The 56,907-nt window shown below is 71.2% G+C and carries 53 protein-coding genes (1 of these 53 cut by a window edge); 19 read left to right on the top strand and 34 right to left on the bottom strand.

Going from position 1 to position 56,907, the window contains the following annotated elements:
* The first annotated feature begins 126 nt into the window (after positions 1–126).
* Both AB0M54_RS19660 and AB0M54_RS19655 read left to right on the top strand, forming a co-directional pair.
* Complete coding sequence (locus tag AB0M54_RS19660; protein WP_364319408.1) at positions 127–1,059, top strand: hypothetical protein; 933 nt, start codon at positions 127–129, stop codon at positions 1,057–1,059.
* Complete coding sequence (locus tag AB0M54_RS19655) at positions 1,059–2,762, top strand: insulinase family protein (RefSeq protein WP_364472888.1); 1,704 nt, start codon at positions 1,059–1,061, stop codon at positions 2,760–2,762. Before AB0M54_RS19660 ends, AB0M54_RS19655 begins: the two co-directional genes overlap by 1 nt.
* A 22-nt stretch (positions 2,763–2,784) precedes the next feature.
* Here the strand turns inward: AB0M54_RS19655 and AB0M54_RS19650 are convergent, their stop codons facing one another.
* Positions 2,785–3,477: a SprT-like domain-containing protein gene (locus AB0M54_RS19650; protein WP_364472886.1), complete on the bottom strand. Its 693-nt coding sequence runs from the start codon at positions 3,475–3,477 to the stop codon at positions 2,785–2,787.
* 131 nt (positions 3,478–3,608) lie between these two features.
* Here AB0M54_RS19650 and AB0M54_RS19645 point away from each other — a divergent pair, with 131 nt between their 5' ends.
* On the top strand, positions 3,609–3,731 hold the full coding sequence (locus AB0M54_RS19645) for a ribosomal protein bL36 (RefSeq protein WP_285680117.1): 123 nt from the start codon (positions 3,609–3,611) through the stop codon (positions 3,729–3,731).
* Here AB0M54_RS19645 and AB0M54_RS19640 read toward each other — a convergent pair.
* Genes AB0M54_RS19640 through AB0M54_RS19630 form a run of 3 tightly spaced genes read right to left on the bottom strand, consistent with a single transcriptional unit; the run spans position 3,691 to position 5,982 of the window.
* On the bottom strand, positions 3,691–4,131 hold the full coding sequence (locus tag AB0M54_RS19640; protein WP_364472884.1) for an SRPBCC family protein: 441 nt from the start codon (positions 4,129–4,131) through the stop codon (positions 3,691–3,693). The genes AB0M54_RS19645 and AB0M54_RS19640 overlap by 41 nt on opposite strands.
* Positions 4,132–4,136: 5 nt before the next feature.
* Positions 4,137–5,006, bottom strand: coding sequence for a helix-turn-helix domain-containing protein (locus AB0M54_RS19635; protein ID WP_364319399.1), 870 nt, complete (start codon positions 5,004–5,006; stop codon positions 4,137–4,139).
* Between the two features lie 34 nt (positions 5,007–5,040).
* Complete coding sequence (locus tag AB0M54_RS19630; RefSeq protein ID WP_364472882.1) at positions 5,041–5,982, bottom strand: LLM class F420-dependent oxidoreductase; 942 nt, start codon at positions 5,980–5,982, stop codon at positions 5,041–5,043.
* Positions 5,983–6,057: 75 nt separating this feature from the next.
* On the opposite strand from AB0M54_RS19630, the gene AB0M54_RS19625 reads away from it, so the two are divergent.
* Both AB0M54_RS19625 and AB0M54_RS19620 read left to right on the top strand, forming a co-directional pair.
* Entirely contained in the window at positions 6,058–6,642 is a 585-nt protein-coding gene (locus tag AB0M54_RS19625) for a TetR family transcriptional regulator (RefSeq protein ID WP_364319395.1), read from the top strand.
* A 150-nt stretch (positions 6,643–6,792) separates the two neighbouring features.
* Positions 6,793–7,170: a hypothetical protein gene (locus tag AB0M54_RS19620; protein WP_364472880.1), complete on the top strand. Its 378-nt coding sequence runs from the start codon at positions 6,793–6,795 to the stop codon at positions 7,168–7,170.
* Here AB0M54_RS19620 and AB0M54_RS19615 read toward each other — a convergent pair whose 3' ends face one another.
* The 9 genes from AB0M54_RS19615 to AB0M54_RS19575 form a co-directional block, all read right to left on the bottom strand.
* A complete protein-coding gene (locus AB0M54_RS19615; RefSeq protein ID WP_364319391.1) occupies positions 7,171–7,458 on the bottom strand; it encodes a hypothetical protein in 288 nt (95 codons plus the stop codon). It abuts the gene before it with no gap.
* A 170-nt stretch (positions 7,459–7,628) separates the two neighbouring features.
* A complete protein-coding gene (locus tag AB0M54_RS19610) occupies positions 7,629–7,901 on the bottom strand; it encodes a hypothetical protein (RefSeq protein ID WP_364472878.1) in 273 nt (90 codons plus the stop codon).
* Positions 7,902–8,038: 137 nt separating this feature from the next.
* Positions 8,039–10,153, bottom strand: a complete 2,115-nt coding sequence (locus AB0M54_RS19605) for a penicillin acylase family protein (protein ID WP_364472876.1) — start codon at positions 10,151–10,153, stop codon at positions 8,039–8,041.
* Between the two features lie 71 nt (positions 10,154–10,224).
* Positions 10,225–11,883 (bottom strand): sulfatase, encoded by a 1,659-nt coding sequence (locus AB0M54_RS19600; RefSeq protein ID WP_364472874.1) that lies wholly within the window; start codon positions 11,881–11,883, stop codon positions 10,225–10,227.
* A 34-nt stretch (positions 11,884–11,917) separates the two neighbouring features.
* Entirely contained in the window at positions 11,918–13,162 is a 1,245-nt protein-coding gene (gene thrS / locus AB0M54_RS19595; RefSeq protein ID WP_364472872.1) for a threonine--tRNA ligase, read from the bottom strand.
* A gap of 168 nt (positions 13,163–13,330) precedes the next feature.
* Entirely contained in the window at positions 13,331–14,701 is a 1,371-nt protein-coding gene (locus tag AB0M54_RS19590) for a sugar ABC transporter substrate-binding protein (protein ID WP_364472870.1), read from the bottom strand.
* A 13-nt stretch (positions 14,702–14,714) separates the two neighbouring features.
* Positions 14,715–15,623: a carbohydrate ABC transporter permease gene (locus tag AB0M54_RS19585; protein WP_364319380.1), complete on the bottom strand. Its 909-nt coding sequence runs from the start codon at positions 15,621–15,623 to the stop codon at positions 14,715–14,717.
* Positions 15,624–15,636: 13 nt separating this feature from the next.
* On the bottom strand, positions 15,637–16,569 hold the full coding sequence (locus AB0M54_RS19580) for a sugar ABC transporter permease (protein WP_364319378.1): 933 nt from the start codon (positions 16,567–16,569) through the stop codon (positions 15,637–15,639).
* Position 16,570: 1 nt separating this feature from the next.
* Positions 16,571–18,754 (bottom strand): alpha-galactosidase, encoded by a 2,184-nt coding sequence (locus AB0M54_RS19575; protein ID WP_364472869.1) that lies wholly within the window; start codon positions 18,752–18,754, stop codon positions 16,571–16,573.
* A gap of 225 nt (positions 18,755–18,979) precedes the next feature.
* On the opposite strand from AB0M54_RS19575, the gene AB0M54_RS19570 reads away from it, so the two are divergent.
* Positions 18,980–19,120, top strand: a complete 141-nt coding sequence (locus AB0M54_RS19570) for a hypothetical protein (RefSeq protein WP_364319373.1) — start codon at positions 18,980–18,982, stop codon at positions 19,118–19,120.
* Here AB0M54_RS19570 and AB0M54_RS19565 read toward each other — a convergent pair.
* The 6 genes from AB0M54_RS19565 to AB0M54_RS19540 form a co-directional block, all read right to left on the bottom strand.
* On the bottom strand, positions 19,104–22,073 hold the full coding sequence (locus tag AB0M54_RS19565) for a glycoside hydrolase family 38 C-terminal domain-containing protein (protein ID WP_364472867.1): 2,970 nt from the start codon (positions 22,071–22,073) through the stop codon (positions 19,104–19,106). The two genes, AB0M54_RS19570 and AB0M54_RS19565, sit on opposite strands and share 17 nt — an antisense overlap.
* A gap of 13 nt (positions 22,074–22,086) precedes the next feature.
* On the bottom strand, positions 22,087–23,118 hold the full coding sequence (locus tag AB0M54_RS19560; protein WP_364319369.1) for an ABC transporter ATP-binding protein: 1,032 nt from the start codon (positions 23,116–23,118) through the stop codon (positions 22,087–22,089).
* Positions 23,119–23,176: 58 nt separating this feature from the next.
* Positions 23,177–23,965, bottom strand: a complete 789-nt coding sequence (locus tag AB0M54_RS19555; RefSeq protein WP_364319367.1) for an ABC transporter permease subunit — start codon at positions 23,963–23,965, stop codon at positions 23,177–23,179.
* Positions 23,953–24,804, bottom strand: coding sequence for an ABC transporter permease (locus AB0M54_RS19550; RefSeq protein WP_364472866.1), 852 nt, complete (start codon positions 24,802–24,804; stop codon positions 23,953–23,955). The genes AB0M54_RS19555 and AB0M54_RS19550 overlap by 13 nt, the downstream gene beginning before the upstream one ends.
* Before the next feature lies 1 nt (position 24,805).
* Entirely contained in the window at positions 24,806–25,933 is a 1,128-nt protein-coding gene (locus tag AB0M54_RS19545; RefSeq protein ID WP_364472864.1) for an ABC transporter substrate-binding protein, read from the bottom strand.
* Positions 25,934–26,011: 78 nt separating this feature from the next.
* Positions 26,012–27,157: an LCP family protein gene (locus AB0M54_RS19540; RefSeq protein ID WP_364472862.1), complete on the bottom strand. Its 1,146-nt coding sequence runs from the start codon at positions 27,155–27,157 to the stop codon at positions 26,012–26,014.
* 176 nt (positions 27,158–27,333) lie between these two features.
* Here AB0M54_RS19540 and AB0M54_RS19535 point away from each other — a divergent pair, with 176 nt between their 5' ends.
* Both AB0M54_RS19535 and AB0M54_RS19530 read left to right on the top strand, forming a co-directional pair.
* Positions 27,334–28,323: a glycosyltransferase gene (locus AB0M54_RS19535; RefSeq protein WP_364472860.1), complete on the top strand. Its 990-nt coding sequence runs from the start codon at positions 27,334–27,336 to the stop codon at positions 28,321–28,323.
* 4 nt (positions 28,324–28,327) lie between these two features.
* Entirely contained in the window at positions 28,328–29,440 is a 1,113-nt protein-coding gene (locus tag AB0M54_RS19530) for a glycosyltransferase (protein ID WP_364472858.1), read from the top strand.
* 987 nt (positions 29,441–30,427) lie between these two features.
* On the opposite strand, the gene AB0M54_RS19525 is transcribed toward AB0M54_RS19530, so the two are convergent.
* On the bottom strand, positions 30,428–31,744 hold the full coding sequence (locus AB0M54_RS19525; protein WP_364472856.1) for an MFS transporter: 1,317 nt from the start codon (positions 31,742–31,744) through the stop codon (positions 30,428–30,430).
* Between AB0M54_RS19525 and AB0M54_RS19520 the strand changes: the two genes are divergently transcribed.
* The gene (locus tag AB0M54_RS19520) at positions 31,737–31,955 is read left to right on the top strand and encodes a hypothetical protein (RefSeq protein WP_364472854.1); all 219 of its coding nucleotides are present in this window, start codon (positions 31,737–31,739) and stop codon (positions 31,953–31,955) included. The genes AB0M54_RS19525 and AB0M54_RS19520 overlap by 8 nt on opposite strands.
* Here AB0M54_RS19520 and AB0M54_RS19515 read toward each other — a convergent pair.
* Positions 31,952–34,741 (bottom strand): glycosyltransferase, encoded by a 2,790-nt coding sequence (locus tag AB0M54_RS19515; RefSeq protein ID WP_364472852.1) that lies wholly within the window; start codon positions 34,739–34,741, stop codon positions 31,952–31,954. The genes AB0M54_RS19520 and AB0M54_RS19515 overlap by 4 nt on opposite strands.
* 114 nt (positions 34,742–34,855) lie before the next feature.
* On the opposite strand from AB0M54_RS19515, the gene AB0M54_RS19510 reads away from it, so the two are divergent.
* On the top strand, positions 34,856–35,803 hold the full coding sequence (locus tag AB0M54_RS19510; protein WP_364319352.1) for a sulfite exporter TauE/SafE family protein: 948 nt from the start codon (positions 34,856–34,858) through the stop codon (positions 35,801–35,803).
* 67 nt (positions 35,804–35,870) lie between these two features.
* On the opposite strand, the gene AB0M54_RS19505 is transcribed toward AB0M54_RS19510, so the two are convergent.
* From AB0M54_RS19505 to AB0M54_RS19490, 4 genes are all read right to left on the bottom strand, one after another.
* Positions 35,871–37,568, bottom strand: a complete 1,698-nt coding sequence (locus AB0M54_RS19505) for a sulfatase (RefSeq protein WP_364319350.1) — start codon at positions 37,566–37,568, stop codon at positions 35,871–35,873.
* 96 nt (positions 37,569–37,664) lie between these two features.
* Complete coding sequence (locus AB0M54_RS19500; RefSeq protein WP_364319348.1) at positions 37,665–38,918, bottom strand: MFS transporter; 1,254 nt, start codon at positions 38,916–38,918, stop codon at positions 37,665–37,667.
* A gap of 8 nt (positions 38,919–38,926) precedes the next feature.
* A complete protein-coding gene (locus tag AB0M54_RS19495; protein WP_364472850.1) occupies positions 38,927–39,826 on the bottom strand; it encodes a siderophore-interacting protein in 900 nt (299 codons plus the stop codon).
* A 63-nt stretch (positions 39,827–39,889) separates the two neighbouring features.
* Positions 39,890–41,650, bottom strand: a complete 1,761-nt coding sequence (locus tag AB0M54_RS19490; RefSeq protein ID WP_364472848.1) for an ABC transporter ATP-binding protein — start codon at positions 41,648–41,650, stop codon at positions 39,890–39,892.
* A 72-nt stretch (positions 41,651–41,722) separates the two neighbouring features.
* Between AB0M54_RS19490 and AB0M54_RS19485 the strand changes: the two genes are divergently transcribed.
* The 5 genes from AB0M54_RS19485 to AB0M54_RS19465 all read left to right on the top strand — a co-directional run bounded on the left by AB0M54_RS19485 (position 41,723) and on the right by AB0M54_RS19465 (position 46,152).
* Positions 41,723–42,157, top strand: a complete 435-nt coding sequence (locus tag AB0M54_RS19485; protein ID WP_364319342.1) for a MarR family transcriptional regulator — start codon at positions 41,723–41,725, stop codon at positions 42,155–42,157.
* Between the two features lie 9 nt (positions 42,158–42,166).
* Positions 42,167–42,964, top strand: coding sequence for a phosphatase PAP2 family protein (locus AB0M54_RS19480; RefSeq protein WP_364472846.1), 798 nt, complete (start codon positions 42,167–42,169; stop codon positions 42,962–42,964).
* Positions 42,906–43,514, top strand: a complete 609-nt coding sequence (locus AB0M54_RS19475) for a phosphatase PAP2 family protein (protein WP_364472844.1) — start codon at positions 42,906–42,908, stop codon at positions 43,512–43,514. The genes AB0M54_RS19480 and AB0M54_RS19475 overlap by 59 nt, the downstream gene beginning before the upstream one ends.
* A 667-nt stretch (positions 43,515–44,181) precedes the next feature.
* Complete coding sequence (locus AB0M54_RS19470; protein WP_364472842.1) at positions 44,182–45,039, top strand: hypothetical protein; 858 nt, start codon at positions 44,182–44,184, stop codon at positions 45,037–45,039.
* A gap of 63 nt (positions 45,040–45,102) precedes the next feature.
* Positions 45,103–46,152 carry a M20/M25/M40 family metallo-hydrolase gene (locus AB0M54_RS19465; protein WP_364319335.1) on the top strand — a complete coding sequence of 350 codons (1,050 nt, stop codon included), beginning with the start codon at positions 45,103–45,105 and terminating at the stop codon, positions 46,150–46,152.
* Here the strand turns inward: AB0M54_RS19465 and AB0M54_RS19460 are convergent.
* On the bottom strand, positions 46,145–46,432 hold the full coding sequence (locus AB0M54_RS19460; protein ID WP_364319333.1) for a DUF4873 domain-containing protein: 288 nt from the start codon (positions 46,430–46,432) through the stop codon (positions 46,145–46,147). The two genes, AB0M54_RS19465 and AB0M54_RS19460, sit on opposite strands and share 8 nt — an antisense overlap.
* Positions 46,429–47,079 carry a TetR/AcrR family transcriptional regulator gene (locus tag AB0M54_RS19455; protein WP_364472840.1) on the bottom strand — a complete coding sequence of 217 codons (651 nt, stop codon included), beginning with the start codon at positions 47,077–47,079 and terminating at the stop codon, positions 46,429–46,431. The genes AB0M54_RS19460 and AB0M54_RS19455 overlap by 4 nt, the downstream gene beginning before the upstream one ends.
* 48 nt (positions 47,080–47,127) lie before the next feature.
* Between AB0M54_RS19455 and AB0M54_RS19450 the strand changes: the two genes are divergently transcribed.
* The gene (locus AB0M54_RS19450; protein ID WP_364319330.1) at positions 47,128–48,018 is read left to right on the top strand and encodes a diiron oxygenase; all 891 of its coding nucleotides are present in this window, start codon (positions 47,128–47,130) and stop codon (positions 48,016–48,018) included.
* Here the strand turns inward: AB0M54_RS19450 and AB0M54_RS19445 are convergent.
* From AB0M54_RS19445 to AB0M54_RS19435, 3 genes are read right to left on the bottom strand one after another with little or no spacing between them, the layout of a single operon-like run.
* Positions 47,989–48,828 (bottom strand): alpha/beta fold hydrolase, encoded by an 840-nt coding sequence (locus AB0M54_RS19445; protein ID WP_364319329.1) that lies wholly within the window; start codon positions 48,826–48,828, stop codon positions 47,989–47,991. The two genes, AB0M54_RS19450 and AB0M54_RS19445, sit on opposite strands and share 30 nt — an antisense overlap.
* Positions 48,825–49,643, bottom strand: coding sequence for an SDR family NAD(P)-dependent oxidoreductase (locus AB0M54_RS19440; protein WP_364319327.1), 819 nt, complete (start codon positions 49,641–49,643; stop codon positions 48,825–48,827). Before AB0M54_RS19440 ends, AB0M54_RS19445 begins: the two co-directional genes overlap by 4 nt.
* Positions 49,640–51,094 (bottom strand): NAD(P)/FAD-dependent oxidoreductase, encoded by a 1,455-nt coding sequence (locus tag AB0M54_RS19435; protein ID WP_364472838.1) that lies wholly within the window; start codon positions 51,092–51,094, stop codon positions 49,640–49,642. Before AB0M54_RS19435 ends, AB0M54_RS19440 begins: the two co-directional genes overlap by 4 nt.
* A 69-nt stretch (positions 51,095–51,163) precedes the next feature.
* On the opposite strand from AB0M54_RS19435, the gene AB0M54_RS19430 reads away from it, so the two are divergent.
* The gene (locus AB0M54_RS19430; protein ID WP_364472836.1) at positions 51,164–52,165 is read left to right on the top strand and encodes an AraC family transcriptional regulator ligand-binding domain-containing protein; all 1,002 of its coding nucleotides are present in this window, start codon (positions 51,164–51,166) and stop codon (positions 52,163–52,165) included.
* Between the two features lie 18 nt (positions 52,166–52,183).
* On the opposite strand, the gene AB0M54_RS19425 is transcribed toward AB0M54_RS19430, so the two are convergent.
* From AB0M54_RS19425 to AB0M54_RS19415, 3 genes are all read right to left on the bottom strand, one after another.
* Entirely contained in the window at positions 52,184–52,747 is a 564-nt protein-coding gene (locus AB0M54_RS19425; RefSeq protein WP_364472834.1) for a hypothetical protein, read from the bottom strand.
* Between the two features lie 14 nt (positions 52,748–52,761).
* Positions 52,762–53,910: a zinc-dependent alcohol dehydrogenase gene (locus tag AB0M54_RS19420; RefSeq protein WP_364319319.1), complete on the bottom strand. Its 1,149-nt coding sequence runs from the start codon at positions 53,908–53,910 to the stop codon at positions 52,762–52,764.
* 72 nt (positions 53,911–53,982) lie between these two features.
* Positions 53,983–54,927: an SDR family NAD(P)-dependent oxidoreductase gene (locus AB0M54_RS19415; RefSeq protein WP_364472832.1), complete on the bottom strand. Its 945-nt coding sequence runs from the start codon at positions 54,925–54,927 to the stop codon at positions 53,983–53,985.
* A 184-nt stretch (positions 54,928–55,111) separates the two neighbouring features.
* On the opposite strand from AB0M54_RS19415, the gene AB0M54_RS19410 reads away from it, so the two are divergent.
* Together AB0M54_RS19410 and AB0M54_RS19405 are read left to right on the top strand one after the other, a co-directional pair.
* Entirely contained in the window at positions 55,112–55,537 is a 426-nt protein-coding gene (locus AB0M54_RS19410; protein ID WP_364319315.1) for a nucleoside deaminase, read from the top strand.
* Positions 55,534–56,364 carry an LLM class flavin-dependent oxidoreductase gene (locus AB0M54_RS19405; protein ID WP_364319313.1) on the top strand — a complete coding sequence of 277 codons (831 nt, stop codon included), beginning with the start codon at positions 55,534–55,536 and terminating at the stop codon, positions 56,362–56,364. The genes AB0M54_RS19410 and AB0M54_RS19405 overlap by 4 nt, the downstream gene beginning before the upstream one ends.
* Here the strand turns inward: AB0M54_RS19405 and AB0M54_RS19400 are convergent.
* Positions 56,350–56,907: the 3' portion of a nitroreductase family protein gene (locus AB0M54_RS19400; RefSeq protein ID WP_364319311.1), read on the bottom strand. It continues 81 nt past the right edge of the window; 558 of the gene's 639 nt are visible here — the last part of the coding sequence; its start codon lies off the right edge, out of view; its stop codon occupies positions 56,350–56,352. The two genes, AB0M54_RS19405 and AB0M54_RS19400, sit on opposite strands and share 15 nt — an antisense overlap.

Here is a 56,907-nt window from a genome sequence, read left to right as displayed (position 1 = left end):
CCCGCGGATGCGTTTCAATAGATGGATGTGAATCTAAGAGGTCAGCGTGTCCGAGGGAAGGACGGCGGGTGCACAGTCGGTGCCCCCATCCGCACGGGATGATCCATCGATCTCTACGATGCGTCGGTGCCCCTCACGCTCGAAACCGACGTCGCCAAGCTGTGGCCCGCGTTCGCGACGTTCCGCGACGCGCTGCTCCGGCTCGACTGGTCGGCCGCCCGCGTTGTGCTCGACTCCGTCACGCCGGCGGAGCGTACCGAGCTGATCACGCTCGGCTCCGAGCAGCGGCTCAGCGAGGACTTCCTGCGCGGGCTGGTCCGGACCAACCCCGACGACCCGGCGGCGTTCGCCCTGCTCGGCAAGTTCCTGACCGTCACCGGCTGGAACATCCGCACCGCGGCCCGGGCCCAGCACGTGAGCAAGGACCAGTGGCGGGCCTTCTACCACTGGCTCAACCTGGCCGAGCAGGTGCTGCTCGAAGGCGCGGCCCGGCACCCGGGCGACCCGGCGATCTGGACCGCCCGGCTGCCCTCGGCCCGCGGCATCTCGCTCGGCGTCGACGAGGAGACCCGCCGCTACAACCGGCTCGCCGCGATCGACCAGCACCACCTGCCCGGGCAGGCCCACCACCTCCAGCAGCTGCTGCCGAAGTGGAGCGGCAGCTTCGAGCTGGCCCACGCCTTCGCGCGGGAACGCACGGCGGCCGCGCCGCCCGGATACCCCCAGGGCGTGCTGGTGGCCGAGGCGCACATCGAACATGTCCTCGAGCTCAGCGGCCACGAGCAGCGCGCGTACCTCCAGCAGGCCGGGCCCGACCTGCGCGCGGCCGCCGACCGGTCGGTCCTGAACCCGGGCTTCGTCACCGGCACCTACGCCGCCGACCTGGCCCTGGGCACGTTCGCCGTGGTTCTGCAGCGGTTCGGCGACCGCGAGTACGCCGGGCGCGTCTTCCGGCTGATGGGCAACCGCGCCGCGATGCCGCCGTGGGACGGCTACTCCGACATGCCGTCCGGGGCGCTGTACGCGGCCCGCGCCTGGGCCCTGGGAGGGCAGAACTGATGCGGCGGATCGAGATCGACGGCATCCCCGCGATGGTCGGCCCGACCACCGGGCCGATGCACGCCGGGCTGGCCTTCCGGGTCGGGCAGGCCGACGAGACGCTCGCCCGGCGCGGCATCACGCATCTGGTCGAACATCTGGCGCTGCACACCTTCGGGGTGGCCGACCACCACTACAACGGCACCACGACGCCCGAGTTCACCTACTTCCACACCCAGGGCACGGCCGACGAGATCGCCGCGTTCCTGGCCGGGGTCTGCCGGTCCCTGCGCGACCTGCCGATGCACCGCCTCGACGTCGAGAAGGAGCTGCTGCGTACGGAGCGCAACGGCCGTCAGGGCGGACTGGGCGACTCGATGGCGCTGTGGCGGCACGGCGCCCGCGACTACGGCCTGACCGGCTACCCCGAGTGGGGCCTGCCCGCGATCGGCCCCGAGGAGCTGCGCGCCTGGGTGGCGACCTACTTCACCCGCGGCAACGCCGCCCTCTGGATCGCCGCCGACGACGTGCCGGCCGGCCTGACGCTCGACCTGCCCGACGGCCCGAGCCGCCCGGCGCCCCGCCCGTCGTCGGCGCTGCCCCGCACCCCGGCCTGGTTCCCCGGCTCGTCCGGCACGGTCGTCTGGGACGCGGTGGTGCCCCGGCAGCCCGCCTCCGGCGTGTTCACCGCCGTGCTGGAACGGTCGCTGATGCGGTCGCTGCGCCAGGAGCAGGGCCTGTCCTACTCGGTCAACACCGACTACGACCCGCGTACGGACGGCACCGCGCTGATCACCGCCGCGGCCGACTCGCTGCCGGAGAAGCGGGGCGCCGTCCTCGGCGGCTTCCTCGACGTGCTGGCCGCGCTGCGCTTCGGTCAGGTCGACGAGAAGGACGTCGCCACCGTGATCGGGCACCGGGTGGACGAGCTGAGCCAGGCCGAGGAGCGCGGCGGCCGGCTGCCCGGCCAGGCGTTGAACCTGGTCTCCGGCCGCCCGGTGGAGGCCCTCGAGCAGATCCTGGCCGAGATCCGGGCGGTCACCCCCGAGCGGCTGACCGAGATCGCCGGCCAGGCCTGGTCGACCGGCCTGCTGATGACGCCCGGCGGCCGGTCCGCCGACTGGGCCGGCCTGGCCGCCGCGCCGACCGGCTCGCACGCCGCGGTCCAGGGCCACGCCCACCCCAGCCTGGAATCCAAGGGCGCCCGCCTGGTCGTCGGGAACGACGGCGTCAGCATCATCGAGGACACCGACGTCGCGACCGTCCGCTTCGACCAGGTGTCGGCGATGCTGGCCTGGCCCGACGGCGGCCGCTTCCTGATCGGCGCGGACGGCATCACGCTGCGGGTGGAGCCGACCCTCTACGGCGGCTCGGCGGCGGCGATCCCGCACCTCGACGCCCGCGTCCCGGCGGCCGCCCGGGTGAACCAGCCGCCCCGCAGCCCCGACAACCTCCCGCGCCCCGAGCCGCAGGCCCAGGCGAAGGCCAGGACCGGCCGATCGACCGGCCCGATCATCATGCTCGCCGTGTTCATCCCGTTGATGCTGGTGTCGTGCCTGCTCGGGTCGGTCTCGCTGATCACGATGAACGATCCCGATCCCGACGTACGCAGCGGGTCGGTCTTTCTTCTGATCTTCGGCCTGGCCCTGACCGTGGGTTTCGGCTTCGGCATCGTCGCCGCGATCCGCCGCCTGCGCGCGGCCCGTCAGGCCCGCCGGTCCTGACCCGGTTCACCCTGCCGACGGTTCACCCTGCCGACGGATCACGCTGGGCGGCGGTGAACGCCACGCTCAGCAGGCCGGCCCGGGTCTGGACCTGGTAACGGGTCCGGCCCCGCTTGACCACGGTGCCGGCCACGCCGGCGTACTTGCCCGGGCCGATCACCCGGACCCGCTCGCCGACCTGGAGCGGCACGCGCGGGAGCTGCGTGGCGACCTGACCGGCCCGGATGCGCGCCAGCTCGGCCTGGTAGCGCGGGTCCATCTCGGCCGGCCGGCCACGATGGGACCAGGTGTAGACGGCGGACACGTCGAAGCCGGGGGAGCAGGCGCGGCACGACTTGACCCGGATCGGCCGCCGGTGTGCCGTCGTGCGATGACCGGCCGGGCAGACCCCGGCCCACGGTCCGTCGACGCCGGGCGCGTCGGCCGGCACGCATCGCTCGCCCGAGCAGCCGATCCGCCGGGCCACGGCCCGCCACACCCGGTCGTGACCATGCCTCGGACCGGCCAGGGCATGGGCGATCTCGTGCAGCACCGTATCGGTGACCTGCTCGACGTCGTACAGCGAGATCAGCGGCCGGGACAGCCCGATCTCCTTCGTGGCGAACCGGCAGACCCCGGCCCGCGTCTTGGCGTTGTCGAACACCAGACGCCACCCGGCCAGCCCGTGCTCGGCCATCAGATCGGAGGCCAGCTGCCTCGCTCTCGACAGATCCAACCCACCGCTCCCCGCCGACTCGCACCCGCCGGACCATCCTGCCACGGCGGTCCCGGGCCGGAATGCCGCGCCGCGCGCCGACGTTCCGCTGACGGTGCCGGCTTCCCGGCCGGCTGGGAACGAGGTTCGTGATGAAGGTTCGCAACTCACTCCGGTCGCTCAAGAACAAGCCCGGTTCGGTCCTCACCCGTCGGCGTGGCCGGCTCGTGGTGATCAACCGGAAGAACCCGCGCTGGAACGGCCGTCAGGGCTGACCGCCTCGATCACCCGTTTGAGGGCGGCGACCTGCCCACCATCGGTGCGGCGGATCGCGGTGCGGAGCAGGCCGGCGAACGGGCGCCAGACACCCTCGACGCGGCAGTCGGCGGTCAGGGTGACCGTCGTCCGGCCGCCGTCGGGCACGCAGGTGTAGGTGTACGCGGCGGACACGCCGCCCTGGGCCGAGTGCACGACGACCGTACGGCCGGGTTCGACCGTCTCGACCCGGCCCGTGCGGTCCCGGCCGCGGGTGTGGAAGATCAGTTCGTCGTCGTTCACCCGGATGCTCCGCACGCCGGGCATCCAGGCGGTGGCGGCGGGCCAGTCGGTCAGCCGGGCCCACACCTCGGCGGCCGGGCGATCGATGGTGGCGGAGAGGATGAAGGCTGTGGTCACGGCGGTCAGCGTGGCCGGTCGGCTCGATCCGCGTCTTGGACGGATTTCACATCGATCTCCGGCGGCTTTGTCAGTTCCGGCACAAACCCCGGGGCGGCCTGGTCGGGGGTGTACGCGGCCCGCTGAGCCGTGACGTACGCGGACGGTGTCACCCCGGTGTGCCGCCGGAAGTCCCGGATGAAGTGGCTCTGGTCGAACCAGCCGTACGCGGCGGCCAGGCCGGGCCAGTCCACCGGCGCGTAGACGTCGATCGCCGCCAGCAGCGCCCGCAACCGGAGGATCCGGGACACCACCCGCGGGCCGAGCCCGACCGTCGTGGTGAACTCGCGGTCGAGGTGCCCGTGCGAGACACCCAGCTCGGCCGCGAGCCCGGCGATCGGCCGCAGCGGGTCGGCTTCGAGCGCGTGCACGGCCGCCTCGCAGCGCAGCAGCGCCGGGCCGGGCGCCCCGGGCGTCAGCGCCTTCTCGACCACATCGAGGGTGCCGTCGGCGAGAAGCGCGCTCCGCAGAGCCACCGCGCCCGGCCAGGCTTGAAGAAGATCAACGACCTTTCCGCGTACGGAAGCGGGCCGCAGGCCGAACAGGGCCTGGCCGCCGACCGCCGTGGTGACCACCCCGAAGCAGTGTGTCTCCCCGAGGGGCTCGTTGATCACCGGGCGGTCGTGCGGGCCGAGGAGGAAGCCCTCGCCGGCCACGAGCGCCGGACCATCGCCGGCCACCAGGCGGATCGGGTCACCGAGCACGACGACGGCGACCGTGGAGCCGGTCGGCGCGATCAGCTCGCGGCGGTAGCCGATCTGGCCGCGGGCATACCAGATCGACTCCACGAACCGCGCGAGCGCGGGCGGCTGACGAGCCTCGAAGACGAACTCCACGCCCTATCTCAGCACGTCACGCGCCCCGAACCGCTCAGGCGGCGACCAGCGGGCGCAGGGCCTCGCCGACCATGCTGACCACGCCGGGGCGGTGGCCGTTGCGCATCAGGTTGATGGTGATGCCGTCGATGCCGGCGCCCAGGACCCGCTCCTGGAGCTGCTCGGCCACCTGGTCGGCGGTGCCGAGGAAGGCCCGGTTGCGGCGGTCCTCGGGGATGGTCCCGGCGAGTTCCGTCACCTCCTGCTCGGTCTCGCCGACCATGCCCATGGCCAGGAAGCTGGTCTTCAGGGTGGCCGGGTCGCGGCCGATCTCCTCGCACCGCTCGCGCAGCACCGACACCTTGCGCGCCAGGTCGGCCACGTCGCAGATGATGTTCATGTGGTCGGCGAACCGCGCGGCCAGCCGGAACGTCTTCTGCTCGCCGCTGCCGCCCAGCATGATCGGGATGCTCTCGCGGAACCGGGGATTGTTCATGGCGCCCCGCGCGGTGTACCACTTGCCGTCGTGCGTGGCCTCCTCACCGCGCAGCATCGGCGAGATGATCGTCAGCGCTTCCTCGAGCCGCTCGAAGCGCTGCCCGAAGGTGCCGAACTCGAAGCCGTAGTCGTGGTGCTCGCGCTCGTACCAGCCGGCCCCGATGCCCAGGACGGCCCGGCCGTGCGAGACCACGTCGAGGGTGGTCACGGTCTTGGCCAGCAGGGCTGGGTTGCGGTACGTGTTGCCGGTGACCAGTGTGGACAGCTGCACGGTCGAGGTGCCGGTGGCCAGGGCGCCGAGCGTCGTGTACGACTCGAGCATCGCATTCTCGGCCGGGCCGATGCCGGGCAGCTGATAGAAGTGGTCCATCACCAGCACGGTGTCGAAGCCGGCGCCCTCCGCCTCCCGGGCCTGCGCCAGGACGGTGTCGAAGAGCTGGCCGGGCGCGACGCCCGGGTAGGTGAAGTTGGGGATCTGGTAACCGAGCCGGATGCTCATGATGACTCCGTACGCCGATGTAAGAGGGCTCTCACATGTTAATGTAAGAGCCCTCTTACAGGAGGGCAAGAAGGCATGGGTTACCACCACGGTGACCTCCGGGCGGCGTTGATCGAGGCCAGCTTCGACGCGTTGGGGGAGCACGGCCTGCAGCGGTTCTCGGTCGCCGCGGTCGCGCGCCGGCTCGGGGTCAGCTCGGCGGCGCCGTACCGGCACTTTCCCGACCGCGATCACCTGCTCAGCGCGGTCTCCGGCGTGGCCGCACGCGACCTGCGCGAGGCCGTCGTCACCGCCGCCGACGCGGCGGGCGCCGACCCGGTCGATCGGCTGGCCGCGCTGGCCGGCGCCTACGTCCGGTACATGACGCGGACCGGCGCCGGCTTCCACGTGATCTTCGCGGCCGGCCTGTCCGAGCTGCCCGACGAGGATCGCCGCGAGCACACCCGGGCCCTGATGACCACCCTGATCGACCTGGCCGTGGCGGTCGAGCCCAGCTCGTACCACGAGGTTCTGCACCTCCTCCAGGAGATCATCGCGGTCGCGCACGGCTACACGACGCTGCTCACCGACGGCTTCTTCGCGATGCACAACGGCTCGGCCGAACACATCGCCGCCCGCGCCGTCCGGGCCGCCGCCGACCTGGCCACCGCCCGCCGCTGACCGTTGTCCGATCCGGGCCTCGCCGTTCGTAGCCATGGTGAACGGCCGCCCGCCAGGGTGCGGTCACGACCACGGGAGGTGCCGACCGATGCCACACCAACTGGGCCAGGTCCGGGCCACCTCGCCCTCGGCGAAGTTGTAGAAGACCGCGTGCACGACTTCGGGCGGCGCGAGCCCGAGCGGCGCGAGCACCGCGGGGACGGCCACAACGCCGTCCTGGTCGCCCACCACATCGGCGGCACCGAGGCGCACGTCCTGATGGCCCTGAAAATGGGCCTGCGGGCGGAGAAGTTCGGCCGGGTCCACCGCCTGCCCCCGGCGCGGCTGGCCGCCGCCGTCGACGGCCTGCGCGCCCGAGGCCTGGTGAACGCGGCCGGCGACTTCACCGACGCCGGCCGAGACCTCCGGGAACGGATCGAAACCGTCACCGACGAGCTGGCCGCGCCGGCCTACGAGGTGCTCAGCGCGGACGAGCTCGACGAACTGATCACCGGCCTCGACCCGATCACGGCGGCGCTGACGTCATGATCAGAAGGGTGGTGCGTCCTGGCCCATCAACGCCAGCACGACGCCGCCCTTGCCGCTCTTGAGGTTCTGGACCACAACCTTGCCGGTGCTGCCGTCGGGCAACTCCAACGTGAACGTCTTACCGACCGCGTTCTTGGGGCCGTTGCCGGCGTCGTTGGCGAGACGGAAGTCCCCGGCCCACGGCGGAACTCCGCCCTTACGGGCGGGCTCGGCGAAGAGCGCGGCGGTTCCTGGGATCCGGGTGCCGTCGGCGGCGAGAAGCACTGAGGCGCTGCGAAAGGTAGCCATATGCGCTAAGGATATCCCGTCCCGCCCAGATCCGGGCCACGACAAGCGAGCCATAACGCGAATGATTACCGGCCGCGGCTCTGATTTTGTCCCCGCCCACGGAGCCCGGCCCACCGGCAGCCCGCCACGCGGACGCTCGCCTTCCTGGTGCGAAGGCAGCCGCAGCCTGGTCAGCGGCGGCGCTGGTCGCTGTTGCGGCCGGGGGCGGAGAGGAAGATGGTGGCCGCGGGACGGCCGGTCACGGGCTCGTCGGCGATCGGCTCGGCGGGCTCGGCGGAATCGGCGGAATCGGGGTTGTGCACCCGTTCGTGTGCCGTGTCAGCCTTCTCGCGCAGCTGCTTCAAGGTGACCCCGCTCTGCTCGCCGCTCAGGTCGACCTCGATGCGGCAGAACTGTTCGCAGGGGTATTCGACCACGAGCACCGCCTGGCCCCCGAGTGTCATTCTGTGTCCTCGTCACCGCGAACAAGGCCCGCCTTGCTGCATCCGGGAAAGCTTCGCATGCCCCGAATTGTACGCAGGGGTGAAGTTGTCCACGCCGCCGGACCAGGCCATTCGGGCCCGGCGAGGGCGCCGGCGCGTCAGGGGCGCCGAACGACGTAGCGGCGTTCGATGTGGCCGGCGAGGTCCTCGGGGTAGAAGTAGACCGGACGGAGGTCGCCGGCGGCGTAGCGGGTGGCCTGGTCGTTGAAGTGCGGGGACTCGGGGTGGCCGCTGGCGCCGCCGGCCGTGATCGCCCAGGCTCGCAGGCGGGGGCCGAACTCGACGACGGCCACGAAGCTGTTGCCGCTGGTGCCGTAGTAGCGCTTCGTCCCGGGGTAGCGGCGGGCCCCGAACGAGGCGAGCGAACCCCACTGCGCCGAGGTGAACGGGACGGGGAGGCTGGGCCTGGTGTCGTCGAAGGTCTGGGTGATCGCGCCGTCGTTGCGCTGGAAGCGGTTGATCTCGCCCCAGGGCACCGGCCAGCGGCCGAAGTCCTGGGTCAGCCGGGTCACCGCCTCGTCGAGCGCGGCCAGGCGCTGGGCGTCGGTGGCGCGTTCGGCCAGGTAGTCCCACATGGACAGGCCCGCGTCCCGGGCGGCCTGGGCCAGCGGCGCCCACAGCGCCTCGGCCCAGAAGACGGCCAGCGACGTGGCGGTCGAGTGTGTGCCCCAGCGATAGTCCCAGCGCCGCAGCAGGGCGATCGGGTCGGCCAGACGCGGGTCGGGTGCCCGGTCCCACGCCGCGATCAGCAGCGGCACGAGGCGGTCGAAGGCGGTCAGGTACGGGTCGAAGGCGGCCGACATCAGCGTCCGCGGCGTGAACCGGCGCCGGGCGGTCAGCACCCGGATGGCCTGCGGCCCGCGCGGGTTCTCGCCGGCCTGGTCGAAGTGGCGCGGGAAGTCGTCGCGCCGGGGGCTGTCGGCGCCGGCCGCGGTCCACGGCCAGTTGTTCGAGTTGTACGCCCACCCGGTGCGCGGGTTCACCGCCTGCGGCAGGCTCGCCAGGCTGTGCAGCCCGTGCCAGTCGGTCGCCGGGTCGCTGCCGTCGACCGGGCGGCGGTAGTCGTACCGGTCGTCGCGGATCGGCATGAACTGCGGCATCAGGAACGCGATCTCGCCCCGGGTGTCCGCGAACAGCGTGTTGTTCGAGCTGTTGGCCTTGAGGCGCGCCACCCGCAGGTAGTCCGCGTAGTCGCGGGTCTTGGTGCGCAGGAAGCTCTGCTGCAGCGCCTCGAGCGGCTTGTTCATCAGGGCGAACGCGATCCACTTGCCGTCCGCCTCCCGCACGATCGGGCCGTGGTGGGTGGCGTACGTGGTGAAGGTGCGGGTCATCCGGGAGCCGTCGGCGGCGCGGTAGGCCAGGGTGATCTCGTTGGTCGTCACGGCCCGCAGCGCGTCGCCGTAGCGGTACCGCAGCCGGCCGCCGGCGCCGGTCACGATCGTCTCGGCGAACTCGTCGACGTTGTCGACGCCGCTGGAGGTGTGCATCCAGCCGGTGTGCTGGTTGAAGCCCTGGTAGATGAAGAACTGGCCCCAGGTCGCGGCGCCGTAGACGTTGAGCCCCTCGTCGCTGGTCACGTGTTGCTCGGAGCGGAAGAAGAAGCTGGTGTGCGGGTTGATCAGCAGCAGCGCGTGGCCGTCCCGGGTGTGGCCGGGCGCGATCGCGAAGCCGTTCGAGCCGCCGGGCTCGCGGAACGTGAGCGCGAGCTCGTCGTCGGTCATCGGCAGCGTACGCCCGCTGTAGAAGGCTTCGAGCTGGCTCAGCACCACCCGTTCGATGTCGCCGCCGATGCTGCCCTCGGAGAAGCTCAGCGGCATCCACGGCTCGAACCGGGTGATCACCTTCGGCCGCACGGAGGGGTGCGTCGCGAGGTAGTGGTTGAGCCCGTCGGCCCACGCCGTCATCAGTTTGCGGAGCCAGGCGGGGCACTTCAGGAAGTCGCGGCGAAGTGCTGCGGGATCCACGAACAGGCGCTGCCGCAGGTCTTGCCAGATCGCGGTCTCGCCCTCGGCCTCGGCCAGCCGGCCCAGGCTGACCAGGTAGTTCCGCTCGATCCGGGGGAAGTCGTCCTCGGCCTGGGCGTACATCATCCCGAAGACCGCGTCGGCGTCGGTCCGCCCCGCCACGTGCGGGATACCCCAGTCGTCCCGCGTGATGGTGACCCGGGCCGACGACGCCGCGGAAGAGGGGAGGGGAAGGAAAGAGGCGGCCACGCCGCCGAGGACGTGCCGCCTGCTGACCATACATCAACGACTATCAGTACGTGGGGGTGCGGGCAAGAGCGTCAGTGTGACTTGGCGCCCGCCGGGGCGGCGAACGTGGTGAGGAACTTGTCGCGGAAGCTGTCCATCTTCCAGACCGGCGCGTCCTCGTCCGGGCGCAGGCCGTCCTGCCAGCCCCAGGACGCGATCCGGTCGAGGACCGCGGGGTCCTTGCTGACGATCGAGATCGGCACGTCGTGGCTGGCGTCGACGCCGCTGACCCGGGGCGCGGCCTGGTGGTCACCGAACATGATCATCACCAGGTCGTCGCTGCCGTACGTGGTGGCCCACGAGGTCAGGGCGTTGACCGAATAGCCGACCGAGGTGGCGTACGCGGTGCGCACCTTGCCGGTCGAGGTCCAGGTGTCCTCCTTGGGCCCGTTGGCGATCTGCGGGCCGTACACCGAGCCGTCGCCGACCTGGTTCCAGTCGATCATCTCGGGCAGCGGCGCCCACGGCGTGTGGCTGGAGGTCATCGTGACCTCGGCGAACAGCGGGCCGCGGTCGGGTCGCGAGTAGACGTTGCGCTGGAACGACGCGAGCGTGAACTGGTCCGGCATCGAGGACCAGCCGAACTGCGGGCCCTTGTAGCCGAGGTTCCGGGCGTCGTAGACCTCTTCGTACCCGTAGAAGTCCTTCTCGGGCCAGGTGTGCTTGTTGCCGGGCTCGATGCCGACGGTGTGCCAGCCGGCCTTCTGGAACGCCTTGGTGATGGTGAGCCGGTTGCCCGCGCCCGAGGTCAGCTGGCGGTAGCGCTGCTGCTGGTTGACCCACATGCCGGACTGGAAGGTGGCGTGGGCGAGCCAGCTGCCGCCGCCGTAGGTGGACGAGGTCAGGAAGGCGCTGCGGGCGTGGAAGCCGTCCGCCTCCAGCTCGGCGTTCGACTTCTGCAGCGCCGGGTCGACGATGGCGGCCATCTTCGGGTTCTCCAGCGCCGACCGGCCGTAGCTCTCCACCACGCCGATCAGCACGTCCTTGCCGCGCAGGGCCCGCAGCAGCTGGCCGGCCGGGACCTTGGCCAGCGGGTCGTTCGCCGCCTCGATCGCGAACGCCCGCTGGTCGTTGATCGACCGGGGGATGCCGGTCAGCGTGTTCCGCGCCAGCATCGCGGTGGTGTCGGAGGCGACCGGCGCGTACGGGAACAGCGTCACACCGACCAGCGCCAGCGCCACCCACGCGGCGATCCCGGCCGGCACCGCCCGCAGCGCGCCCTTCCGGTGCCGGGCCACCAGCCCGGACAGCCGGAGCACCGACCAGGCCATCAGGCCGATCAGGCCGATGCCGCCGAGGATCGCGCCGGCGACGGCCGCCACCGCCGCCGGCTTGCCCGAGGTCTCGGTGACGTAGTTGTAGCCGTCGCCGAGGAGCGGCCAGTCCAGCACCAGGTCGAAGCGCCGGGCCAGCACGCTGAGGAAACCGATGTTGATGATCTTGAGGATCGTGAGTACGCCGATCCCGGCGCCCATGATCAGCGCGGCCGGCTTCCGGAACCGGGCCGGCGCGACCAGCACCACCGCCGCCGCGACGATCGCCTCGATCGGCAGGCGCAGGAACGCGCCGGGCACCCAGGTCCCGGGCCGCAGCCGGCCGATGCCGTCGGGCACCACGAGGGCGACGAACACCAGCAGAGCGGCCAGCACCGTCAGGGACACGGCGAGGATCGAGCGTAGGCGGTTGGTCACGCCCTCTTGTTACGGACGATCCGCATACAACGGTTCAGCCGTGGAGATCATGTGATCGGGATTCCACCAACTCGGCTATCCGTCCGAGCGCCGAAGACACCTCCTGAGCTGGGATTTCCCGGCCGTCGCGGAGGCGCAGCGAGACCTGGCCGGCGGCGGCCTCCCGCTCGCCGATGATCCCGACGTACGGGATCTTCCGCAGCGCCGCCTGCCTGATGCGGGCACCGAGCGACCCCTCGAACGACAGCTCGGCGCGCAGATCCGACGCCGCCTCGACCAGGGCGCGCGCGGCGCCGTCCTGCGCGGGCGACACCGGCAGGACGGCCAGTTGGACCGGCGCGTACCAGGCCGGGAAGGCGCCCTCGTGCACCTCGATCAGGTGCGCGAAGAGCCGCTCCATGCTGCCGGCCAGGCTGCGGTGGATCATCACGGGCCGCTGCCGGGAGCCGTCCGCCGCCGCGTAGTCCAACGCGAAACGGGCCGGTTTGTCGTAGTCGACCTGCACGGTCGACAGGGTCTGCTCACGGCCGGCGTCGTCGCGTACCTGAATGTCGATCTTCGGGCCGTAGAAGGCTGCCTCGCCGGGCGCGTCCTCGTACTCGACTCCGGCGCGATCAAGCGCATCGCGCAGCACCTGCTCGGCTTGCGCCCACATCGCGTCGTCGTCGATGAATTTCGCGCTGCCGTCCCGCAGCGAGAGCCGGAAGCTGGACGCCCGGACGCCCAGGTCGGCGTGCGCCCGCCGGATCAGCCGCAGCTCCCGGCCGACCTCGTCGACGACCTGCGACGGCGCGCAGAAGGTGTGCCCGTCGTTGAGCGCGATCACCCGGACCCGGCTCAGCCCGCCGAGCACGCCGGAGCGCTCGGCCCGGAACATCTGCCCGATCTCGGCGATCCGCAGCGGCAGCTCACGATGGGAGCGGCCGCGGGACCGGTAGACCAGCGCGTGGTGCGGGCACAGGCTCGGCCGCAGCATGAGCTGATCGTCGTCGTCGAACGCGACGGCCGGGAACATGTCGTCGGCGAAGTGGTCGAGGTGCCGGGACAGCTGGAACAGGGCCGGGCGGCCCAGCGGTGGTGACACGACGTGCTGGTAGCCGTTGCGCCGTTCCAGCTCGCGCAGGTATTCCTCGACGGCGTGCCGGGCCGCGGCGCCGGCCGGCAGCCAGAACGGCAGGCCCGCGCCGGCCAGCGGGTCGGAATCGAACAGCTCGAGCTCGCGGCCCAGCTTGCGGTGGTCGGCCATCACGGTCTCCTTCTCGGTGTACGCCGTGAGCACACGCCCCGAGAAAGGCGCCAGGCCCGGGGCGAGGTGCCCCGGGCCTGGAAAAGTTGCGTTGTTACGCGGCGCCGGGGAGATCCGGCGTCGTCGTCATCACGAAGCGCAACATGCCTCGAAAATACGGCCGTGCCGACCGCGAGGCGACCGATTTATCCGACCACCTTTTCATCCGACCACCTTGAAGAGGTCGTTGAGCTGGTCGTTGACCTTGGTCAGCGAGCTGGGCGGATCGCTGCCGATGTACACCGAGTCCATCCGGGGATTGACCAGCGCGATGATGTCGGCCGCGTTGCTGGTCACCGGGAACAGGAACGTGGTCTTGTTCTTGACCTGATCGGTGAACGGCGTGACGTCCAGGTTCCGCTCCTTCTGGTTGTACTGGATGGCCAGCTCGGTCGCCTCCGGCCGGGCCGGGAACACCACGCCCGACTCGCCGATGATCTTCTGGCACTCGGCGCCGGAGAGGAACTTGACCCACTTGGCCGCGTTCTCCGGCTGCTTCGACAGCGTGGTGATGGAGTCGGCGAGACCGTTGAACATCGACGCCCGCTTGCCGGTCGGCCCGATCGGGGTGGGCGCGACGCCGATCTCCAGCGGCTTGCCGGCCTCGTCGGTCAGCTTGCTGAAGGTGGAGATCATCCACGAGCCGCTGATGCCCATCGCGGCGATGCCGGACTGGATCTGCTTGTCGGTGTTGATCGGGTTGGCCCCGCCGATCTCCGCGTACGTCGGCAGGTAGCCCTTCCGGGCCAGGCCGAAGTACCACTTCAGGGTGTCCTGGAAGGCGGGCTGGTCGAGGTTGAAGTGGGTGCCCCACGGGTTCTTGTCGGTGACCTGCCACCCGGCGCTGCCGGTGAACGCCGACCACTGGGTCTGCCCCCAGCCCTGGCCGCCGGAGCCCTCGGCCGACATCCCGTGCGTCTTCACCCGGTGGGAGTCGAAGCCGGGCTCGTCGCCGCGCTTGCCGTTGACGTCCATGGTCAGGTGGGCGACCAGCTTCTCGAACGAGCCGCCGTCCTGCGGGTTCCAGCTCAGGTTCTGCAGCTCGGCCGGGTCGACCCCGGCGTCGGACAGCGCCTTCTTGGAGTAGAACAGGGCGACCGTGTCCCAGTCCTTCGGCGAGCCGTACCGGTGGCCGTCCTGTCCCTTCCACAGCTCGGCCAGGCCGGGCTGGTAGTCGGTGTCCTGGATGTCCTGGGTCGGGCCGAGCTCGTCCAGCGGCCGGAGCACCTTCAGGTCGGCGAACTGGGCGAACCGCGCGAGGTGGTCGGTGAAGACGTCCGGTGCGGCGTCGGCGATGAATCCGGCGGTCAGCTTCTGCCAGTACGTGTCCCAGCCGTACTGCGAGATCCGTACGCTCAGACCGGGGTTCTGCCGTGCGAACGCGTCCGCGCACTTCTGATAGCCGGGCTGCTGACCGGAGTCCCACAGCCAGTACTCGATGACGCCGTCGGCGCCGCCCGCGGCACTGCCGCCGCACGCGGTCAGCAGGCCCATGGTGAGCGCGGCCGCACCCACTCTCAGTTTCCGCAACATGGCCGGGCCCTCCTCACTTGATCCCGCTGAAGCCGATGGAGTTGACGATGCGTTTGGCGAACAGCATGAACAGCAGCAGCATCGGCAGCGCGGCGACCAGGGTGGCCGCCATCAGCCCGGCCCAGTCCGGCCCGGTCTGCGGTGTCTGCGACTTGAACACGCCCAGCGCCACGGTCAGCACCCGCGACCGGTCGGTGTAGCTGACCATCAGCGCCCAGAAGTACTCGTTCCACGCGGCGATGTAGGTCAGGATGGCCAGGGTGGCGATCGGGGCCGACGACATCGGCAGGACCAGCCGGAAGAAGACCCGGGTCTTCGACGCGCCGTCGATCAGCGCCGCCTCCTCCACCTCGGACGAGATGCCGAGGAAGAACTGGCGCAGGAAGAACACCGCGAACGGGGTCATCAGCATGGTCGGCAGGGCGATGCCGAGCAGGGTGTCGACCAGGCCGAGCTGCTTGATCAGGACGAAGTTGGGCAGCAGCGTGAAGATGGCCGGGATCATCAGCCCGCCCAGGAAGAAGCCGAACACCTTGTCCCGGTGCCGCCACTTCAGCCGGGCGAACGCGTACGCCGCCATCGCCGAGAAGAACACCTGGCCCACGGTGACCAGGGTGGCCACGACCACCGAGTTGAGCAGGTAGCGCCAGAAGAAGATCTCCTGGCCGGCGCCGCCCTGGTCGATCGCCTCCTGGCCGGTCTGCGTGCCGAAGACCCGTTCGAAGCCGCCCAGGCCGGGCTGCACCGGCAGGATGCTGTCGCCGCCCGCGTAGAGCGCGTTGTTGCTGGACAGCGCGGTGCGCAGGATCCAGTAGAAGGGGAACAGGCTGGCCAGGATGACCAGGATCATGAAGGTCCAGGCGGCCGCCCGGCCGATGCTGAACCGCGGGGGAGCGGTGGCGTCTGCGGTTACTGCGGTCATCGTCGCCCGCCTCTCAGTTCAGATCCGACGTGGCGGCCCGGGTGAGCCGGTACTGCAGGAACGTGATGATCATCAACACGATGAGCAGCGCGACCGACATGGCCGAGGCGTAGCCGAACTGGAACCGGCCGAACGCGACGTCGTAGATGTAGTACTGGAGCACCCGGGACGAGTCGACCGGCCCGCCGCGGGTGGCGATGGCGACCGTGTCGAACACCTGGAACGACCCGACCACGGTGATGATCAGGACCAGCCCCAGGATCGGCCGCAGCAACGGGACGGTGATGCTGCGGAACATCCGGGGCTCGCTGGCGCCGTCGATCCGCCCGGCCTCGTACATGGTCTCCGGGATGGTCTGCAGACCCGCGAAGATCAGCAGGGCGGTGTAGCCGACGTGCCGCCACACGTTGACCGCCGCGATGGTCGGGATCACCCAGGCCTCGGACGAGAAGAACGCGATCCGCTCGACGCCGATCACCTCGAGCAGCTTGTTGCCGATGCCGAGCTGATAGTCCAGGACCCAGAGGAAGATCATCGCGGCGACCACATTGGACACCAGGTACGGCGTCAGCACGATCCCGCGCAGCCAGGTGCGCTTGGTCAGCCGCTGCATCATCACGGCGATGACCAGCGCCAGAATCGTCTGGAAGAGGATGTTGAGGAAGACGTACCAGATGGTGACCTCGAGCGAGTTCCAGAACACCGGGTCCTGGACCATCCGCACGTAGTTGTCCAGCCCGTTGAACTCCGGCGGGGTGAGCAGGTTGAACTTGGTGAAGCTGAGATAGATGCCGCGGAGGGTCGGCCACACCATGAAGACCAGGAAGCCGATCAGCGCGGGCAGGATGAAGAGGAGGGCGAGCCGCGTGTCATCGCGGCGCTTCGGTGTTCGTGGGGCGGTGGTCGTTCCGGTGGCAGCCGGACTCCTTGTCGTCGTTGTGGCCATCTCACTCCTTAGGCGTGGCCCCCAGTGCGTCCACGCTGCACAGCACGGCTTGGTCAGGTCGTATCCGCGGGAAGGCGAGCCCCGCGTGCTCCAGGGCGGCGCCGCTGAGCGTCACGCCCTCGTTCGCGGCGCCCCACCACGCCGGCCCGGTCCCGAACCCGGCGCCCGTGCCGTGCGACGGCGCCGACTGCGCCGCGCCGACGAACCGGGGGCGGATGCGGTAGCGGCGGGCCGGGTCGAGCCCGCGCAACCGCAGCCGGCCGGGCGGGTCGGGCGCCACGCTGTCCAGCGTCACCAGGGCGAACAGCGCGTGGTCGTGGTCCGGCGACACCACACCGTGCACCAGCACGTTCGGGTCGGCGGTGTCCATCCGCACCAGGTCGCCGCCGAGCAGCAGGCCGCGGTGCTCCTTGAAGAACGCGATCCACCCGGCCAGCTCCCGCGACTCGGCCTCGGTCGCCTTGGCCAGGTCCCACTCGATGCCGAGGTGGCCGAAGATCGCGGTGGCCGCGCGGAAGCCGAGGTCGTGGCGGCGGCCGGTGGTGTGCGAGGCGCCCGAGGCGATGTGCGCGCCCAGGTACTCCGGCGGGACCAGCTGGGTGGTCCAGCGCAGCATCGACTGCCGGTCGTGCGGGTCGATGTTGTCCGAGACCCAGACGCGATCGGTACGTTCGAGCACGCCCAGGTCGACCCGGGCGCCGCCGGACGAGCACGACTCGATCTCCAGCCCCGGGTGCGCGGCCCGGATCTCGTCCAGCAGGCGGTAGAACGCCAGCGTCTGCTCGTGGACGCCGGGCCGGCCGCCGAGGGGCTGGGTGCCCGCCTCGATCAGGTCGCGGTTGTGGTCCCACTTGACGTACCCGATGTCGTACTCGTCGAGGATGGCGAGGATCTGACCCTTGACGTGCTCGTACGCCTCCGGCAGGCCGAGGTTGAGCACCTGCTGGTGCCGGGACTCGACCGGCCACTCGTCGCGAGCCGCCATGATCCACTCCGGGTGCGCCCGGGCCAGATCGGAGTCGGGGTTGACCATCTCCGGCTCGAACCACAGCCCGAACTGCATGCCCAGCTTGCGCACCCGGTCGATCAGCGGGTGCAGGCCGCGCGGCCACACGTCGGCCGAGACCACCCAGTCGCCCAGCCCGGCGTGGTCGTTGCGACGGCTCCCGAACCAGCCGTCGTCCAGCACGTAGCGCTCGACGCCCGCGGCGGCGGCCCGCTCGGCCAGGTCGAGCAGCCGGTCCAGGTCGTGCTCGAAGTAGACGGCCTCCCAGACGTTCAGCGTGACCGGCCGGTCGGGCGACACCCGGGGCTCGCGGGCGCGCAGGTGCCGGTGGAAGCGCCGGGCCACCTCGTCCAGCCCGGTCCCGAAGGCGCCGTAGAGCCACGGGCTCCGGTAGCTCTCGCCGGCGCCCAGCCGCACCTCGCCGGGCAGCAGCAACTCGCCGCCGCCGAGCACCTGCTCGCCGGTGAAGACCCGCTCGGCGTAGTGCGTGTGGTTGCCGCTCCACGCGGTGTGCACGGCCCAGATCGCGCCGTCGGCGAAGCCGAACCCGGGCGTTCCGGCGTGCAGCAGGTAGGCGCTGTCCGCCCCGGTCCGGCCCTTCCGGTTCTCGCGCAGGTGGGTGCCGGTGGTCAGGGGTCGCCGCTGCGGCCGCCGTTCGAAGTTGTGCCGCCCGCCGAAGTCCAGCAACTCCGCCGCCTCGGCCGGCGCCGGGAAGGCCAGCACCAGGTCGTCCAGCTGGTAGGTGTCGTCGGCGTGGTTGGTGAGCGTGGCGTTGGCTCGGAGCAGCCCGCTCGGCAGCAGCTCGAGGACGACGGTCAGGCCGAGCCGGTCGCCGTCGGTGGCGGTCACCTCGAGCACGCCCGGCCCGCTCGCCACGAAGCCGTCCACCGGCTCGCCGTTCACCCGTACGACGGTCGTGCGGAAGAACGGAGACCAGCCCCGGCCCTGGTACGAGCCACGGATGCCCGGCCGCCCGGTCCAGCCCAGGTGGTGCTCGGGCAGCACCGACGGCCGTGGCACCGGTTCGACGTTGTTGCTGCCCAGCACCGGTTCGGCCGCGTCGGCCAGCGCCTCGGCCTCGGCGGCGTCCAGCCCGGGCAGCTCGGCGCCCCAGTGGACGATCGCGGGCAATCGCCCGTCGCGCAGGTCGACGAGCACGGTGACACCGGCAGCGGACAACGCGACAAGCATCGGCGACCTCCGAGCGGCTAAATCTTTAGCGCGAGTCTGTGCCGTGTTTCATCAATGTGTCAAAGATGATCCGCGGCTGCATCTCGGCCGCCACCGAACGCGGCCACGTGGTCCTGATGGCCGACAGCGAGGGCGTCGACGAGCTGGAGGAGTCGGCCATCCGGGCGCTGCTGGCCCGCGGCGTCGACCGGTTCGTCTACGCCGTACTTCGACATGGGCTGCCGAGCAATCGAACTGCTGCTCGCCGAGACCAGCGCAACCGGGGCGGCCGAGCCGCGGGTGCACAAGCTCGTGATGAGGTTGCGCGCCCGCGACTCGGTTGCGGCGCCGTCGGTGATCAGCTCGCCCGCTTGATCCGAAGCGTGACGATCTCGAACGGCCGGAGAGAGAAAGAACGTTCGTTCTCGCTCGAGCCGGCCAGCGGACGTTCGTGCAGGTCGGTCCGCACGAGGCCGGCCACCTCGAACGAAGTGTTCACAGTCGTGCGGCCCGGCGTACCCAGCGACTCGTAGAGCCGGACCACGACGTCGCCGGAGCGGTCGTCGGCCAGCTTGACCGCCTCGATCAGCACGCCGGGGTCGCCCTCCAGCCGGACCAGCGCCGGCACCCCGCGCCCGCCGGTGCGGGTCGACGGCGGCAGGTTGAGCTGGTAGCCCGCGGCGATCGCGTCGGCCGGGGACGCCGCCGGGACGAACCGGAACCCGAACGTGTGCTTGCCCTGGTCGGTGTCCGGGTCGGGGAACTTCGGCCCGCGCACCAGCGTGGCCCGGATCTGGGTGGCCATGCCCCCGCCCGGGCGGGCCACCCGGCGCACCTCGTGGCCGTACGTCGCGTCGTTGGCCAGCGCCACCCCGACCGGCTCACCCACGTGCACCCAGCGGTGCGCCGCCACCTCGAAGCGGGCGGCGTCCCAGGACGTGTTGTCGTGGGTGGAGCGGGTGACGTGCCCGAACTGGGTCTCGAAGCGGGCCCGGTCGGCGTGCACGTCGGCGTCGAAACCGAGCTTGAGCAACCGGTGCTGCTCGTGCCAGTCGACATCGACGCGGATCTCCACGCCGGCCTGGCCGGGCCGTACGGTGAACGTCTGCCTGGCGGCCGACCGGCCGAACGCCCGCTCGACCACCGCGAACGCCGAGCCGTCGGCGGCCACCCCGGTCTCGAACGACACCACTTCGGTGACGTCCTCGACCGTCTCCCGGTAGTGCCGGTCGATGTCCCAGGCGTCCCAGTGGGCGGGATAGTCGGGGTGCAGCTGGAGCCGGGCGCCGCGCCCGTCCGGAGCGATGGCCTCGGTGCCGGTGGCCACGTCGACCAGCGAGGCGATGGTTCCGTCCTCGGCGAAGGTGACCTCGGTCCGGTCCGTCCGGAGGGTCCGGCCGTCGACCTCGGCCCGGCGGCTCGGCACCGGCGACTGGATGGTGGCGGCGCCGGCCGTGGCGTCGAACACGACAGCGTTGTCACCGGCGCCGGCCAGGGCCTTCTGGGTGGTCTCGATCAGCGTGCCCAGTTCGGCGGCCAGCGCGGCGTACGTCTCGCGGGCCTCCCGGTGCACCCAGGAGATCGACGAGCCGGGCAGGATGTCGTGGAACTGGTGCAGCAGCACGGTCTGCCACAGTTCGCGGAGCCGGTCGTACGGGTAGTCGGCCACCCCGGCCACCGCCGCGGTCGTCGCCCACAGTTCGGCCTCGCGCATCAGGTGCTCGCTGCGCCGGTTGCCGCGCTTCATCCCGGCCTGGGAGGTGAGCGTGCCCCGGTGCAGCTCGAGGTAGAGCTCGCCGTACCACTGGGGTGGGTGCGGCAGCTCGGCCCGCGCGGCGTCGAAGAACGCCTCGGGCGCTTCCAGCCGTACCCGGGGGACGCCTTCCAGATCGGCGGCCCGCCGCGCCCGCGCGAGCATCTCGCGGGTCGGACCACCGCCGCCGTCGCCGAACCCGAAGGGGAGCAGCGACCGGGTGGCCGCGCCCTTCTCCTTGAAGTTGCGGGCCCCGTAGTTGAGCTCCTTGACGGTGACCTCGCCGTTGTACGTGTCGGCCGGCGGGAAGTGGGTGAACACCGAGGTCCCGTCGATGCCGACCCACTCCAGGGTGTGGTGCGGGAAGCGGTTGACCCGGTTCCAGGAGATCTTCTGGGTCAGGAAGTAGTCGATGCCGGCCTGCCGGACGATCTGCGGCAGCGCGCCGGAGTAGCCGAACGAGTCGGGCAGCCAGGCCACCCGGGTCTCGTGGCCGAGCTGCTCGCGGAAGAACCGGGCGCCCTCGGTGAACTGCCGGACCATCGCCTCGCCGCCGGGCAGCACGGTGTCGGACTCCACCCACTGACCGCCGACCGGCACGAACCGGCCCTCGGCGACCCGCTGCTTGGCCCGCTCGAACAGCGCCGGGTGGTCGTCGCGGAGCCAGGCCCAGTGCTGGGCGGCCGACATCACGTAGACCAGGTCCTCGTTCTCATCCATCAGCTGGAGCACGTTGGCCACCGTGCGGGCGACCTTGCGCCGCGTCTCGCGCAGCGGCCACAGCCAGGCCGAGTCGATGTGCGCGTGGCCGACCGCGCTGACCGTGTGCGCGCTGGCGTTGGCCGGCGCTTCGAGCACCTTGACCAGCGGCTCACGAAGAAGATCAACATCGCTTGTCCCGTACGCGTCGAGCAGGTCGAGCGTCCGGTCGAGGGCGCGGGTGGCCAGCGCCCGCAGCGTGATGTCGATGCCCTCCTCGTTGAGCAGCCCGGCCACCATCTCGATGTCGTGCACCAGGCCGGCCAGGGCCAGGTCGCGGACCACGATCCTGGCCGCGTCCAGCGTGTAGAGCGGGTCGTCGCTCGCCGTCGAGCGCTCGCCCAGGGGTGAGGGGGCGAACTGGGAAATGCCGTTGCCGAAGAACTTCGGGTTGGCCGCCGCCTCCAGGTAGAGCTCGACCGGGCCCTCGCCGGGCAGCGGGATCCAGGTGTTACGCGGCTCGACCGCCTTGATCACGGTGCCGTCGGCCGCGTACACCAGCCCTTCGGACTGGAACCCGGGCATCTGCTCGCCGGCCCAGCCCAGGTCGACCTCCAGCTCGACGCGACCACCGCGGGCGTCGTCCGGGATCGTGCCGGTGAGCCGGAACCAGGTCGTGTCCCACGGCCGGCCCCACCGGCCGCCGATCGGGAAAGGGTGGTAGTCGGCTTCCTTGGCGACCTTGAACGGGATCGGCTCGCCACGCACCTCCCACGCCTGCACCTCGACGTCTGCCACCGGGGTGGCGACGGCCGGGAGCAGGCGGTCACGGAGGGCGCGGTCGAGCCGATGCTGGGTGATGTCCTCGGAGTGCATGCTCCGATACTGGTCAGGAAATGCCCTCCAGCGCTACCGCTACCGGCCGCAACTCGACCCGGACCGGGGTGCCGGGGGCCAGGTCGGCGACGGTTCCGGACGCCACCTGAGCGGTCACCAGGTCGTCACCGACCTGGACGATCACCCGGCTGAACGGCCCGAGGAAGCTCGCCGTGAGCACCTTCCCGGCGCCCGCCGGGTCGGGCACCACGTCGACCGACTCGGGCCGGACCAGGGCGGTGACGTTCGTCGCCCCGGTGGCCGGCGACACCAGGGGGAGCGTGGTGCCGAGCACCTCGACGCCCTCGCCGGTGAGGACGCCGGGCAGCCGGTTGCTCAGCCCGACGAAGTCGGCCACGAACGCGCTCGCGGGGGAGAGGTAGACGTCGGCCGGCGCGCCCAGCTGCTCCAGCCGGCCGGCCCGCATCACCCCGACCCGGTCGGCGACGGCGAGCGCCTCCTCCTGGTCGTGGGTGACGAACAGCGTGGTCGTGCCGACCTCGGTCTGGATCCGCTTGATCTCCTCGCGGAGCTGCACCCGGACCTTGGCGTCGAGCGCGGACAGCGGCTCGTCGAGCAGCAGCACCTTGGGTCGGATGGCCAGCGCCCGGGCCAGCGCGACCCGCTGCTGCTGGCCGCCGGAGAGCTGATGTGGGTAGCGGTCGGCGTGCTGCTCGATGCCGACCAGCTCGAGCATCTCCGTCGCCCGTCCGGTCGTCCTCTCGCGGCCGCGGAGCTTGAGGCCGAACTCGACGTTCTGCCGGGCGGTCAGGTGTGGGAACAGGCTGTAGGCCTGGAACACCATGCCCATGTCGCGCCGGTTGGCGGGCAGCCGGGTGATGTCCTTGCCGTCCACCACGACCTTGCCGCTGTCGGCGTCGTCGAGCCCGGCCAGGATCCGCAGGGCGGTGGTCTTGCCGCAGCCGGACGGGCCGAGCAGCGCGATCAGCTCGCCCGGGTGCAGTTCCAGATCAAGACCATCGAGCGCGTGTACGGTGCCGAAGGTGCGCCGCAGGCCTTGCAGATGTACGGCGACGCCGCTCATGCAGTGTCTCCCAACCGGAAAATGACAAGACCGCGATCATGATGCTCGCTTCGCTCGATCATGACGCCTTCTTCCTTCGATCGCCGACCAGGGACAGCAGCAGGAGCAGCACGAACGCCAGCAGCAGGGCGGCCAGCGAGACGGCCACCGACATGGTGGCGCTGCTCTTGCCCAGGAGGTTGATCGCCACCTGAAGGTTGGTGCGGTTGAGCAGGGAGGCGATGGTGAACTCGCCGAGCACCAGGGCGACCGTGAGGAACGCCGCGGACAGCACCGCCGAGCGGATGTTCGGCAGGACGACTCGCGTGATCACCGTGAACCAGCTCGCGCCCAGGCTACGGGCCGCCTCGGCCAGCGTCCTGACATCGATGGCCGACAGGCCCGCGTCGATCGATCGGTAGGCGTACGGCAGGACCAGGATCGTGTACGCGAAGGTCAGCGTCAGCGACGAGCCGCCGATCAGGTAGTTGACCCACGCGTAGACCGGCGCCAGCCCGACCACGAGCACGATCGCCGGGATGGTCAGCGGCAACAGGCAGAGGAACTCGACCAGCCGGCGCAGGCCGGGCAGCCGCAGGCGTACCCAGATCGCGGTCGGCACCAGCAGCACCAGCATGAGCACCGCGGTCAGCGCCGCCTGCCCGAGCGACATCACGATGCCGTCGGCCAGGTCGGGATACGTCTCGCTGAGCTGCGGCCAGTCGACCAGGGTCGACCAGGTCTTCTGGTCGCCACGGGTGGTGAACTCGACCATCGCCACCAGGGGGAGGACGAAGAACACGCCCAGCAGACCCAGGACGACCCATCGGAAGACGCTCTGGCGCCTTCGGAACGTCAGCCGAGCCATCGCGCCGTCCTCCTCTGGAGCAGGGCGTAGAGCGTCATGACCACCGCGACGACCACGATCATCCCGAGCGCCATCGCCTTGCCGACGTTGGCCTGGCCGAGCACGACCTCGCTGGTCAGCGCGCCGCGGATCTGCAGCGGGATGATCGGGCTGCCCTGGCTGACCAGGGCGGCCGCGGTGGCGTACGCGGAGAAGGCGTTGGCGAACAGCAGGAGCGTGCTGCCCAGGAACGACGGCGCCAGCAGCGGGCCGGCCACCTTCGTCCAGTAGACCCAGGTCGTGCCGCCCAGGCTCTCGGCGGCCTCCCGCCACTGCGGCCGGATCCCGTCCAGCGCCGGCAGGAAGACGATCACCATCAGCGGGATCTGGAAGTACGTGTAGACGAGCACCAGGCCCGGCAGCTCGAACAGCCAGACGCCGCCGGCGTAGAGGTCCACGCCGGCGGCGTCACGCAGGAACACCGTGACGAAGCCGGAGAGGCCGATGGTGGCGATGAACGCGAACGCCAGCGTGACGCCGCCGAACTGGGCCAGCACCCCGCACGCGGCGGTCACCGCGCGCCGGAGCAGACCGCCCGGCTTGGCCGTGACCAGCGCGTACGCGAGCAGCGCCCCGAGCACCGCGCCGATCAGCGCGGTGCTCGCGGACAGCAGGATGCTGCGCCCGAAGGCGTCCAGGATGTAGCCCTGGCCGAGCGCCCGGACGTTGGCCAGGGTCACGCCACCCTCGTCGCCGGCGAACGCCCCGACCACCACGACCAGGGTCGGGGTGATCAGGAAGATCGCGACGTAGGCGAAGAACGGGACCGTGCCGAGCGCTCTTTTCGCGATACCCAGCACGTCAGCTGATGGCCTTGGCCCAGTTGGCGGTCAGGTATTCCTTGGCCTTGGTGGTCTGCGCGTCGGTCTGGAACACCGGCGTGCCCTCGGTCTTGGGCAGCGCGGCGTACGTGGCCTTGTCGATCGTGCCGGCCTTGTCCATCGCCTCGGCCCGCACCGGGCGGGCGCCACCCTTCAGCCACAGGTTCTGGCCCTCGTCGGAGTAGAGGAACTCCTGCCACAGCCGCGCCGCGGCCGGGTGCGGGGCGTCCTTGCTGATCGCCTGCACGTAGTACGAGCCCACCACGGCGCCGGCCGGCACCACGGTCTTCCAGGCCGGGGTCTTCTTGGCCTGGGCCACGTTCAGGTAGTCCCAGTCGATGACCACCGGTGTCTGGCCCGACTCGATGGTCGCCGGGGTCGGGTCGACCGGGAGGAAGTTGCCGGCCGCCTTCAGCTTCTTGAAGAACTCGACGCCGGGCGCGATGTCGTCGGCCGAGCCGCCGTTGCCGAGCGAGGCCATGACCACGCCGGAGAACGCCGCGCCGGCCTGTGTCGGGTCGCCGTTCAGGGCCACCTTGCCCTTGTACTCGGGCTTGAGCAGGTCGGTCACGCTCGCCGGGGCGGGCACCTTGGAGCTGTCGAACCCGATGGCCATGTAGCCGCCGTAGTCGTTGGTCCAGGCGCCGCTCGCGTCCTTCAGGTTGTCCGGGATCTCGGCCCAGGCCGACACCTTGTACGGCGCGAACTTGGCGGTGTTGGCGCCGGCCACGGCGCCGCCCAGGTCGAACACGTCGGGCGCCTTGTCCTGACCCTTGAGCTGGTCGGCGGCGTTGATCTCGTCCTGGCTGGACGCGTCCGGCTGGGCCGAGTTGACCTTGATGCCGTACTTGGTGCCGAAGGCCTTGATGATCTCGCCGTAGTTGGCCCAGTCCGGGGGCAGCGCGATGACGTTGAGCTGGCCCTCCTTCTTGGCCTCGGCGATCAGGGCGTCCAGGCCACCCAGGTCGGCCGCCGACGCCGCGGTCCCGGCGGCGGTGCCGGACGCGCCGCCGCCCGAGTCCTTGTCCTCGGGTGGTGCGCAAGCCGCGGTAGCCGCGAGAGCCGTGGCCGCCACGACGGCGACGGCTGAACGTGCAAGGGTCCGCACTGAAATCCTCCTCGGGGGTCAGCGTTGATCTTGGCCGAGGGCAGTAGGCGGTTAGGCAAACTTCAGCTGACCAGTGACTCAGGTTTGGGCCACGACCTCGGGGTGCGACCGGATGAATGCCGCCAGGTCATCGTTGCGTACCGCTTTGAGCATCTGAAGGCTCAATTCGGTCAAGATCTCAACGCTGCCGATGCCGGGGATCTCGTCGCTGTGGAATTCGCCGTCGTTCGTCTTGAGCGTGACCAGCTCGTCGGGCTTCACCTCGCGCATCGCGAAGACCCAGTCCTCCAGCGGGATGCCGCCGTCGTCCACGGTCATCGTCCGGCCGATCGCCTGGAGCAGCCCGGGCAGCTTCTGCGGCGAGCTGAGCCCGTCGTCCACCGCCTGCTTCATCAGCGCGCGCAGGAACTGCTGCTGGTGGCGCTGCCGGCCGTAGTCGTAGTCGCCGTTCTCGAGCAGGTCGCGCTGCCGTACGAAGTCGAGCGCCTCGGTCGGGTTGAAGCAGTGATTGCCCTTCTTGTACGTGTTCGGCGTGGTCCCCGAGATCTTGTGGCGGATCGTGCCGTCGGTGTTCAGTTTGTACGGCACCGCCGGCTCGCCGGTCTTGTTGTTCCGCCCCTTGTGCACCGATTTGGTGGTCTCGTCGACGTACATGCAGACCTTGCCGAGCACCTTGACGACGTCCGCGAAGCCCTCGAAGTCGATGATCGCGCCGGCGTCCGGGGTGATCCCGGTCAGCTTCTTCACGGTCAGCGCCAGCAGCTCGAAGCCGCCGGACAGCGCTTTCGGCCCGGTCAGGCCGCGGCTGCCGAACGCGAACGCCGCGTTGATCTTCGCCTTGCCGCCGGGGTAGGGAACCGCGCCGTTGTCGTACTTGGGGATCGACACGTAGCTGTCCCGCGGCAGCGACACCATGTAGCCGGCGTCATGCGAGGCCGGGATGTGCAGCAGGATGATCGAGTCGGAGCGGGTCAGCGCCGACGGGTCCTGGTTCTTCCGGGTGTCCACGCCGACCAGCAGGATGTTCTTGGCCCCGGTGACCGACACGTGTTCCCGCTCGGGCGCCTTGCGCACCGACCCGAGCAGGTTCTGCTTGGTCACCGTCCTGGTCGCCGAGCTGACCGTCGCCTTCATCGCGGCGACGGCGCCACCGCTGCCCACCACCAGCAGGGCGCCGATCCAGACAAGAACAAGAGCCCAGCGAGGGGTACGGCGTTTGGACAACGAAGGGCTCCTCGGGGCGGCGGACGTCGCGGGCGGAAAGATCTCGGTTCCTAGACGCTTGCTGTCACCCGATCGGTTGTCAGTTATCCAGAAGTTCACACTCCCGTAGTGAAAACGGACCGGACAGTCGGCTAGTTGTCACCACCGCGACGCCCGAAGTCCCTATAGTGGCGCGGATGTCTGCGAATCCGGACGTAAGCGTTGTCGTGCCCACCAGGTTCCGCCCCGATCTCGTCGTCCGGGCGGTGCGCAGCGCGCTCGCGCAGACCCATGGCGACCTTGAAGTGGTCGTGGTGATCGATGGTCCGGACGAGCCGACCGAGAAAGCCCTGGCCGCCCTCGGCGACGTGCGGGTCCGGGTGATCACGCTCCCCGAGAAGGGTGGCGCGCCCAACGCCCGCAACCAGGGCGCCCGGGCCGCCACCGGTAAGTGGGTGGCCTACCTCGACGACGACGACGAGTGGCTGCCGTCCAAGCTGGAGATTCAGCTCGCCGCCGCGGCCGCGTCGACGGCGGCGCTGCCGGTCGTGGCCAGCCGGCTGATCAACCGCACGCCGCGCGCCGACTCGATCATGCCGCGGCGGCTGCCCGGCCCCGACGAGCCGATCAGCGAATACCTGACCGTACGCCGCGGCCTGTTCTACGGCGACGGGTTCATCCAGACCTCGACCATCATGGCGCCGGCCGAGCTGTTCCGGCTGGTGCCGTTCACCGTCGGCCTGCGCCGCCAGCAGGAACTCGACTGGACGCTGCGGGCGCTGCAGCAGGAGGGCGCCGAGCTGGTCTACGCGTCCGAGCCGCTGGTCCTCTGGCACCAGGATGAGGACCGCGAACGGATCACCCTGACCGCACCCTGGCGCGAACAGCTCAAGTGGCTGCGCGCCAACCAGACGTTGTTCACGCCGCGCGCGTACGCCGCGTTCACAATGAGCGTGATGTCCTCGATGGCCGCGACCACCCGAAGCTTCGCCGTCTTCCGCGAGATCCTGGCCGAGGCGCGCGGCTACGGGCGACCTGGAATCATCGACTACGTGACGTTCCTGCAGATCTGGGCGCTGCCGCCCGGCATCCGGTCGCGCCTCCGCGACAGGGTGCTCGGCCGTACCGCCACCCCCACGTCCGTGCCCGCCCAGGCCAAGCGCTCCGCGCGGGTAGATGTCGGCTGATCCCGTGGGCCGGCCCGTGGTGGTCTGGCGGAGCGCCCTGCTGCCCGGTTCCGAGACCTTCGTACGCAACCACGGCGCCTACCTGACCCGGTGGTCGCCGGCCTACCTCGGCGCCACCCGCATCACGTCGGCGTTGTCGCTGCCCTCCGACGTGATCGCGTTCCCCGACGGCAAAGGCTTCCTGCGCCTGCGGCTGACCGGTTCGTCGCCTCGTCTCACGGCCGCCCTGCGTACGCTCAACCCCGCCGTGGTCCACGCCCACTTCGGCGGCGACGGCTGGCTGGTCGCCCGCGCGGCCGCCGCGGTCGGCGCCCCCCTGGTGCTGACCGTCCACGGCCACGACGTCACCCGCCAGCCCAACACCCCCGGCCCGCTGGGCATCCGCTATCGCCGCAACCTCCGCGACGTCTTCCGCCGCGCCCGCGTGATCCTGGCCGTCTCCGACCGCATCCGCACCCGAGCCGTGTCCCTGGGCGCCGACCCCGACCGCGTCCGCGTCCACCACACCGGCATCCCCCTGCCCGCGTCCCTGACCCCGACCACCCCACGCTGGGACGTGGCCTTCGTCGGCCGCCTGGTCGAGAAGAAGGGCGTAGCGGACCTCCTGACCGCCCTGCGCCGCACACCCGCCAAGGCCGTGATCATCGGCGACGGCCCCCTCCTGGCCGACCTCCGAGCCGCCGCCTCCGGCCTCGACGTCACCTTCACCGGCTCCCTGCCACCCGACGAGGTAGCCGCACATCTGGCCGCCTCCCGCATGCTCGCCGTCCCGTCCCGAACCGCCGCCGACGGCGACGAGGAGGGCCTGCCCACCACCATCCTGGAGGGCGCCGCCTACGGCCTCCCGGTCGTGGCGACCCGCCACAGCGGCATCCCCGAGGCCGTCCTCGACGGCGAGACCGGCCTGCTCGGCGACGAGGGCGACGTGGCGGCCCTGGCCGCCAACATCGAGCACCTCCTGGCCGACGACGCCTTGCGAGCCAAACTGGGCGCCGCCGGCCGCGCCCACGTGGTGGAGAACTTCGACCTGGTCAAGCAGTCCGCCAAACTCGAAGACCTCTACGACTCACTGGCGCAGAAGGCCATCCGCCCAGGCGCACCCCGGTCCGTTGCATGATCCAGCCCCGGTGCTGGTGACGCCGGGCAGACACAGCAGGTCGTGGACCAGCGCGGCCACCTCCGCGACAACCTGATCGGCGCCGGTCACGCATGAGCAAAAGGGCTTCGCCGAATGCTCACGACACTCGGCCTCGTGCCGGCCGGTGTGCCGACCGGGTCGTGATCGCCTCAACCTCGCGATCATGCCGGCTTGAGGCTCCCGGCTCGAGGCGGAGCTGCATGCCATGCTCGCGTCATGTCACTCGACCGGCGTGAGCTGGAGAAGCTGTCACCGGCTGCCAGGTCCAGGTTTACCGCCCGCTCCGCTGGAGGCACGCCTCAATCAAACACCAGGACCACCGCGGAAAGACCGACGACGAACTCCCGTACACCAAGGTATTGATCGAACTAACCGATCGGTATGAGCTGGCCGCGGAGCATGACGAGTGGGGCGAGAAGCCCGACATGTTCCTGCGAAGCGCCGTTACAGCGCAAGGGCCGCGCTGAGCTCGTTCGGTCCCGCGTCGCAGAGTCCCGGAGCCGCTGCGGTCGCCGTCTCCGCCGTCTCCGCCGCAGCGGTCATCGGAACCCGTGCCGACTGTCCCTCCACAGCGGACATCCTCGCGGCGCTTTGCTCTGAGCACATACATGCACCACCGCGGCCCTTTTGCTCTGAGCGCGTATAGGCAACACCCGGCTCCACGCGAAGGCGCTGATCACGCTGCCCGTCATCCGCGACACGCCGGGGTGACACGCCAGCTCTGAGCGCGTATACGCAACACCCTTGTTCCTGCTCTGAGCCCACGTAGGCATCGCCTGCCAGAGCGAAGGCCGAGGTGATGCGCCTATGTGCTCAGAACAAATGGGTGTTGCCTATACGCGCTCAGAGCAAAAGAGCCCCGGGGAGAAGATGGCGACGGGCGACGGGCGACGGGTGACGGGTGACGGGTGACGGGTGACGGGTGACGGGCGACAGGCGACAGGCGACAGGCGACAGGCGTCTGCGTCAGGGCTGGCGGACCGGGACGTCGAGGCCGGCCGCGCCGTACACCTCGTCGGCCTCGACCTCGGGGACGGTGAGCTTGGGTGGCTGCGCTCGGGGGAGGGCTCGGGCGACCACCACGGCGGCGATCGCGGCCAAGGCTGCGCCGACCATGAAGACCGTCACGAGCTGGGACTCGCGGGGGAGCGGGACCGGGCCGGCGATCGGGTTGCGGGTCATCATGGTGACCACGAAGGCGGTGCCGAGGGACATGCCGACCGAGCGGGCGATCGAGTTGACGCTGTTGGCGATGCCGGTTTCGGCCGGCTCGACCTGGGCGACGATCAGGGCGGGCAGGGCCGCGTAGCCGAAGGTGACGCCGGTGTTGACCATCAGGGCGCCGACGATGACCTGCCAGGTTGACGCGTGCAGCGCGGCGAGCATGGTGAAGCCGGCGCCGGCCAGCACGGCCGCGATGACCAGGGTGGATTTCGCCCCGAAGCGGGCGACCAGACGGCCGCCGAGGGGCGCCGAGATGATGCCGCCGGCCGTGCCGGGGAGCAGGTAGACCAGGCTGGCGGCGAGCACCGAGGCGCCGAAGCCGTAGCCGGCGACCGCGGGCGGCGTCTGGACCAGGGCGGAGACGGCCAGGAAGACGGCGAACATCGAGAAGCCGAGGAACAGGCCGGCCGCGTTGGCCACCACGATCGCGCGGTGGGTGAGCATCCGCGTGCTGACCAGGGGGTGCGTGACCCGGCGTTCGAACCGGACGACGCCGACGAGGACGATGACCGCGCCGGTCAGGCAGCCGAGCACCGGGACCGAGCCCCAGCCGTTGCCCTCCTCCAGGGGGAGGAGCAGCAGCACCAGGCCGAGCCCGAGCAGGGCGGCGCCGGCCCAGTCGAGGCCGCCGGTGGCCACCCCGGCGCGGCGGGGGAGCAGCCAGACCCCGGCCAGGCCGACCGCGGTGAGGGCGGCGGCCAGCCAGAACAGCTGGTGGTAGTCGCCGCCGTCGCGCATCAGCAGGCCGGTGACGGCCAGGCCGAAACCGGCGCCGACCGAGAGCATGCCGCTGACCAGGGCCATCGCGCCGGTCAGGCGCTGCGGCGGTAGTTCCTCGCGGAGCAGGCCGATGGCCAGGGGGAAGAGGCCGAAGCTGGCCGCCTGGGCGACCCGGCCGGCCAGGAGCAGGGGGAGGCTGGAGGTGGTGGCGGCGAGCACCGAGCCGAGCAGCACCACGATCAGCACGCCGAGTATGACGGGACGCCGGCCGTGCAGGTCGCCGAGCCGGCCGAGCATGGGGGTGAACACCGCGGCGGCGAGCAGGTTGGCGGTGACCACCCAGTTCAGCGCACGCATCGCGCGTGACGCGCGGGCCGGCCGGACCGTGGGCGGCCCGCCCGACCTGCTCGCCAAGCTCGCCGTCCATCTGCGCAGCATCACCTTCGCCGAGGTGTACGCGAACCCGGGTGCCTTCGATGAGGAAGAGCTGCTCGACACGCTCACCGACGGGATCCTGCGCCTCGTCTACGGCAAGACGCCGGGAAGCTAGCGCTTGGTGACGCGGGCGGCGATCTGCCGTGCGTTGAGCGGGATGACCGAGATCAGCAGGCGGCCGGACCCCTCGGTGACCAGGGCGACGACCGACGGGCGGCCGGCCAGCAGCACCCGCGGGCGCGGCCGGTCGAGCTTGGTGGCACGCAGCGCCGCCCCGCCCGCCGCGCCGGTCGCGTTGAACCGGCCCGGCGCCTTCATCGGGTCGTACGCGCCGACCTGGGCCGACAGAATCCGGCGCTGGCCGGTCGTGTCGCTGGCGGCGATCAATGCGGGCAGGTCGAAGCGGATCTCCACGCGCTGGCCGGCCCGGCTGACCCGCGCCTCGATCTCCTCGGCGCCGGCCGACAGGTCGGCCGCGCCGTTGCCGGTGGCGGTCAGCACGAGCTGGTCGCGGTGCCAGACCGCGGCGGTGACGTCGAGCTTCGCGTCCCAGTCGGGCATGCTCGTGACGTCGAAGTCCTCGTCCGGGAGGCGACCGAAGCCGGGGTACGCGGCATAGCGCCGGCCGCCGCGCTCGACCGTCTTGGGCAGGCCGTGCTTCGCGTCCTGCCGGATCACGGCCAGCAGGTCGTCGAGGTCGCCGTCGCGCGCCACGGTCAGCCGGACGCGGGTCTCGGGCGCCAGTTGCGCGGCGATCTCGTCGGTCAGGTGGTCGGCGGCGATCGAGCCGATCGAGTCGTGCACCATCTGCTGCGTCGCCCGGTCCAGCCCGAGCAGATCATCCTCGAGCAGCCGGGCGAGCTCGTGGTCGAAACGCCGGACCATCAGCGCGTCGCGTTTCTTGCCCGCGGGGAGCAGCTCGGCGACGTACCCGACAATCTTTTCGGCGGTCTGCACCCGCAGCGGTTGCCGGCTCTGATAGGTGACGTTGGTGCCGGAGAACCGGCGTACCGCGTAGTAGAAGTCGTACCCGGTCAGCACCGACACCCGCCGCGCGTGGAAGCACGCGGCCAGCGTGAACGGGAAGTCCGAGCCGATCCGCATGTCCTCGCGGTAGCGGATGCCGACGGAGTCGAGCAGCGACCGGCGGAACAGCTTGGTGTTGGCCAGCGAGCGCGGCAGCGGTGAGTCGAAGAGGTCGAGGTCGGCCTCGTCGCGGACGAAGATGTCCTGGAAGATGTGCCGGCTGTTGACGCCGACCACCTTGCCCAGCAGCACGTCCGAGCCCCACTCGTCGGCCGCCGTGACCATCCGCTCGAGCGCCTCGGGGCCGAGCCGGTCGTCGGCGCCGGCGAAGAACACGTACCGGCCGGTCGACGCCTCCAGGCCGCGGTTGAACGGCTGGGCCGGGCCGCCCGAGTTGGGCTGGTGCACCACGGTCATCCGGCCGGCCCACCGCCGGGCGAACCGGTCGAGTTCGGCCCCGCTGCCGTCGGTCGAGCCGTCGTCGACCGCGACGATCTCCATGCCGGCCGGTCCGATGCTCTGCGCGGCCAGCGATTCCAGGCATTCGGTGAGATAGGGCATGACATCGTGTACGGCCAGCACGACGGTGACGTCCGGCGGGCCGAGCAGCCGGTGGTAGAGCGCGTCCAGCTTCTCGGCCTGCGCGGCCCAGGTCCAGCCGGGCAGCGGGCTGTCCGGCCCGTCGTAGACGGCCCGGTAGCGCGCGGGATCGGCGAGCACCTCGCGGGCGGCGCGAGCCAGGTCGGCCGAGTCGCGGGCCCGGAACACCTCGCCGACGCCGGTCTCCCGGACCGTCCTGGCCATCGTGCGGACGTCGCTGACGATGATCGGCAGCCGCGAGTGCGCGTACTCGAAGAACTTGGTGATCAGGGCGATCTCGTGGTTGGGCCAGTGGTGGATCGGGATCAGCCCGGCGTCGGCCCCGGCCAGGAAGCGGGTGACCTGGTCGTACGGCACGTAGGGGACGGCGTGCACCCGCTCGTGCCGCGGCGCTTTCGAGGGGTCTTCGACAACCAGGGCGAGGTGTACGCCGGGAAGCTGGTCGATCGCCTCGACGGCGTCGGCGATGCCCCGCTGCGGTGACGCCGACCCGCTGTAGACGAGCAGTTTCGTCTCGGGGCCGACCCCGCACAGCTCGCGGAGGTCGGGCACGTCATCGGCCGGCTCGCCGAACTCGGGCGCGTTGAGCAGCACCCCGGGCGTGGCGGGCAGGTGGTGTTCGCGCTGGAGCAGCTCGGCCAGCCCGTCGGAGACGGTGACCACGGCGTCGGCGGCGGTCGCGTACTCGTGTTCGTAGGCCAGGTGGGCCGGAAGCCAGCGGGCGTTGTCGCGGCGCGGCCGGGCCCCGGCCAGGAACTCGTGCGCGTCCCAGACCAGCCGCACCGGTCGGCCGGCGGCCCGGGCGCGTTCCTTGGCGCGGGCGCCGACGCCGAGCATCCGGGTGTCGTGGGCGTGGATCAGGTCGGGTGCGAGCTCGTCGATGACCTGGCCGAACGCCTTCTCGTAGGTCCACAGCCCGGGCTCGAGCCGGCGCCACGACCGGTCGCCGAGCGTCGCGCCGTAGTAGCGCACCTGGGCCAGCTCGACCGGGCGCCGGGCCAGCCGGGCCGTCCGCAGCGGCAGCCCGCCGCGGGCGAGGAGGCGTCCTTTGAGGCCGCCCGGTCCGCCCGGACCGGCACCGCCGCCGCCGCCGTCGAGCGGCAGGAGCCGCACCTCAGCGTCACCGAGGCGCCAGCGTTCCTCGACCGCGGTCGGGGAGCACCCCAACAGGGTGACTTCCCAGCCCGCGGAGGCGGCCGACCTCGCCGCCTTCTGCACCCGGGAGTCGCCCCGCACACCGTTGTCCACCAGCATCACGACGCGACCGTTAGGCATGATGCGGCGATTCTACGGGTGCGGCCGCGGGTCCATCAGCCGGGACGCCCTATTGCCCTAAGCCGACTGGCAGGGTAGGAATTAGAAAACCTACTGCCCCGATGGGACCGACTCATGAGAAAGCTGATCCTGCTGGCCCTGGTCGGCCTCGGCGCGCAACTCGTCGACGGCAGCCTCGGCATGGCCTACGGCGTGACCTCCACGACGCTGCTGCTGGCCATCGGCACCAACCCGGCTGCCGCGTCGGCCACCGTCCACCTGGCCGAGATCGGCACCACGCTGGTGTCCGGCGTCGCGCACTGGCGGTTCGGCAACGTCGACTGGAAGGTCGTGCTCAAGATCGGCGTGCCGGGCGCGATCGGCGCCTTCGCCGGCGCCACGTTCCTGTCGGGCCTGTCCACCGAGACCGCCGCCCCGCTGATGTCGATCATCCTGCTGGCCCTCGGCCTCTACGTCTTCATCCGCTTCACCACCCAGGGCCTGCCCAAGGGCCACCTGGGCAAGCCGCTGCGCAAGCGGTTCCTGGCCCCGCTGGGCCTGGTGGCCGGCTTCGTCGACTCCACCGGTGGCGGCGGCTGGGGCCCGGTCGGCACGCCGGCGATCCTGGCCAGCGGCCGGCTCGAGCCCCGCAAGACGATCGGCTCGATCGACACCAGCGAGTTCCTGGTCGCGATCGCGGCCAGCATCGGCTTCATCGTCGGCATCGGCTCCGAGGGTGTGAACTTCGCCTGGGTCCTCATGCTGCTGCTCGGCGGCGTCATCGCGGCGCCGATCGCCGCGTGGCTGGTCCGGCTCGTCCCGCCGCGGGTGCTCGGCTCGCTGGTCGGCGGCGTCATCATCCTGACCAACATCCGCACGCTGCTGCGCAGCGACTGGATCGACGCGCCGGACGCCGCCCGCTACACGGTCTACGGCGTCATCTACGTGGTCTGGGCGGCCGCGGTCGTCTACTCCTTCCTCCAGTACCGCAAGAACGCCGACGAGGAGAAGGCGATCGTCGCCGAGGCGGAGGCCGCGGCCCACGGCGGCGAGCCGGAGGAGCGCGCGAAGGCCTCGGCCTGATCGACGAGGCTCATGAAGGGGGGCGCTGGGGGCGTCCCCTTTCATGCATCGGATGGCGGAAGGGACGTCACCGGCTGAAGGTGCCGAGGAACATGTCGCGGAACTGGTCCATCCGGGCGGCCGGCGTGCTGGGCAGCGGCTTGAGTCCGGACGACCATTGCCACCCGCCGGCTTTGTCGAGCACCGCCGGGTCCTTGGCGACGATGCTGATCGGCACGTCCCGGCTGGCGTTCTGCCCGGTGATGATCGGGGACGGCTGGTGGTCGCCGAGGAAGACCAGCACCAGGTCGTCGTCGCCGTACTTCTGCACGTAGGACACCAGGCTGTCCACCGAGTACTGGACCGAGCGCAGGTATTCGGCCTTGACCCGCTTCTCGTCCTTCCACACCTCGCCCGGGCCCGGGTCGTTCGCGGTCATCGGGCCGAAGATCGAGCCGTCGCCCAGCTGGTCCCAGTCGACCAGGTCGGGGATCGGCGCCCACGGCGTGTGGCTGGACACGAAGGTGATCTCGGACATCAGCGGCGCCCGGTCCCGCTTGCTGTGCTCCAGCTGCTCGAACCGCTCCAGGGTGAACTGGTCGGGCATGGTGGCCCAGCTGAACTTCGGGCCGTGGTAGTTCAGCGCCTGCTCGCCGTAGATCTGGTCGTACCCGTAGAACCGGCCCTCGGGCCACGCGTAGGTCAGGCCCGGCTCGACGCCGACGGTCCGCCAGTCGCCACGGCCGAAGGCGCTGGTCAACGTCATGCGGTCGCTGGCTGTGAGCGTACGGTAGCGGGATTCGTTGTTGATCCACAGCCCGGACTGGAACGTGGAGTGGGCCAGCCAGCTGCCGCCGCCCGCGGTCGGGGACGTGAGCCAGCCGCTGCGGGTGCCGTAACCGGCCGCCGTGAGCTGCTCGGTGCCCCTCTTGAGGGTGGCGTCCATGCCGGCCGCGTAGTCCGGGTCCTCGACCGCGCTGCGCCCGTAGCTCTCGATGAACGTGAAGATCACGTCCTTGCCGGCCAGGCCGCTGAGCAACTGGTCGGGCGGGGTGGTGCGGAACTTGTCGACCGACGCCTCGGCCGCGAACGCCTGCTTGTCGCGGATCCCGTCGGGCACCTTCTGCGCGGTCTCGCGGGCCAGCGTGACCGCGGCGTCCGACGAGATGAACACGGTCGAGACGAAGTGGCTGCCGAGCAGCGCGAGCACCACCCAGGCGGCGCTGAGCGCGAGCACGCTGCGTTCGGCCGCCGGGCGGTGCCGTTCGGCGAAGCGGGTGGTCCGGAGCACGGCCCAACCCATCAGCACGGGTACGCCGAGGAGCACGAGACCGGCGCCGACGGCGGCGAACTTGGCCAGGGTGTCACCGATCGAGTCGCCGAGGAAGCTGAGGCCGTCGTCCAGCAGCACCCAGTCGAGCACCGGGTTGAACGGCCGGGCCAGCGCCGCGTAGAAGCCCATGTCGATGACCTTGACCACGGTCAGCAGGCCGAGCAGCACACCGCCGGCGACCGCCGCGACCCGGCGGACGCGGGCGGGCAGCACGAGCAGCACGGCGATGCCGATCAGCGCCTCGATCGGGATGCGGATGAACGCCTGAGCGGTGTTCGACCCCTCGGGGAGCCGGCTGACGTTGTTCGGGGTGGCCAGGGCCAGGAACACCAGCACGCCGGCCAGGGCGGTGAGCGCACCCGCGACGACGCGCCGCCAGGTGGGCCGCTTCACGCCGGCTTCCGGGGTCATCCGATCCTCGGACCGCTCGGCGGACAGGACGGGAACAGACACAGAACCAGATCCTTCGGTACGAGCACGCGCGCGGCCGGGCATGTGCCGCACATACCTAGTACGACACCTGTCCCGAATCGGTTCAGGCCGCGCTGGTCATCGGACATTCCCGTCCTTTCTGAGGGCGATGGCCACGATAACCGCACAACCCAGCGTGATCACGGCGACCACGGAAAGCAGTAACGGGTAGCCGGCGCCGGCCCCCGCGATCGCGGCGAGAACAACCGGGAACGCGAAGCCGACGTACGTGATCGACCAGTACACGCCGGTCAGCGCGGCCAGGCTCCCGGGCGGCGCCATCGTCTGCACCTCGACCAGCCCCGAGACGATGCACACCCCGTAGGCGACGCCGAACAGCAGCGCCGCCACGCCCACGCCCAGCGGCGCCGGGTCGGCCGCCAGCAGCAGGGCGGCGACCGCGAACACGCCCAGCCCGGCCACGCCCTGACGCCCGCGCAGCAGCCGGGCTAGCCGTGGCACCCAGGGCTGGACGCCGGCCCCGGTGACGAGCGTGAGCACGGCCAGCAGGGTGGCGAAGGCGATGCCCAGGTCGCCGGTGCGGTCGGCGACCAGGGCCGGACCGACCACGAAGGCGAGCGCCGGCGCCCCGAACACCCACGGCGCCATCGGCGCCACCACCCCGGCGAAGCGCCGCCATCCGCCCGGCGGCAGGCACAGTGACGCGTATAGGTGCGCAGAGCTGCTCTGCGCACCTATAGGCAACAGTCCCGCGGGAGCCGGCGCGGGCCCGGGGGTGCGGGCGTGTGGCCCGGGGGTGCGTGCGTGTGGCCCGGCGGTCTCCAACGCGCGGCTCAGCGGGACGGCGGCCAGGAGCGACAGGGCGATCTGCACCGCGTACGGGAGGATCGTCGGCGCCGGGCCCCACTGGGCGAGCGCGCCGGAGACGCCCGCGCCGAGCCCGAAGCCCGCGGTGAGCGTCAGCGAAGCGCGCCGGGCCTGGGCCGGTGGGTCGGCGTCGTGCTCGGACAGCTCCTTGATCCAGCTGGTGCCCGCGACCATCGCCGCGGCCACGCTGACCCCGCAGACCAGCCGCCCGGCGCACATCCAGAGGACGCTGGTGTGCCCGGTCATCAGGATGACGCTGCCCAGCACGCCCAGCCCGAGGGCCACGGCCACGGTGCCGCGGCGGCCGTGGCGGTCGGCGATCGGGCCGGTGAGCAGGAAGCCGGGGACCAGCCCGAGGATGTAGAACGCGAAGAACAGGTTCACCTCGACCTGGCTGTAGCCGTCGACCCGCCGGTAGAGCAGCAGCAGCGGCGAGAAGTGGTTGCCGCCCCAGGCCGCCATCAGCACCGCCGGGGCGGCCGCACGCCAGATCGTCTTGGTCACGGCCTCATTTATAGGCCGAGGCGGGCCAGTTGCTCGTCGTAGCGGATCTCGATCTCACCGAGATCAGCGTCACTCTCCCAGATCGCGTCCAGCGCGCTCCTGGTCTCGGCGTCGAGCGCCGCGTAGCGGTCGCGCCACTTCTCGGCGCCGTCGGTCCAGTAGCCCACGGTCTTGTAGGCGGACGACGGCAGCCCCAGCTCGCGCCGCAGATAGCGGCGGACGCCGCGCAGCTCCTTGGTCTCGCCGGCCACCCAGATGTAGCCGATGCCCTCGGCCGGGGTCCGGATCGAGCGGACGACCTGTTCGAGGCGGCTCGGCCCGTGCCCGTTGCCGCCGTAGATCCAGGTCACCTCGACGTCGGAGGTGGTGGTGGTGAGATCGAGGTGGTGCGCCGGGTCGGGAACTTCCAGGATCGCCCGGGTACGCACACCGCTCGGCGCGTTCTCGATGAGGCGCGCGGCGGCCGGGATGGCGGCGCAGTCGGCGACCAGGAACTGCCAGCTCAGCCCGGCCGGCGCGTCGTACATGCCGTCCGGGGTGTTGAGCCCGACCAGGTCACCGGGCCGGGCCGACCGGGCCCACTCGGCCGCGACACCGCCGTCGTGGACGACGAAGTCGATGGTCACCTCGCCGGTGGCCGACTCGAAGTCGCGCACGGTGTAGGTCCGCATGGTGGCGAGGTCGATCGAGTCGTAGTCGAGGCAGCCGTCGGTGACCGTCGGCAGGAGCGGCGCCTCGCCCCGCCGCCGCGGGAAGATCAGCCGCAGGTATTCGTCCCCGACGCCCGTGGTCGCGTACCCGGAAAGGCCGGCGCCGCCGAACACCACCCGCCGCATCCCCGGCGTCAGGTCTTCGGCCCGCACCACCGTGCCGGTCCAGACTCGCATCGGCAACGTGGTCCCGCTCATCCGAAGCACTCCATCCCTCGAGGCCGCTGTCACGCGCTCCCCGCCAGGATAGGTTAGGCAACCCTATGCGGCGAGGGCGGCGTAGCGGCCGTCGGCCCGGACCAGGGACTGGTGGGTGCCGGACTCCAGGACGCGACCGTGGTGCAGGACCGCGATGCGGTCGGCGTCGCGGACCGTGGAGAGGCGGTGGGCGATCGTGATCGTGGTGCGGCCGCGGGACAGCTCGTCGAAGGCGGCCTGCACGGCCCGCTCGGTCGTCGTGTCCAGGGCGCTGGTGGCCTCGTCGAGGACCAGGATCCGTGGGTCGCGCAGCAGCGTGCGGGCGATCGCGATGCGCTGCTTCTCGCCGCCGGAGAAGCGGTGGCCGCGGGAGCCGACGACCGTGTCGTACCCCTCAGGCAGATTGCTGATCAGGTCGTGGATCTGCGCGGCGCGGGCGGCCCGCTCGATCTGCTCGTCGTTCGCGCCGGGGCGGGCGTAACGCAGGTTCTCGCGCACCGAGGCGTGCAGCAGGTAGGTCTCCTGGCTGACCACGCCGACGATGCCGGCCAGGTCGGCCAGGCTCATGTCGCGCAGGTCGACGCCGTCGATCGTGACCCGGCCGGCGGTGGGGTCGTGCAGCCGGGCGATCAGGCCGGCGATCGTGCTCTTGCCCGAGCCGGTCGCGCCGACCAGGGCCAGCGAGGTGCCCGCCGGAACGTCCAGGGTCACGTCCTCGACGGCCGGCCCGGGGCTGCCCGGATAGGTCAGCGTCACGCCCTCGAGCCGGAGGTGGCCGGCGACGTGGGAGACGTCGGCGGGGTGGGCCGGGTCGTCCACCTCGACCGGGAGGTCCAGGTATTCGAAGATGCGGGCGAACAGCGCCAGCGACGCGGTCACCGAGACGCCCACGTTGAGCAGCTGGGTCAGCGGGCGGAACAGCGCGGTCTGCAGGGCGGTGAAGGCGACCAGCGTGCCGATGCTCATCGCGCCCGCGCTCATCGGCAGGCCGGCGCTCAGGTAGATGACCGCCGGGATGGCCGCGAAGATGATGCTCATCGTCGCCATCCGCCACCGGCCGGCCAGCTCGGAGCGCAGCTCGAGGTCGATCAGCCGGGTCGACGAGTCGGTGAAGCGGCGGACCAGTTCCGGGCCGGTGTGCATGGTCTTGCTGAGCTGGATGCCGCTGATCGACAGGCCTTCCTCGACGGTGACGTTGAGGTCGGCGAGCTCGCGCTGGCGCTGGGCGGTGATCGCCCGGCGCATCCGGGCGACCCGGCGCGACAGCAGCACCGACGGCGGGAGCACCACCAGCGAGATCAGCGTGAGCTGCCAGGACAGCGCGATCATGGCGACCACGGTGGCGATCACGGTGGTCAGGTTCGAGGCGATCGAGGTGGCCGTCGAGGTCACCACCGACTGCATGCCGCCGATGTCGTTGGTGATGCGGGACTGCACCTCGCCGGTGCGTGTTCTGGTGAAGAAGGCCACGGACTGCCGTTGCAGGTGTCCGAACACGTCGATGCGCAGCCGGTGCATCACCCGCTGGCCGATGGTGGTGGCGATCCAGGTCTGCACGACGCCCAGCGCGGCGGTCACGGCGGCGACGGCGACCATGCCGGCCACCAGCCAGCTCAGCAGCCGGAGATCGGAGTGGGGGAGCGCGACGTCGATGACCTCGCGCAGGAGGAAGGGCTGGGCCATGGCGATCACCGAGGCCGCGACGATGATCGCGGTGACGACGGCGAGCTGGGCCCGGTGCGGGCGGAAGAGCCGCCAGATGCGGCCGAGCGAGACCTTCTTGGCCTGCTCCTTCTCGATGTCTTTCTGCTTTCGCCGGTCCAAGTGTGGTCCTTTCATTTTGATGAGGTTACCTCAACATGAGGTTACAGCTCATTTCGCTGCTACGCTATTCCCGTGTCTGAGCAGGGTTTGGGCGAGCTGTTCTGGTCGGTCGCCCGAGAGATGCGTACGCGTACGCGGGACGCGCTGGAGCCGTGGGCGATCACCCCGGCCCAGTCGCGGGCGCTGCGGGTGCTCCTGAGCGACGAGCCACATCGGCTGGGCGACCTGGCCGAACGACTGCGCATCGCGCCGCGCTCGGCCACCGAGGTCGTCGACCACCTGGAGCGCCGTGGGCTGGTCGAGCGCCGCCCCGACGCTGCCGACCGCCGGGCCACGCTGATCGTGCTCACCGGCAAGGGGCGGGCCGCCGCGGACGACATCCGGGAGGCGCGGATCGAGGAGGCGGACCGGTTCTTCGACCGGTTGAGCGGCGACGACCGGGCGGAACTCGGGCGGATCCTCCGGAATCTCGTCGGGTCAGGTGAACATCAGTCGTCCAACGGGTAGCCATGCGGTGTGGTGCGTACCGTCTCGTTGCGTCTGAACGTCGTCGCGGCTGCTGTGGCCGTCGTCCTGCTGATGCCGTTCGCCCTGCTCGCGATCTTCGTGGCCGGTCGCTGGGCGCCGCTGCGATCGTTCGACCTGGTGGTCAGCGACGCGGTGCACGTGTGGGCCGTGAACCATCCCGCGGTGGTCGACGCCATGCAGGTGTGGAGCCTGGTGTTCTCGCCGATGGCGCTGCGGGCCGGCGCGCTGATCCTGGTCGTCTGGCTGTTCCGGCGGCACCGGTCGCGCGCCGCGTGGTGGGTGATCATCGCGATGACCGCCGGCGGCGTGGTCGCCGCCCTGCTCAAGCTGGTGGTGGAACGCGACCGGCCGTCGTTCCTCGACCCGGTGGCGCGGGCGGCCGGCTACTCGTTCCCGTCCGGTCACGCCACCAACGCGGCGCTGACCTGCGCGGTCTTTCTGGCGATTCTGCTCCCGTACGGCCGGGGACGGCGCTGGCTGTGGGCCGCCGCGGTGGTGGTGACCGCGGTGACCGGGCTCAGCCGGATCGGGCTCGGCGTGCACTTCACCAGCGACGTCGTGGCCGGGTGGCTGCTCGGGGCGGCGGTGGTCGTCGCCATGGTTCCGGTGCTTGACCGAAGATCGACCTGGGTAAGAACGCCGCGTGCACATAGCGTTGCAGGCTCTGAAACGGGTGATCGCCCCGATCGTGATCTGGCTCGTCGTGATGATCGGCATCGGTCTGCTGGTGACGAAGGTGCTGTCGAAAGACTGGCCGTTCACGATCGAGGACGCCGTCAACCGTGACTTCGCGGCCGGCCGCACCGGCGACCGGAACGGGGTGACCGGCTTCTTCAGCCTGGTCGGCAGCACCCCCGTGATCATCGGCGTGGCCGTCCTCGCGGCCGTCGTGCTGCGCCTGCGCCTGCACCGCTGGCGCGAGTCGATCTTCCTGTGCCTGGCCGTCGCCGCCCAGGCCGTCGTCTTCTTCTTCACCACCCTGGCCATCGACCGCGCCCGCCCCGCCGTGCCCAAGATGGACGTCTCCCCGCCGACCAGCAGCTTCCCGTCCGGCCACACCTCGGCCGCGGTGGCCCTCTACGCCGGCCTGGCCCTGGTCCTGTCCCTGCTGCTCAAGCGAGCCTGGCTGAAGGCCGCGTGCTGGCTGCTGATCCTGGTGCCGGTCGCGGTGGCCTTCTCCCGCCTCTACCGGGGCATGCACCACCCCAGCGACGTGACCGCCTCCTTCGTCAACGGCGCCGTCTGCGTCACCATCGCGGCCCGGGCCCTCCTCGACCGCACCGTGACCTGGACGAAGTCCTTCCACCGGGCGAGTCCGATGTCATCGACGAGCTGAGCCGCGGCGTCGAGATTCAAGATCAAGAGCCCGGTGTCATCGACGGGTTGAGCCTCCGCGCGGCGTCGAAATTCAAGATCAAGAGCTTGATGTCGTGCCTGGGTGGGTGGTGCTGACCGTCGCTCTCCCGCCGGGGCCGGGCGCGCGGCTCCATGGCCGCGGGGCGGCCAGAACAGAGCCGCGCACCCTTCATTCTGCGTGCGTGGTCACCCTCCGGGCGCTTCGCGCCCCAACCCCGGCGCCTTCGCGCCCAACCCCGACGTTTCGCGCCCCAACCCCGACGTTTCGCGCCCCAACCCCGGCGTACGCGTCCGGGGAAGTGTCCCCGAATGCTCGTTCGCCATAGCGAAATGTGCGGCGGCCGCGGCGGAGCGCGGATCAATGGGCTTTTCGGCGGCCGTTCCGGTGGCGTTCTGCCGAGCGATTCGGCTCGCGGAGTCGGGCCGGCTCAACCTTTCTTGTCTCTTAATTGCCGCCGATGTGGGGTGCGTGTGAAGCCGCTGTGAAGTCCCTGATCCGGGTGACTGAGCTGGGCAGACGCGGCATGTGTTGGGGGCCGGGGCGCGTTGTGGCCGATTTTCCGTTCGTGGAAACGGTGAACCGCTCCGAGGGCGGGCCCGTAAGTCCCCAGCGAAGAGACATCGACGTCCAGCGACGAGGAGTGATGATGAGTCTGCGTTACCGAAGGGGCAACCGGGTCAACCGTAAGGTGATCGGCGCGGTTGTGATCGCCGGCGTTCTGGTGGCCGGCGGCTTGACGGGTGTGCAGCTCGCGTCCGCCGGGGAGACCAAGGCCGCGGATGTCGTGGTCGTGGACGGGCAGCAGTTCGACGTGTCCCAGTGCACCAAGCTGGAGATCAACGGCGGCTCGGTGGTCTGTGACGGCGAGGAGCTGGCGCCGGTCCAGGACCAGGGCGCCGCCGAGGCCGCCGCCGCGTCGGCGCTGGCCCTCGAGACCGCGTGCGACACCTTCGCGGTCGACCAGGCCGCCGCCGACCAGGAAGCCGCGGGCCAGGGCGAGGAGGCCGGCGAGGAAGCCGGTGGGGCCGGCGAGTCCGCCGCGCCGGAAGCGCCGCCCGCCGCCCGGGCGGCCAAGCACAAGCCGAAGATGGGCGAGCTCCAGCGCTCGCTGAAGGGCGCCGTCAAGCGGGCCAAGGAAGCACGCAAGGCGGCCCGCGAGGCCGGCCAGGACCGCAAGGGCGGCAAGGGCAAGGGCGAGGCCGGCCAGGGCGAAGAGGCCGGCGCCGGCGAGGAAGCCGGTGCGGGCGAGGAGGCCGGTGCGGGTGACGAGGCCGGTGCGGGCGACGAGGCCGCGGCCGACGTCGACGCCGCCCGGGCCACCCTGCTCCAGTCCTGCTTGGACCTGGCCGTGGCCAAGGCCGCGGCGGGCGAGGCCGGCGCGGGTGAGGAAGCCGGCGACGACGCCGGTGCGGGCGAAGATGCCGGTGCGGGTGAAGATGCCGGTGCGGGTGACGAGGCCGGCGCGGCCGACAAGGGCAAGGAAACCGCCCCGGCCAAGAAGTAGGCAACCAGCACGGCGAACGGGCGCGGCCACCACGGCCGCGCCCTTTTCCGTACGCTCGGGAAGGTGAACCTGGACGCCCTGCTGGAGCGGGCCGAGGCCCTGATCGCGATCCCGTCCACCGCCGACCGCCCGGCCGACCTGGCCCGCGCCCTCGACCTGGTCCTCGACGTCGTCGGTCCGGGCTTCGCCGTCCGGCGCTTCGAGTCCCGCGGCAAACCGAGCGCGCTGGTCACCACCGAGCCCGGCCGGCTCGACGCACGAGTGATCCTGAACGGACATCTGGACGTGGTGCCGGGAACCCCGGACCAGTTCGTTCCGGTCAACGACGGAACCCGGCTGCACGGCCGCGGCGCCCAGGACATGAAGGTCGCCGCGCTGGTCCTGGCCACCGTCTTCCGCGAAATGGCGCCCATCCTCCCGTACCCCCTTGCCCTGCAGTTGGTCTGTGACGAGGAGGTCGGCGGCTTCGACGGAACGGCACACCAGATCGAGCAGGGCGTCACGGCCGGTTTTGTGGTGATCGGCGAGCAGAGCGGCCTGCGCGTGGTGACCGAGTCGAAGGGCCTGCTCCAGGTGCGGCTGCGAGCGACCGGGCGGGCGGCCCACGCGGCGTACCCGTGGCTCGGCGACAACGCCCTGACCAAGGTGACGCGGGCTGTCGAGGCGATCCTGGCGCGCTATCCCGTGCCGAGCCGGGAGGAGTGGGTGACCACGGTCAACGTGGCCCGGATCGCCACCGGCAACGCGGCCGTCAACCAGGTCCCGGCCGACGCGACGGCGTGGCTGGACGTGCGCTTCCCGCCCGAGGACGGCCGCACCGGTGAGCAGATCGCCGCCGACCTGGAAGAAGAAGGCGTCACGGTGACCATCGACTCGGTGGCGCCACCCCATCACGCCGACCCCGAGTGCGACGAGGTCCGGCTGCTGAACCAGGGCGAGCTGCTGCGGAAGCACGGCGCCGCGGACGGCCGGTTCTACTCGGCCCGCGGCATCAACGCGGTGATCTTCGGCCCGGGCGGCGACGGCCAGCACGGCCCGGCCGAATACCTCGACATCGCCACGGTCGAGCCCTATTATCGGGCGCTGCGCGAGTTCCTGACCAGGGTCAGCTGAAGTCGGGCCAGGGCGGGAACCCGGTGCCGGACAGGCGGATGCCGCCCCACGGGTCGGGCTCGCCGACCTTGGCCCGGGTCGGTGCGCCGCCGACGATGGTGACCGTGGCCTCGCGGAAGCCGGCCCGGTAGGCGGCCACCAGGGCGTCGTCCGGCGCGGCGCGGCCGGCCCAGCGGAGTTGTCCTTCGAGCGGCTCGAAGTGGGCCGACAGGCGCACGGCCAGCGCGACCGACGAGTCGCCGACCCGGACGATGGCGTTGCCGCGGAAGTCCTCGCTCATTTCTTGACCGTCCAATCAGCCGGTGGGAAGTCGGGGGCCCGGTCGATGCCGGCGATGCCGCCCCACAGGAAGGTGGTCAGGTAGTCGCTCAGGGCCGGCCGGCTGATCGGCTGCTGGCTGCGCAGCCACCAGTCGCCGACCGTCTGCACGTAGCCGACGATGCCGTACGCCCAGGGCAGCGCCGGGCCGGAGTCGAGGCCGACCGAGCGCAACCGGTCGCCCAGGATGCGCGCCAGGCCGCCGGCCACCGTGTCGACCACGTCGCCGACCAGGTCGGGGCCGCGCTCGATGCCGGACGGGTGCACGACGAACCGGTACACGTGCGGGTCGCCCTCGATGTAGGCGAGATAGGCGTCGATCGCCGCGGTCACCACGTCGCGCTCCGCCCGTACCGCGGAAACAGCCGGACCGATCGCGGCCAGCAGGCCGGCCGCCGTCTCCTGGCCCACCGCCTGCCAGAGCTCGGTCTTGTCGGCGAAGTAGCGGTAGAGGACGGGCTTGCTCACCCCGGCGTGAGCGGCGATCGCCTCCATGCCGAGGTCCGGGCCCTGCGCACGGATCGCGGCGATGGCCGCGGCGGTCAGCTCGGCGCGGCGTTGCTCACGATGACCGGCCCAGCGTTGACTGCGACCGTCCGGAGAGTTCATAGTACGAAAAGTAACTGTTACCCGAGGTAACATCAAGAGGAGGACACCGTGGACCGCGAGAAGACCGCCACCCGGTTGCTCCGATCGTCGGCGTCGAACACCTACGACCCCGAGGTCGAGATCGACTGGGACGCGCCGTTCGTCGACGGGCTCTACTTCTGCCCGCCCGAGCGGTGCAGCCTCTACGGCACCGACCTGTGGGACGGGCTCACCGAGGACCAGCGGATCGAACTGTCCAAACACGAGGTGGCCAGCGTGGCCGGGCTGGGCGTGTGGTTCGAGACGATCCTCATGCAGATGCTGCTCCGCGAATACTTCCGGCAGGACCCCACCGACCGGCACGCCCAGTACGCGCTGACCGAGGTCGGCGACGAGTGCCGGCACTCGGTGATGTTCGGCCGGATGATCGAGCGCTTCGGCGCCCCGCACTACCGCCCGGCCGGGCGCGACGACCTGCTGGGGAAGTACGTCGCGAGCACCGCGACCGGACCCCGGATGTACGCGGCCACGCTGATCGCCGAGGAGGTGCTGGACACCTTCCAGCGCGAGGCGATGGCCGACGAGCGGGTCCAGCCCCTCGTCCGCATGGTCTCCCGCATCCACGTCATCGAAGAATCGCGACATGTCCGGTATGCGAGAGAAGAGCTGGCGCGACAGATCGAGCAGGCGAGCAAGCCCCGGCTGGCCTTCGATCGCCTGATCATCGCCAGGACCGCATGGCTGACCGGCCACCATCTGGTTCACCAGGACGTCTACCGGTCGGTGGGCATCGAACCGGCGGTGGGCCGTCGAGCCGCCTGGACCAACCCGCACTTCCAGGAGACTCTTCGCTGGGCGGGGGAGCGGGTCGTCGAGTTCCTGGACGGTCTGGGCCTGATCGACGGCCCGGGCAAGGCGCTGTGGAAGCGCTCAGGCCTTCTTCAGGAAGTCGCGGGCTAACGACGCGAACTCGTCGGCCCGCTCGATCTGCGGCATGTGGCCCGTACGCGGGAAGAGATGGAACTCCGCGTGCGGGAGGGCGGCCCGGGCCGCCTCGAGATGCGCGGCCGGCAGGATCAGGTCCTTCTCGCCCCAGACGACCAGGGTCGGCGGGTCGAGCTCGGCGACCCGGGCCAGGAGGTCGGTCCGCCAGCGCGGATGCACGCCCCGGAACCCGCCGAGCGACTTCGCCGTGGCCAGGAAGTGCGCGGCGTACGAGGGACGGGCGGCGACGCGAAGCCCGAACTCCACCCGCTCGTCGGTGACCAGCGACCGGTCGACGAACAGGCTCCGCTCGACCCGCGTCGAGGCGCGCCGGTCGAAGCGCCGCATCAGCTGCCGGCCCAGCCCCGGGATGGCCAGGATGCGCAGGGCCATGGTGACCTCCCGGCCGAACCCGGCGCTCGCCACCAGGGTGAGCGACCGCGCGATCTCCGGCTCCCGGCACACCATGCGCATGGCCACGGCCCCGCCGAGCGAGCTGCCCATCAGGTGCACCGGCCGTTCGACACCGAGCACGGCCAGGGTGTCCTCGACGCCGGCGGCCAGGCCGTCCAGGCTGGGCGGTCCCGGGAGCGGGTCGCTCAGCCCGAAGCCCGGCAGGTCGACGCTGACCACCCGGTAGTCGTCGTCGAGCCGCTCGTGCTGCGGCGCCCAGTCCTCCAGGCTGCGGGCGATCCCGTGCAGCAGTACCACCGTCGGCGCGCCCGGATCGCCGGAGACGCGGGCGCGGATGCGGGCGCCGTGCACCTCCACCTCGCGTACCGTCATGATCGTGTCGCCAGCCGCATCAGCCGGCCGATCACCTTCATGTGCGAGACCGGCATCAGGCGCGACAGCGCCGTCGGCAGCTTGGCGCTCGAGGCGATCAACACCCGCGCCTTCCGGCGGGCCACGCCGTCCAAGATCTCGGCCGCGGCCTTCTCCGGCGGGTACGACAGCAGCCGGCGGAAGCGCTCCCGCTCGTCACCCCGGATGCCCGCCGGCACGTTGCTGCCGACCCGGGCGTTCTCGGCGATCTTGGTGCGCACCCCGCCCGGATGCACGGTCGTCACCCCGACCCGGCCTTCCAGCTCCGAGCGCAGCACCTCGCTGAAGCCGCGCAGCCCGAACTTGCTGGTGCTGTAGGCGGCCTGGCCCGGCGGCGCGATCAGCCCGTACAGGCTGGAGACGTTGACCAGGTGGCTGCCCTCGACCGCGAGCAGGCACGGCAGCAGCTCGTGGGTGAGCCGGACCGGCGCGCGCAGGTTCACGTTCAGCACGGTCTCGAACTCGTCGATCGTGACCTGCTCGAACGTGCCGCCCAGGGCCATGCCGGCGTTGTTGATCAGCAGCCCTATTCGCGGGTGATTCGCCCTGATCTCCACGCCCAGGGATGAGGCCGCGGCCGGGTCGGAGAGGTCGGCGATGTGGGTTTGCACGGTTCCTTCAACCCGTGAAGCGACCGCTTTCAGCCCGACTCCGTCCTTGTCGACGAGCACCAGTTCGCTGCCGCGGCGCGCCAGGTCGTACGCCAATTGCTCGCCGATGCCGGACGCGGCCCCGGTGACCACCGCGGTCTTTCCCCTGAAGACATACGGATTCATGCGGCTGCTCCTACCCGGGCGCGCTTGCGCGTGAACGTCATACCGCGGCGGATGTCCGCGCGCGGCGAGCGGAACAGGTCGTAGATGTAGTTCTGCTTCACCGTCCACGGGTCGCGTACACCCTGCTGCATGAAGTACGGCAGGGCGCGCTGCACGTACCCGGAGGAGAAGTCGAGCAGCGGGCGCCTCGGCCCCGGCGGGTCCGGCTCCGGCGTCGCCACGGCGTACCCGTTGCGGTCCATGTGGGTAAGCAGCCGCATCACATAGCGGTGGCTGAGGTCGGCGCGCAGGGTCCAGGAGGCGTTCGTGTAACCGATGCAGAAGGCCAGGTTGGGTACGCCGCTGAGCATCATCGAGCGGTAGGCGACCAGATCGCGGGGCCGGATCGGCTTGCCGTCCACGGTCAGCGCGATGCCGCCGAGGGGCAGCAGGCTCAGGCCGGTCGCCGAGACGACGATGTCCGCGGGGATGACCTCTCCGCTGCTGATCTTGATGCCGCGGGCCACGAATCGCTCGATCGTGTCGGTCACCACGGACGCTTTGCCGCCTCTGATGGCTTCGAACAGGTCGCCGTCCGGGATCACGCACAGCCGCTGGTCCCACGGCTGGTAGGAGGGCTTGAAATGCTTGTCCACGTACGCCTCGTCGCCCAGCCGTCCCACCGCGAACTTCCGCAGCAGCGCCTTCACCCGCTCCGGTCGCCGCCGCGCGAGCTGGTAGAAGCCCTGCTGCATGGCCACGTTCCGGGCACGGACGATCTTGTGGGCCGCGCCGGCGGGCAGGCGACGCATCAGCGCCGCGGCCATCTTGTCCCGCCCCGGCAGGATCGTCAGGTACGTCGGGGAGCGCTGCAGCATCGTCACGTGCTCGGCCGTCCGGGCCAGCGTCGGCACCAGCGTCACCGCGGTCGCCCCGCTGCCGATCACCACGATCCGCTTGCCCCGGGTGTCCAGATCGGACGGCCAGAACTGCGGATGCACGAAGGCGCCCGCGTAGTCTTCCCGCCCCGGGAACTCGGGCTGGTACCCCTGGTCGTAGTTGTAGTAGCCGGAACAGGCGTACAGGAACTTCCCGACGTACGTGCCGTTGGTCGTCTCGACCGTCCACCGCCGCGTCTCCGACGACCAGGCGGCGCTCAGCGCCTTGGTGTTGAACCGGATGCGCGGCAGAGCCCCGCCGTCCTCGGCGATCTCCCGGATGTAGGTCATGATCGCCTCGCCGTCGGCCAGCGACCGGTCGTTCCGCCACGGCTTGAACGGGTAGCTCATCGTGAACATGTCCGAGTCGGAGCGGATGCCCGGGTACCGGAACAGATCCCAGGTGCCGCCGAGCCCGCCGCGCGCCTCGAGGACCGCGTAGCTGCGTTCGGGATGGTCCCGGGAAAGCCGCCAGGCGGCGCCCACGCCCGAGAGGCCGGCGCCCACGATCAGAACGTCCAGATGTTCGGCCATATGGTCAGCCTCGTTCACGGGCACGGTGAGTACTTGCCTTTTCACGACAAGTATTTACCCTGGTACGACATGGCGGATGTCGTCCGAGCGGCCGGCCTGCGTGGCCTGCCCGCCCTCGTCACCACCCTCGGTGCCGACGGCGACGCCCTGCTGTCCGGCTTCGGCATCGCCCCGTCGGCCCTGGAGAGCGACGACGCCGTCATCCCGTCCGTGGCCGCGGCCCGCGCCCTGGAGGCCGCCGCGGCCGCCTGCGACTGCGGCGACCTGGGCCTGCGGCTGGCCGGTCAGCAGAACGCGTCGGTGCTCGGCCCGCTGGCCATCGCCATCGAGAACTCCCCGACCCTGGGCGAGGCCCTCGACTGCGCCCGGCGCTTCCTGTTCGTCCACAGTCCCGGCCTGTCCGTGGCCCAGGTCCCCGACCCCGAGTCCCGCCCCGGCGTGGCCGGCATCCGCTACTCCGGCGCCACCGAACTTCCCCCGCAGGTGGCCGACCTCGGGCTGGGCCTGCTCCACCGGGTGACCACGCTGCTGTCCGGCGGCTACGGCCTGCGCTCGGTGCACCTGCCGCACCCGCCCCTGGCGCCGGTCAACCACTACACCACGTTCTTCGGCGCCGACGTCCGCTTCGACCAGCCCGCCGCGGTCCTGCGCGTCCCGCAGACCCTGCCCGCGACCCCCGTCACCGGCGGCGGCAACGAGATGCTCCGCGAGGTCGCCCTCGACTACATGCGCAGCCACTTCCCCGCCCCCGGCCTCTTCATCAGCGCCCGGGTCCGCCACCTGCTCGCCCGCAGCCTCGGCTCGGGCCCCGTCGACCTGGCCGCGACCGCCCGCCAGCTCCGCATGCACCCCCGCACCCTGCAACGCCGCCTGGCCGACGAGCAGGAAAGCTTCGAAGACCTCCTCGACGACGTACGCCGGGCCGCCGCCCATCGCCTGATCACCCAGACCGACCTGCCCTTGTCCCAGGTCACGGCCATGGTCAGCCTGGCCGAGCAGTCCGCCTTGAGCCGGGCGTCCCGTCGCTGGTTCGGCCTGCCGCCCCGAGACCTCCGTCGCTCGTCCCGCTAGCGATCGCGCGGCGCCGGCCTAACCGCGCCGGCGCGCGCGGTTGATCAGGGCCCAGGTCACGCCGGCCGCCGCGACGTAGGGCGCCATCGCGATGACCGCGTCGAGCGGCTGGTGCCGGACGTCGATGCGGCCGCGGCGGGACGACAGGCCGTGGTGGGTCAGCTCGGCCTTCACGCCCGTCTCGGCGATCACGTTGTCCGGGTGACCGCGGAGCAGCGCCGTGACCCGGCTTTCCGCGACGTCGATCCGGTCGGCGGCGATCAGCAGCAGCCAGTGCGCCGCCCGGGCCTCGCTGAACCGGCGGTACGCGTACCGCCGGATCACCCCGGACAGCCCCTTGGGCGGGCAGGAGGTGCCGAACACCGGGGTGAGAAACTTGTGCTCGATCGAGCGCTCCCGCGGCCACAGTTCCGGCTGGCGCTCCGGGAACTCCCAGTGCGCCCCGGTCGCGCCCGGGTCGTAGATCTCCCGCGGCACCGACGGCCGGTCCTTCCGATCGAGGTCGGCGCCCCAGCCCGGGATCCGGGCGCGCAGGTCGTCGCTCGACTCCGCGAGCTGCGGCTTCTTCGCTGTGTAGGTCATGGTGACTCCGGTCGTCAGCTGGGGGTGGGGACGATCAGCGGCTTGATGCAGCCGTCGAGCTTCGACGAGAAGATGTGGTACGCCTCCGAGATGTGCTCCAGCGGGATCCGGTGGGTCACGATGTCGCTGGGCTTGAGATAGCCGTTCCGGATGTGCTCCAGCAGCCGCGGCCACTGGCGTTTGACCGGCGCCTGGTTCATCCGGAGGGTCAGCCCCTTGTTCAGTGCGTCGCCGAACTTGACCAGGCTGAAGATCGGCCCGTAGGCGCCCATCACCGAGACCGTGCCGCCCTTGCGTACCGAGTCGATCGCCCAGTTGAGCGCGACCGCCGAGCCACCCTGCAGCTTGAACTTGACCGCGGTGACGTGCTGGATCAGGTTGCCGTCGGCCTCGGCGCCGACCGCGTCGATGGCGACGTCCGCGCCGAGGTGCTCGGTGATCCGCTTCAGGTGGACGACGATGTCGTCGTACTCGGCGAAGTTGATGGTCTCGGCCTGGGCGAACTCGGCCGCCTTGGCCAGCCGGTACTCCAGGTGGTCGATCACGATCACCCGGCCGGCGCCCATCAGCCAGGCCGACTTGGCCGCGAAGAGCCCCACCGGCCCGGCGCCGAACACCAGGACGACGTCGCCCTCCTTGATGCCGCCCAGCTGGGCGCCGAAGTAGCCGGTGGAGAGGGCGTCGGTGAGCAGCACCGCGTCCTCCTCGTCCAGCCAGTCGGGGATGATGCTCGGCCCGACGTCGGCGAACGGCACCCGGACGAACTCGGCCTGCCCGCCGTCGTACCCGCCGGTGGTGTGCGAGTAGCCGTAGATCCCGCCCACCGCGGTCGCGTTCGGGTTGACGTTGTGGCAGTTCGAGTACAGCCCACGGGCGCAGAAGAAGCAGGACCCGCAGAAGATGTTGAACGGCACCATCACGCGGTCGCCGGCCTTGAGGTTCCGCACCGACGGGCCGACCTCGTCCACCACGCCCACGAACTCGTGCCCGAACGTCGTACCGACCCTGGTGTCCGGCATGAGGCCGTGGTAAAGGTGCAGGTCGGAGCCGCAGATGGCGGCTCGGGTCACCCGTACGATCGCGTCGTTGGGGTGTTCGATCTTCGGCGGGTTCTTCTCCTCGACCCGGGTGCGGTAGGGACCGCGGTAGACCATCGCACGCATCTGACGCCTCCAGTTGGATTCGAAGGCGGCTACCCCGGCATGTGCCGGACAAACGCCTCGGCCGGGAGCGGGTCAGCTGGACGACAACCGGCGCACCGCCTGGCTCAGGACCGCGGCGGCGGCCACGCCTCCGGTGGCGACGGCGGTGACCTGGCGCCAGGTCGGGCGGCCGGGACCGCCCTCGACGCGCTTGGCCGGGCCGAACACGTTGCCGGGGTGGCGGCTGACCGGCTCCCGGGACAGGCCGAAGCGCCGCATCATCGGCGGGACCAGCACGTCGTACACCCGGGGGAGGGCGGTGAAGCCGAACTCGATGAACCGGTTCGCGGGGCCGACCGAGATCTCGCGGCCGGGCTTGTCGGCCTGGCGCAGGATCGCGGCCGCCACCCGCTCGGGGCGGTCGACCGGCGGCGGCGGGCGGCCGACGAAGCCCGCGTAGTTGGCCGCGCTGGTGTAGACCGGGGTGTCGACGCTGCCGGGGGCGACCGTGCAGACCTTGATGCCGGGCGTCTCGCGGGCCTCCTGGGCCAGCGTCCGGGCCAGGCCGCGCAGGCCCCACTTGGCCGTGATGTAGGCCGACATGTACGGCGCGGTGATGTGCGCCAGCAGTGAGCTGCACAGGATCAGCGTGCCGCGCTCCTGGTCGCGGAACTGGCGCAGCGCCACCCGGGCCACATTGGCCGACCCCAGCAGGTCGGTGGTGATCACCCGGTCGAAGACCTCGGCGGGTACGTCCTCGAAGCGCCCGTACGCCATCACGGCGGCCGTGTCGGCCCACACGTCGATGTGCCCGAACTCCGCCACCGCGGCGTCCCGCAGCGCCTCGAGGTCGGCCCGCTTCGTGACATCGGTCGGCACGATCAGGGGCGTGCCCCGGCATTCGGCCGCCACCTGGTGCAGGTCGCCTTCGCTCCGTGCGGCCAGCACCAGCCGGTCGCCCCGCGCCGCGAAGGCCTTCGCCGCCGCCCGTCCGATGCCACTGGACGCCCCGGTGACCACTACGACCCGCTCGCTCATGTCTCCCTGGTACCCGAGTTTTCCGCGCCCAGTCGGCCGGTTCGCTGCATGATCGCGATCCCGGTGGCGCCGGCCGCCCCGATCACGCCGAGGAAGGCGAACGGCAGCCGCCGGACGCCGCCGAGATGGATTGTCGGACAAAGACAGCGACTGTCGGCAGGATCACCGCCGATAGGGTGGGGCCATGACAGCTGATCCGGAACTGCTGCGGCGAGCGGTCGATCTGGCCACCGAGAACGCGGCGGCGGGACAACTGCCGTTCGGCGCCCTGGTCGTGCGTGCTGGTCAGGTGCTGGCCACCGGGGTGAACACGGCGCTGCGCGACGTCGATCCGGCGGCGCACGCCGAGGTCGAGGCGGTGCGGGCGGCCTGCCGTGCACTGGGGACGCTCGACCTGCGTGGGGCCGAGGTCTATTCGAGCTGCGAGCCGTGCGACATGTGCCGGACGGTCGCGCAGGCCGCGGGCATCGCGGTGATCTGGTACGCGGCCGCGGGCGCCGACATCCCGGATCTGCACTATCCGGCGCCCGCCCCGGCCGCCTTCTCGGCGCTGCGGGGCAGCGTCGACAACCCCAACGAGCCCTTCGAGCGTTATCTGGTGGGACGATGACCAAGCTCGGCATCAACGTCCCGAACTTCGGGCCGACCGCGTCACCGGCTGAGATGCGGGACTGGGTCCGGTTCGCCCAGGAGCACGGCTTCGCCCTGGCCATGGTCTCGGACCACGTCGCCCTGACCCCCGACGTGGCCGAGCTCTACCCGCCGCCGTTCTACGACCCGTTCACCACGCTGGGCTGGATGGCCGGGTACGCCGACGGGCTCGAGCTGGGCACGACCGTGACGATCCTGCCCTACCGGCATCCGCTGCTCACCGCCTCGATGACCGCGGCGCTGCACGACTTCACCGACGGCCACTTCATCCTCGGGGTGGCGGCCGGCTGGGCCCAGCAGGAGTTCGAGGTGCTGGGGCTCGACTACGCCGCGCGCGGGCGGGTGTCGGAGGAGTACGTGGCGACGATCCGGGCCGCGCTGCGCCAGGAGACCTACGGCGAGGTGGCGACCGGGCCGGTCCGGCGTACCCCGATCTGGGTGGGTGGCACCGCCCCGGCCGTGCTCCGCCGCGCGGTCGCCCACGGTGACGCCTGGCACCCGAACAACGCGCCGCTCGACTGGATCCGTGACGTCGGTCGGCCCGCGACCAAGGGCGTCGCGTTCTGCCCGCGGATGCGTGCCCGGGTCACCACGGCCGTGGCGGGCGCCGGCCGGACGCCGGGGACGGGCAGCCTCGACCAGGTCGCCGGCGACTTCCGCGCGCTCATCGAGATGGGTGCCGAGTACGTCGTCCTCGACACCAACCCCGACCATCCCCGCGACCGCCTGCCGGCGGCCGAGGACCGGCGCAACCTGGCCGCGCTGGCCGCGCTACTGCTGGCGTAGCCGGTTGGTGCCGTACGCGTCCCAGTGCACGACCTCCTCGAGCGGCCGGCGCTTGGGTTCCGCCCAGCGGCCCTTCGCCGGGTAGCCGAGCGGCACCAGCGCCATCGTGGTCGCCTTCTCGGGCAGGCCGAGCAGCGCACACGTCTCGGCGTCCCGCACGGAGTGCAGCGTGGTCAGGGTGGCGCCGATGCCGTAGGCCCGGGCGGCCAGCATGAGCTGCTGCACCGCGCCGTAGATGGACGAGCCCAGCCGCGGGTTCTGTGACCGCCCGCCGACCAGCAGCGCCGGGATGATCCAGACCGGCGCCTCCTCCAGGTGCTCGGCCAGGTGCTCGGCCGAGAGGTACGTGCGCCGCGCCACCGCGTCGCCGTTCAGGCTCTCCTCGCGCCGCGTCCCGTACGCCTTCTGCCAGCCTTCGCGGTAGTACTCGGCGATCTGCCGCTTCTTCTCCGGGTCACGCACGACGATCCAGGCCCAGGGCTGCGCGTTGCCGCCGGACGGCCCGCGGACCGCGGCGTCGAGCAGCTCCCAGATGATCTCGTC

Source organism: Actinoplanes sp. NPDC051470, assembly GCF_040682035.1.
In the GTDB taxonomy this organism is placed as follows: domain Bacteria; phylum Actinomycetota; class Actinomycetes; order Mycobacteriales; family Micromonosporaceae; genus Actinoplanes.
This window is presented reverse-complemented; position numbering and strand designations above follow the sequence as displayed.

Bases quoted from the DNA above. Each gene is read 5' to 3' on its own strand.
- AB0M54_RS19515 (WP_364472852.1), bottom strand. From the start codon at position 34,741: ATGCCTAACGGTCGCGTCGTGATGCTGGTGGACAACGGTGTGCGGGGC.
- AB0M54_RS19425 (WP_364472834.1), bottom strand. From the start codon at position 52,747: ATGACCTACACAGCGAAGAAGCCGCAGCTCGCGGAGTCGAGCGACGAC.
- AB0M54_RS19440 (WP_364319327.1), bottom strand. From the start codon at position 49,643: ATGAATCCGTATGTCTTCAGGGGAAAGACCGCGGTGGTCACCGGGGCC.
- AB0M54_RS19630 (WP_364472882.1), bottom strand. From the start codon at position 5,982: ATGAGCATCCGGCTCGGTTACCAGATCCCCAACTTCACCTACCCGGGC.
- AB0M54_RS19410 (WP_364319315.1), top strand. From the start codon at position 55,112: ATGACAGCTGATCCGGAACTGCTGCGGCGAGCGGTCGATCTGGCCACC.
- AB0M54_RS19460 (WP_364319333.1), bottom strand. From the start codon at position 46,432: ATGAGCGAGGACTTCCGCGGCAACGCCATCGTCCGGGTCGGCGACTCG.
- AB0M54_RS19445 (WP_364319329.1), bottom strand. From the start codon at position 48,828: ATGACGGTACGCGAGGTGGAGGTGCACGGCGCCCGCATCCGCGCCCGC.
- AB0M54_RS19590 (WP_364472870.1), bottom strand. From the start codon at position 14,701: ATGTTGCGGAAACTGAGAGTGGGTGCGGCCGCGCTCACCATGGGCCTG.
- AB0M54_RS19470 (WP_364472842.1), top strand. From the start codon at position 44,182: ATGAGTCTGCGTTACCGAAGGGGCAACCGGGTCAACCGTAAGGTGATC.
- AB0M54_RS19555 (WP_364319367.1), bottom strand. From the start codon at position 23,965: ATGGCTCGGCTGACGTTCCGAAGGCGCCAGAGCGTCTTCCGATGGGTC.
- AB0M54_RS19580 (WP_364319378.1), bottom strand. From the start codon at position 16,569: ATGGCCACAACGACGACAAGGAGTCCGGCTGCCACCGGAACGACCACC.
- AB0M54_RS19435 (WP_364472838.1), bottom strand. From the start codon at position 51,094: ATGGCCGAACATCTGGACGTTCTGATCGTGGGCGCCGGCCTCTCGGGC.
- AB0M54_RS19610 (WP_364472878.1), bottom strand. From the start codon at position 7,901: ATGACACTCGGGGGCCAGGCGGTGCTCGTGGTCGAATACCCCTGCGAA.
- AB0M54_RS19570 (WP_364319373.1), top strand. From the start codon at position 18,980: ATGGGCTGCCGAGCAATCGAACTGCTGCTCGCCGAGACCAGCGCAACC.
- AB0M54_RS19405 (WP_364319313.1), top strand. From the start codon at position 55,534: ATGACCAAGCTCGGCATCAACGTCCCGAACTTCGGGCCGACCGCGTCA.
- AB0M54_RS19645 (WP_285680117.1), top strand. From the start codon at position 3,609: ATGAAGGTTCGCAACTCACTCCGGTCGCTCAAGAACAAGCCCGGTTCG.
- AB0M54_RS19655 (WP_364472888.1), top strand. From the start codon at position 1,059: ATGCGGCGGATCGAGATCGACGGCATCCCCGCGATGGTCGGCCCGACC.
- AB0M54_RS19455 (WP_364472840.1), bottom strand. From the start codon at position 47,079: ATGAACTCTCCGGACGGTCGCAGTCAACGCTGGGCCGGTCATCGTGAG.
- AB0M54_RS19420 (WP_364319319.1), bottom strand. From the start codon at position 53,910: ATGCGTGCGATGGTCTACCGCGGTCCCTACCGCACCCGGGTCGAGGAG.
- AB0M54_RS19535 (WP_364472860.1), top strand. From the start codon at position 27,334: ATGTCTGCGAATCCGGACGTAAGCGTTGTCGTGCCCACCAGGTTCCGC.
- AB0M54_RS19585 (WP_364319380.1), bottom strand. From the start codon at position 15,623: ATGACCGCAGTAACCGCAGACGCCACCGCTCCCCCGCGGTTCAGCATC.
- AB0M54_RS19430 (WP_364472836.1), top strand. From the start codon at position 51,164: ATGGCGGATGTCGTCCGAGCGGCCGGCCTGCGTGGCCTGCCCGCCCTC.
- AB0M54_RS19615 (WP_364319391.1), bottom strand. From the start codon at position 7,458: ATGGCTACCTTTCGCAGCGCCTCAGTGCTTCTCGCCGCCGACGGCACC.
- AB0M54_RS19415 (WP_364472832.1), bottom strand. From the start codon at position 54,927: ATGAGCGAGCGGGTCGTAGTGGTCACCGGGGCGTCCAGTGGCATCGGA.
- AB0M54_RS19510 (WP_364319352.1), top strand. From the start codon at position 34,856: ATGAGAAAGCTGATCCTGCTGGCCCTGGTCGGCCTCGGCGCGCAACTC.
- AB0M54_RS19565 (WP_364472867.1), bottom strand. From the start codon at position 22,073: ATGCACTCCGAGGACATCACCCAGCATCGGCTCGACCGCGCCCTCCGT.
- AB0M54_RS19625 (WP_364319395.1), top strand. From the start codon at position 6,058: ATGGGTTACCACCACGGTGACCTCCGGGCGGCGTTGATCGAGGCCAGC.
- AB0M54_RS19495 (WP_364472850.1), bottom strand. From the start codon at position 39,826: ATGAGCGGGACCACGTTGCCGATGCGAGTCTGGACCGGCACGGTGGTG.
- AB0M54_RS19560 (WP_364319369.1), bottom strand. From the start codon at position 23,118: ATGAGCGGCGTCGCCGTACATCTGCAAGGCCTGCGGCGCACCTTCGGC.